This is a genomic window from Sediminibacterium goheungense (assembly GCF_004361915.1).
Lineage (GTDB): Bacteria > Bacteroidota > Bacteroidia > Chitinophagales > Chitinophagaceae > Sediminibacterium > Sediminibacterium goheungense.
Map to the genome: position 1 here is coordinate 865,515 of NZ_SNWP01000010.1, position 57,671 is coordinate 923,185.

Annotated in this window: 52 protein-coding genes (2 of these 52 cut by a window edge); 19 read left to right on the forward strand and 33 right to left on the reverse strand. The window is 41.8% G+C overall.

The window, feature by feature from the left end; translation table 11 throughout:
- The 12 genes from BC659_RS03760 to BC659_RS03815 all read right to left on the reverse strand — a co-directional run.
- On the reverse strand, nt 1-849 hold the 5' portion of the coding sequence (locus BC659_RS03760) for a site-specific integrase (RefSeq protein ID WP_133473333.1). It extends 378 nt beyond the left edge of the window; 849 of the gene's 1,227 nt are visible here — the first part of the coding sequence; its start codon is at nt 847-849; its stop codon lies off the left edge, out of view.
- Between the two features lie 45 nt (nt 850-894).
- Nucleotides 895-1,791: a tyrosine-type recombinase/integrase gene (locus BC659_RS03765; RefSeq protein WP_133473334.1), complete on the reverse strand. Its 897-nt coding sequence runs from the start codon at nt 1,789-1,791 to the stop codon at nt 895-897.
- A complete protein-coding gene (locus BC659_RS03770; RefSeq protein ID WP_133473335.1) occupies nt 1,775-2,731 on the reverse strand; it encodes a tyrosine-type recombinase/integrase in 957 nt (318 codons plus the stop codon). The genes BC659_RS03765 and BC659_RS03770 overlap by 17 nt, the downstream gene beginning before the upstream one ends.
- 48 nt (nt 2,732-2,779) lie before the next feature.
- On the reverse strand, nt 2,780-4,405 hold the full coding sequence (locus BC659_RS16930; protein ID WP_133473336.1) for a hypothetical protein: 1,626 nt from the start codon (nt 4,403-4,405) through the stop codon (nt 2,780-2,782).
- A 102-nt stretch (nt 4,406-4,507) separates the two neighbouring features.
- Nucleotides 4,508-4,912: a hypothetical protein gene (locus BC659_RS03780; RefSeq protein ID WP_162847340.1), complete on the reverse strand. Its 405-nt coding sequence runs from the start codon at nt 4,910-4,912 to the stop codon at nt 4,508-4,510.
- A gap of 5 nt (nt 4,913-4,917) precedes the next feature.
- Complete coding sequence (locus BC659_RS03785) at nt 4,918-5,955, reverse strand: N-acetylmuramoyl-L-alanine amidase (RefSeq protein ID WP_281277227.1); 1,038 nt, start codon at nt 5,953-5,955, stop codon at nt 4,918-4,920.
- Nucleotides 5,956-6,038: 83 nt separating this feature from the next.
- Nucleotides 6,039-6,440, reverse strand: a complete 402-nt coding sequence (locus tag BC659_RS03790; protein WP_133473339.1) for a hypothetical protein — start codon at nt 6,438-6,440, stop codon at nt 6,039-6,041.
- A 166-nt stretch (nt 6,441-6,606) separates the two neighbouring features.
- Nucleotides 6,607-7,524, reverse strand: a complete 918-nt coding sequence (locus BC659_RS03795; RefSeq protein ID WP_133473340.1) for an NAD(P)-dependent alcohol dehydrogenase — start codon at nt 7,522-7,524, stop codon at nt 6,607-6,609.
- Between the two features lie 206 nt (nt 7,525-7,730).
- Nucleotides 7,731-8,312: a Crp/Fnr family transcriptional regulator gene (locus BC659_RS03800; protein ID WP_133473341.1), complete on the reverse strand. Its 582-nt coding sequence runs from the start codon at nt 8,310-8,312 to the stop codon at nt 7,731-7,733.
- A gap of 273 nt (nt 8,313-8,585) precedes the next feature.
- The gene (locus BC659_RS03805; protein ID WP_133473342.1) at nt 8,586-9,881 is read right to left on the reverse strand and encodes a RagB/SusD family nutrient uptake outer membrane protein; all 1,296 of its coding nucleotides are present in this window, start codon (nt 9,879-9,881) and stop codon (nt 8,586-8,588) included.
- 18 nt (nt 9,882-9,899) lie between these two features.
- Nucleotides 9,900-13,016 (reverse strand): SusC/RagA family TonB-linked outer membrane protein, encoded by a 3,117-nt coding sequence (locus tag BC659_RS03810; RefSeq protein WP_133473343.1) that lies wholly within the window; start codon nt 13,014-13,016, stop codon nt 9,900-9,902.
- 20 nt (nt 13,017-13,036) lie between these two features.
- Entirely contained in the window at nt 13,037-13,780 is a 744-nt protein-coding gene (locus BC659_RS03815) for a DeoR/GlpR family DNA-binding transcription regulator (protein WP_133473344.1), read from the reverse strand.
- A 109-nt stretch (nt 13,781-13,889) separates the two neighbouring features.
- Between BC659_RS03815 and BC659_RS03820 the strand changes: the two genes are divergently transcribed.
- The gene (locus tag BC659_RS03820; protein ID WP_133473345.1) at nt 13,890-15,092 is read left to right on the forward strand and encodes an anhydro-N-acetylmuramic acid kinase; all 1,203 of its coding nucleotides are present in this window, start codon (nt 13,890-13,892) and stop codon (nt 15,090-15,092) included.
- A 111-nt stretch (nt 15,093-15,203) separates the two neighbouring features.
- A complete protein-coding gene (locus tag BC659_RS03825) occupies nt 15,204-15,641 on the forward strand; it encodes a RidA family protein (protein WP_133473346.1) in 438 nt (145 codons plus the stop codon).
- Between the two features lie 8 nt (nt 15,642-15,649).
- Here BC659_RS03825 and BC659_RS03830 read toward each other — a convergent pair whose 3' ends face one another.
- On the reverse strand, nt 15,650-16,864 hold the full coding sequence (locus tag BC659_RS03830; protein WP_133473347.1) for an alanine dehydrogenase: 1,215 nt from the start codon (nt 16,862-16,864) through the stop codon (nt 15,650-15,652).
- A 61-nt stretch (nt 16,865-16,925) separates the two neighbouring features.
- Nucleotides 16,926-17,348 carry a tRNA (adenosine(37)-N6)-threonylcarbamoyltransferase complex ATPase subunit type 1 TsaE gene (tsaE, locus tag BC659_RS03835; protein WP_133473348.1) on the reverse strand — a complete coding sequence of 141 codons (423 nt, stop codon included), beginning with the start codon at nt 17,346-17,348 and terminating at the stop codon, nt 16,926-16,928.
- Between the two features lie 289 nt (nt 17,349-17,637).
- Here tsaE and BC659_RS03840 point away from each other — a divergent pair, with 289 nt between their 5' ends.
- Nucleotides 17,638-19,761: a heavy metal translocating P-type ATPase gene (locus BC659_RS03840; RefSeq protein ID WP_133473349.1), complete on the forward strand. Its 2,124-nt coding sequence runs from the start codon at nt 17,638-17,640 to the stop codon at nt 19,759-19,761.
- 53 nt (nt 19,762-19,814) lie between these two features.
- Here BC659_RS03840 and BC659_RS03845 read toward each other — a convergent pair whose 3' ends face one another.
- The 4 genes from BC659_RS03845 to BC659_RS03860 all read right to left on the reverse strand — a co-directional run bounded on the left by BC659_RS03845 (nt 19,815) and on the right by BC659_RS03860 (nt 25,445).
- Nucleotides 19,815-20,729 carry a hypothetical protein gene (locus BC659_RS03845; RefSeq protein ID WP_133473350.1) on the reverse strand — a complete coding sequence of 305 codons (915 nt, stop codon included), beginning with the start codon at nt 20,727-20,729 and terminating at the stop codon, nt 19,815-19,817.
- Nucleotides 20,713-21,150: a DM13 domain-containing protein gene (locus BC659_RS03850; RefSeq protein ID WP_133473351.1), complete on the reverse strand. Its 438-nt coding sequence runs from the start codon at nt 21,148-21,150 to the stop codon at nt 20,713-20,715. Before BC659_RS03850 ends, BC659_RS03845 begins: the two co-directional genes overlap by 17 nt.
- A gap of 314 nt (nt 21,151-21,464) precedes the next feature.
- Nucleotides 21,465-21,749 (reverse strand): GIY-YIG nuclease family protein, encoded by a 285-nt coding sequence (locus BC659_RS03855; protein WP_133473352.1) that lies wholly within the window; start codon nt 21,747-21,749, stop codon nt 21,465-21,467.
- A gap of 321 nt (nt 21,750-22,070) precedes the next feature.
- Nucleotides 22,071-25,445 (reverse strand): vitamin B12-dependent ribonucleotide reductase, encoded by a 3,375-nt coding sequence (locus tag BC659_RS03860; RefSeq protein ID WP_133473353.1) that lies wholly within the window; start codon nt 25,443-25,445, stop codon nt 22,071-22,073.
- Nucleotides 25,446-25,836: 391 nt separating this feature from the next.
- Between BC659_RS03860 and BC659_RS03865 the strand changes: the two genes are divergently transcribed.
- Both BC659_RS03865 and BC659_RS03870 read left to right on the forward strand, forming a co-directional pair.
- Nucleotides 25,837-26,601 (forward strand): phosphoglycerol geranylgeranyltransferase, encoded by a 765-nt coding sequence (locus BC659_RS03865; protein WP_133473354.1) that lies wholly within the window; start codon nt 25,837-25,839, stop codon nt 26,599-26,601.
- Between the two features lie 40 nt (nt 26,602-26,641).
- Complete coding sequence (locus BC659_RS03870; RefSeq protein WP_162847341.1) at nt 26,642-27,217, forward strand: pentapeptide repeat-containing protein; 576 nt, start codon at nt 26,642-26,644, stop codon at nt 27,215-27,217.
- A gap of 19 nt (nt 27,218-27,236) precedes the next feature.
- On the opposite strand, the gene BC659_RS03875 is transcribed toward BC659_RS03870, so the two are convergent.
- From BC659_RS03875 to BC659_RS03890, 4 genes are all read right to left on the reverse strand, one after another.
- Nucleotides 27,237-28,115: a DUF1684 domain-containing protein gene (locus tag BC659_RS03875; protein WP_162847342.1), complete on the reverse strand. Its 879-nt coding sequence runs from the start codon at nt 28,113-28,115 to the stop codon at nt 27,237-27,239.
- A 120-nt stretch (nt 28,116-28,235) separates the two neighbouring features.
- A complete protein-coding gene (locus BC659_RS03880) occupies nt 28,236-29,531 on the reverse strand; it encodes a M28 family metallopeptidase (protein ID WP_133473357.1) in 1,296 nt (431 codons plus the stop codon).
- 88 nt (nt 29,532-29,619) lie between these two features.
- Nucleotides 29,620-30,351 (reverse strand): LytR/AlgR family response regulator transcription factor, encoded by a 732-nt coding sequence (locus BC659_RS03885; protein ID WP_133473358.1) that lies wholly within the window; start codon nt 30,349-30,351, stop codon nt 29,620-29,622.
- 21 nt (nt 30,352-30,372) lie between these two features.
- Nucleotides 30,373-31,437 carry a sensor histidine kinase gene (locus BC659_RS03890; protein WP_133473359.1) on the reverse strand — a complete coding sequence of 355 codons (1,065 nt, stop codon included), beginning with the start codon at nt 31,435-31,437 and terminating at the stop codon, nt 30,373-30,375.
- Nucleotides 31,438-31,628: 191 nt separating this feature from the next.
- Between BC659_RS03890 and dxs the strand changes: the two genes are divergently transcribed.
- Complete coding sequence (gene dxs, locus BC659_RS03895; protein ID WP_133473360.1) at nt 31,629-33,560, forward strand: 1-deoxy-D-xylulose-5-phosphate synthase; 1,932 nt, start codon at nt 31,629-31,631, stop codon at nt 33,558-33,560.
- 470 nt (nt 33,561-34,030) lie between these two features.
- Here the strand turns inward: dxs and BC659_RS16805 are convergent, their stop codons facing one another.
- A complete protein-coding gene (locus tag BC659_RS16805) occupies nt 34,031-34,435 on the reverse strand; it encodes a hypothetical protein (protein ID WP_162847343.1) in 405 nt (134 codons plus the stop codon).
- A 64-nt stretch (nt 34,436-34,499) separates the two neighbouring features.
- Between BC659_RS16805 and BC659_RS03900 the strand changes: the two genes are divergently transcribed.
- Nucleotides 34,500-35,063 (forward strand): murein L,D-transpeptidase catalytic domain-containing protein, encoded by a 564-nt coding sequence (locus tag BC659_RS03900; RefSeq protein ID WP_162847344.1) that lies wholly within the window; start codon nt 34,500-34,502, stop codon nt 35,061-35,063.
- Here the strand turns inward: BC659_RS03900 and BC659_RS03905 are convergent.
- The 3 genes from BC659_RS03905 to BC659_RS03915 all read right to left on the reverse strand — a co-directional run bounded on the left by BC659_RS03905 (nt 35,032) and on the right by BC659_RS03915 (nt 37,246).
- Nucleotides 35,032-35,862 (reverse strand): segregation and condensation protein A, encoded by an 831-nt coding sequence (locus BC659_RS03905; protein WP_133473362.1) that lies wholly within the window; start codon nt 35,860-35,862, stop codon nt 35,032-35,034. The two genes, BC659_RS03900 and BC659_RS03905, sit on opposite strands and share 32 nt — an antisense overlap.
- A gap of 153 nt (nt 35,863-36,015) precedes the next feature.
- A complete protein-coding gene (mscL, locus tag BC659_RS03910) occupies nt 36,016-36,447 on the reverse strand; it encodes a large-conductance mechanosensitive channel protein MscL (protein ID WP_133473363.1) in 432 nt (143 codons plus the stop codon).
- Between the two features lie 58 nt (nt 36,448-36,505).
- Complete coding sequence (locus tag BC659_RS03915) at nt 36,506-37,246, reverse strand: PPK2 family polyphosphate kinase (RefSeq protein WP_246027075.1); 741 nt, start codon at nt 37,244-37,246, stop codon at nt 36,506-36,508.
- A gap of 125 nt (nt 37,247-37,371) precedes the next feature.
- On the opposite strand from BC659_RS03915, the gene BC659_RS03920 reads away from it, so the two are divergent.
- Entirely contained in the window at nt 37,372-38,238 is an 867-nt protein-coding gene (locus tag BC659_RS03920) for a DMT family transporter (RefSeq protein WP_133473365.1), read from the forward strand.
- Nucleotides 38,239-38,375: 137 nt separating this feature from the next.
- Here BC659_RS03920 and frr read toward each other — a convergent pair whose 3' ends face one another.
- Entirely contained in the window at nt 38,376-38,939 is a 564-nt protein-coding gene (gene frr / locus BC659_RS03925; RefSeq protein ID WP_133473366.1) for a ribosome recycling factor, read from the reverse strand.
- Nucleotides 38,940-39,085: 146 nt separating this feature from the next.
- On the opposite strand from frr, the gene BC659_RS03930 reads away from it, so the two are divergent.
- Nucleotides 39,086-39,928: a transketolase gene (locus tag BC659_RS03930; RefSeq protein ID WP_133473367.1), complete on the forward strand. Its 843-nt coding sequence runs from the start codon at nt 39,086-39,088 to the stop codon at nt 39,926-39,928.
- A 109-nt stretch (nt 39,929-40,037) separates the two neighbouring features.
- On the opposite strand, the gene BC659_RS03935 is transcribed toward BC659_RS03930, so the two are convergent.
- Both BC659_RS03935 and rbfA read right to left on the reverse strand, forming a co-directional pair.
- Nucleotides 40,038-41,243: an ABC transporter permease gene (locus BC659_RS03935; protein ID WP_133473368.1), complete on the reverse strand. Its 1,206-nt coding sequence runs from the start codon at nt 41,241-41,243 to the stop codon at nt 40,038-40,040.
- A 107-nt stretch (nt 41,244-41,350) separates the two neighbouring features.
- The gene (gene rbfA / locus BC659_RS03940; protein ID WP_133473369.1) at nt 41,351-41,728 is read right to left on the reverse strand and encodes a 30S ribosome-binding factor RbfA; all 378 of its coding nucleotides are present in this window, start codon (nt 41,726-41,728) and stop codon (nt 41,351-41,353) included.
- 65 nt (nt 41,729-41,793) lie between these two features.
- Between rbfA and BC659_RS03945 the strand changes: the two genes are divergently transcribed.
- Entirely contained in the window at nt 41,794-43,614 is a 1,821-nt protein-coding gene (locus BC659_RS03945) for an ABC transporter ATP-binding protein (protein WP_133473370.1), read from the forward strand.
- A 142-nt stretch (nt 43,615-43,756) separates the two neighbouring features.
- On the opposite strand, the gene BC659_RS03950 is transcribed toward BC659_RS03945, so the two are convergent.
- The 4 genes from BC659_RS03950 to hemH form a co-directional block, all read right to left on the reverse strand.
- Nucleotides 43,757-44,704: a TraR/DksA family transcriptional regulator gene (locus BC659_RS03950; RefSeq protein WP_133473371.1), complete on the reverse strand. Its 948-nt coding sequence runs from the start codon at nt 44,702-44,704 to the stop codon at nt 43,757-43,759.
- Nucleotides 44,705-44,710: 6 nt separating this feature from the next.
- Entirely contained in the window at nt 44,711-48,064 is a 3,354-nt protein-coding gene (gene ileS / locus BC659_RS03955; RefSeq protein ID WP_133473372.1) for an isoleucine--tRNA ligase, read from the reverse strand.
- 231 nt (nt 48,065-48,295) lie between these two features.
- Complete coding sequence (locus BC659_RS03960) at nt 48,296-48,847, reverse strand: CopD family protein (protein WP_133473373.1); 552 nt, start codon at nt 48,845-48,847, stop codon at nt 48,296-48,298.
- 94 nt (nt 48,848-48,941) lie between these two features.
- Nucleotides 48,942-49,973, reverse strand: coding sequence for a ferrochelatase (gene hemH, locus BC659_RS03965; protein ID WP_133473374.1), 1,032 nt, complete (start codon nt 49,971-49,973; stop codon nt 48,942-48,944).
- Nucleotides 49,974-50,218: 245 nt separating this feature from the next.
- Between hemH and hemA the strand changes: the two genes are divergently transcribed.
- The 9 genes from hemA to hemL form a co-directional block, all read left to right on the forward strand.
- Nucleotides 50,219-51,427, forward strand: coding sequence for a glutamyl-tRNA reductase (gene hemA, locus BC659_RS03970; protein ID WP_133473375.1), 1,209 nt, complete (start codon nt 50,219-50,221; stop codon nt 51,425-51,427).
- A gap of 6 nt (nt 51,428-51,433) precedes the next feature.
- Nucleotides 51,434-52,408 carry a hydroxymethylbilane synthase gene (locus BC659_RS03975; protein WP_133473376.1) on the forward strand — a complete coding sequence of 325 codons (975 nt, stop codon included), beginning with the start codon at nt 51,434-51,436 and terminating at the stop codon, nt 52,406-52,408.
- Nucleotides 52,347-53,099 carry a uroporphyrinogen-III synthase gene (locus BC659_RS03980; RefSeq protein WP_133473377.1) on the forward strand — a complete coding sequence of 251 codons (753 nt, stop codon included), beginning with the start codon at nt 52,347-52,349 and terminating at the stop codon, nt 53,097-53,099. Before BC659_RS03975 ends, BC659_RS03980 begins: the two co-directional genes overlap by 62 nt.
- 72 nt (nt 53,100-53,171) lie before the next feature.
- Nucleotides 53,172-54,200, forward strand: a complete 1,029-nt coding sequence (hemE, locus tag BC659_RS03985) for a uroporphyrinogen decarboxylase (protein WP_133473378.1) — start codon at nt 53,172-53,174, stop codon at nt 54,198-54,200.
- Nucleotides 54,201-54,272: 72 nt separating this feature from the next.
- A complete protein-coding gene (hemF, locus tag BC659_RS03990) occupies nt 54,273-55,181 on the forward strand; it encodes an oxygen-dependent coproporphyrinogen oxidase (RefSeq protein WP_133473379.1) in 909 nt (302 codons plus the stop codon).
- Between the two features lie 88 nt (nt 55,182-55,269).
- Nucleotides 55,270-55,638: a four helix bundle protein gene (locus BC659_RS03995; protein ID WP_133473380.1), complete on the forward strand. Its 369-nt coding sequence runs from the start codon at nt 55,270-55,272 to the stop codon at nt 55,636-55,638.
- A gap of 35 nt (nt 55,639-55,673) precedes the next feature.
- Complete coding sequence (hemB, locus tag BC659_RS04000; protein ID WP_133473381.1) at nt 55,674-56,648, forward strand: porphobilinogen synthase; 975 nt, start codon at nt 55,674-55,676, stop codon at nt 56,646-56,648.
- 133 nt (nt 56,649-56,781) lie between these two features.
- A complete protein-coding gene (locus BC659_RS04005; protein ID WP_133473382.1) occupies nt 56,782-57,135 on the forward strand; it encodes a four helix bundle protein in 354 nt (117 codons plus the stop codon).
- A gap of 33 nt (nt 57,136-57,168) precedes the next feature.
- On the forward strand, nt 57,169-57,671 hold the beginning of the coding sequence (gene hemL / locus BC659_RS04010; RefSeq protein WP_211340694.1) for a glutamate-1-semialdehyde 2,1-aminomutase. Its footprint extends 787 nt past the window's final position; the window shows 503 of its 1,290 coding nt (coding positions 1-503); its start codon is at nt 57,169-57,171; its stop codon lies off the right edge, out of view.

Sequence of the window (57,671 nt, forward strand, 5' to 3'; positions counted from 1 at the left end):
TCTGTTTAAAACTACCCATCGTTTACCATCCGACTTTGTTTCTAAATGTTTGCAGCTTAACTTCTTCATGTCTGAATAAGAAAGTCCAGTATAGCAGCTAAATAAGAACATATCCTTTACAACCGTCACTCTTCTCGATTTTACATTCAGGCTTGAAATTCTCATTAATTCGTCTTGTGTTAAATACCCCCTATCTCTACTGATTAAGCGACATTTATAATTACAAAATGGGTTGCTATTGATCCATCCATTCGCAAGTGACATGTGGATGATCTTTTTAAGAAACTGGATATACTTAATAGATGAATTATGACTAAGACCAACTCCCTTTAGGTAGGTTTCAAACTCAATAATAAATTGGCGGTTCAATTCATGTAAGTAGCAATCTTCCCTTTTTTGGTTGTGACGAATAAATGCAGCCGTCTTTCTTTTAAGCCCTTCATATTTGGTAAGAGTAGAACCACTCACATTAATATTAACTTGTCGTTTCAAGATTTGATTATGGTATTCGATTGCTTCCAATATTGTTTTATGTGCCGCTTGCTGATGTAACATTCTATTTTTAACAAGATCAGCCGTTACTGTTAATTGCTGTTCTACAAGTGAATGATATACTTTAAATGCCTCCGTTCGTAGCAATCCTAACCGTTTATTCATCTCACTTACTTCTGTTGCATTCCCTTTTATCAATCCTGTTTTTACATTCCATTGTTTACCTGTTAAATGCAATCCAGTAGAAACCTCAGTTTTACTACCACTTACTGTTATCCTCATAAATAAAGGCGAAAGACCTTTACGGTTCATTTTTGATCTGTATAGCCAGAACAATAGCTTCATATTATTTTCCATAGTTTCTTATTTAGTAAATAAAAAAGGCAGAATGTTATTTCTGCCTTATTGAATCGGATGAAATTGGTCAATATCTCCTCTTAACCCATCAATGTCATGTTGCTTGTAGGCTTCTGTACTGCTCACATACTTATGCCCTGCCATGTACTGAGCCTTTCGTAAACCATGTACTTTTACCCAATTACTAATTACACTTGCACGTAATTGCTTCCAATCCATAACTTTTGTATGTTGATTACGCAGTTGCTTTAACAGGTACTGCATCGTATTAAATAACTGCTCCCCTGTTCCACTACTAATAAATAACTGGTCAGTGTGTTTACCTGTTTGTTCCAGTAATTCTTTTCTGCCGTTACTTAGATATTCCAGTAAATCAACCATCTGTTGTGCTTCCAGTTTTAATGCCCTGCTATTAGTCTTCCTGCTTCCCCTCACATGTACCTTCCCTTCTTTTAACTGCAAGTCTTTTAAGGTTAACTGGGTTATTTCTTCCATTCGTAAGGATTGGTAGACAACTAACCCAAGTATGACCCTGTTTCTTGCTCCTGTACTGCGTGTTGCTTCGTATTGCTGGTAGATTAGTTCCAGTTCTGCTGTAGTAAATAAATGATGTAGTTTCTTTCTTCTGATACCTTGTACTTTGATGTTACTTACTGGATTCTCATTCATCTCTCCCTCTTTTATCAGCCACATAAAATAGTGGTTCAGGAAAGTGAGTTTAATTGCAATGGTCTTCTGTGCATTGTTCTGTGTAGTACAGTATTTTACATAAGCCATCACATCATTGTAACTCACTTCTGTAACATCAGGTATCTGTTCAGCTTCTACCCATTGTTTAAATGCCTGTACCTGTTTAATGATGCTTTTTCTCGTGGCTTCCTTCAATCTTTTACCATATAGGTAATAATCAAAGCCGTTCATTTCATTATCCATCGTTCTCATAGTTTAAGTGTGTGTAGATTTGTGTTGACTCAAGTGAACTGTGACCGAGAAATTCTTTGATACGTTCCAGTGCCATGCCATTTGTCAGTAAATGAGTAGCTATGGAATGTCTGAGTGTGTGCAGTCCAACTTTTTTTTGTTGTAGTGTGGCGTTCTCTGTTAGTTCGATCAGGTATTTTAACCTGAGTAATAACATTTGCCCATCAATTCTTTTTCCTTTGGCACTAATCAGCAGGGCTTCTGCTTTACTTCCCTGTAATAAAACAGGTCTTGCATCGTAGAGGTAGTTTTGTAAATGCAGTATGCCGTGTTTGGTGATGGGTACAAATCGTTCCTTGTAATTCTTGCCCTTCCTTACGTGTAACAATGCCCTGTCAAAATCAATATCTGATTTATCTAACTGTACACCTTCATTTCTTCTGAGTCCACATCCGTAAAAAAGAGTAAGCATAGCTTTATCTCTGTAACCCAATGCCTCATAAAACTCCCTGCCCTTTTTGTGTTTGCCATCTGTTGGTAAATGGTCTGCTACTTGGTACAGTAGTTTTATTTCTGCAATGGTTAGTACATCAATACATTCATGGCTTTTATCTTCTGTGTTCAGTTCAATCAGTGGTAAGGTTATTCTACCCGTTTGTCTTAAGTAATCACTAAAGAGTTTAATGGCTTGCTGGTGTTTGTTTAAATACGCATTACTAAGCCCTCCACCTCTTGTTTGATTTTCTCTTTCTCTTAAATGGTCGTAGTAGTCTGTAATGTGCTGGCTGGTTATTTGTTGTAACTGGGTTCGCTTCTTTGTTTCCATCCAGTGTAGTAATTCTCTTACTGCATTAGGAAGATTGTAAACAGTTGTAGGAGCATAACCCAGTATGTCCAGCCATTCTTTAAAGCCCCTTTCTGCATAGGCATAGGAGGGGCTTTGCAATGGTAGTTGCTTCATTGCATGAATGGTTTAAATGTGATGTAATGGGATTTTTTTAGTCCAGTGCTATTTTTTACTGGGCTGCTGAGCCACCCTTCTTACTCTTTTGATTTTCATGGGTTTAACTGGCTCACTAACTAACTGAGCCGCCTGTGAGCCACTGAGCTGGCTGTACACTTGTTCAAGGGCTGTAATGAGATTGTTTTGTAACTGCTCGTAATCTTCAAAGCTGGTTACTTCGTAGTGGTAAGACTGGGTTTCTTTATTCTCCTTTCTTTGCAGGTAACCACTGTTGTACAAAGCTAAGTTATGCCTTTTCACTGTACTGATGGGTAAGCGTAAGGCTTTACTTATTTCTCTACTGGTGAAGATGCTGGTTTTGTTTTGTTGCAGCCATTGTTTTAACCGTTCATAGTAGTTCCTGCAAGCACCTGTAAGTTCATCACTTTTTCTTAGCAGCACTGCTTTCATTAAATGATTGGCTGCTTTTACATCTTCCAATGTAGTTTCAATAAACATTTCCCCAGTGTCTTCATCTACCCGTTCAGTTCGTTGGTACTGATGGTAATAAGTAACAGCTTCAATAAAAGCAAGGTAGTGAGCATTGGTTCTTCTTGGTTTAAATACACCCTGTGGCAGTAGTAACTGTTCAGCATAAGGGTTTCTTATCTGTACTGGTTGTAATACCCGTTGTGTATTCTGCAACAGTTGTTTTACATTATTCTCTGCTGCTCTGTCAATAGTTCCAGCACTTCTTTTACGCTGGTACTCCATTACTTTTTCATCCTGCTCTTTGCTCTCATCAATGTAAATCAGGAAACTTCTGTTGGCATTGTCTTCATACACCTGTTCACTGGTAGTACATCCAGCTACACTTACTGGACCTTCCACTTTTAAATGCACTGTTTTGGTTTCTCCTGTGGTAGTTTTTTGAGCAAGGGTTTTAGTAATGAACTTTTTACTTTGTAATTCTCGTAAGGGGTACAACACTGTACCTGCTCCGTCTAAATCTTCAATCAGTATTAGTTTATGTTGTAACTCATGCTGACCAAAATAGTAGAGTGCATTTTCACTTAACACTGTTATCTCCAGCTTATCTTCTGTGGGGATCAGTTCACCTACTTTTTCCTGTAAATACGTTTTACCAATACCACTACTCCCTAAACTAATGATGTGCAAAGGCTGTTCTCTTTTCCTGCTGGTAAATATCAGGTACATGAGTAACCTGTTTACTTCCTCACCTATCACTCCACTCTGCCCTATCAGTTCATTGGTCTTCATTAACAGGTTAGGGCTTTTTAGTAGGTTCAATGCTTCTTCTCGCTCCTGTTCTGTTAACTGCTTTAATGGTTTCTGTTCCTGTTTACTAAGCTGGGTTAGTCTGTACACTTCTAATTCACTGATAATTTCAGCAATGGCTTTTGTTAGTGTGATACTCCCCACTTCTAATTTCTCAGCTACCCGCCTTACAAACTTCTCTACCTGTGTATCATTGTACAAATCTAAATTGTGCCTAATAGCTAAATCAGCTAACTCGCTTGTGTAGAGTTTCTGCTTCCTATTCTTTACACTTACTTTCATGGTTACTCTCATTCTGTCCAGTCCTTCTACTCTTACACCTCCTAACAATTCAATGAGTAGCTCATCAGTGGTGTAAATAAAACAATTTGTATTTTCTGTATTCATTTTCATAACATGAGTTTTGAGCATAAAAAAACCACCCCGTTTTGTGGAGTGGTTAATTGTAAGTAACATTCAAAATTCTTTTAAAAAAACTTTTAGAGATATTCGATCTTAATTCTGTACTTGCTCTATATCGGGTTTAACTAAGAAAAAGTTTTTCTTTTTAAAGTACCCCAAATAATACGTATGTTCATTATCATAAATAACACTATATGATCCAGCATTAATCACAAAATTATATTCCTTTCCTTTTATTAAAACTTCTCCTTTGTATTCACAAGATAAAGTATTAAAAATGTAATTTTTTTCATGTGCGGTAATTGTATCCGAGGTTTCAAGAATTTCAAGAATAGAAGATTTGTCTAAAACCCATGTTTTACATTGAGCAGAATACTCACTAATGTTATCAGAAGGTATATTTTCCTTTTGAAATTTTACCACTTGAATAGATTCGTTTGAAGAATAGCATGAGTGAATAAAAAAGGATAAAACTAAAATGAACATTATCTTTATCATTGTATTTACTTTTTAATAAGTCCTGATTTAATAGCATCTAATACGACGGTACCCTCACCATGTGTTTTATAAGATATTTTATCATGGGTATATAAAGAGGTGCTTGAAAGCTTATAAGATACCATTAGATAATTTGTTAAACTTGTTACTGATCTAACTTGGCTTGGAGTAAGGGATTCCCACGCCTTATTAGTATAATCATACTTTCCAACTACTTCTATTCCTATTGAGTTCTGATTTTTGGGATAGCTATTTAATCTTGTTTTTCCTACATGCAAGGTATAATTTTCCAAATTTGCTGTTTGCAGTATTTCCCCATCCTTTCCTACTAAAAAATGGGTTCCATAATTTACTCCATCTCTACCAGTTTTGAAAGCGTTCAATGTACCTTTTGTATTTGACGACTCCGTTCTATGCAAGACAACACCTGCAACACTACTAAGGCTTCCTCTTTCAAGTTCTGAAACACGATTTTGAGTAATATCACTACTCTGCATTTCACCATTTATTATGCTTTTTTTGTATTGCGAAACATCTCCCCATGTTTTATCCGTATTTAGGTTTATTGTTCTTCCACCAGAACCAGTATATTGATGTTCTTTTCCTAAATACGTTGCATCTGACCCATGATATTTTGTGGCAGTTGCTTGGTCTATTACTCTATCATCCCAAACAGGGTTTCGTGAACCATCGCTCTTTGTTCTCATAACCCAATCAAAAGGAGCCATACCAGTAGGATCTCCAAACTTAATGGGGTTATTAAATGAATAATTATACGTACACCATTGATAGAATTTTTCAGAAAGCGGATCCACATTCGAGAAACGACCTATCTGCTGGTCGTACAACCTAGCACTAAAATCATACCACTCTAACCCACTACCATCACTAAATTCCTTCTCCTGTTTCTCCTTACCATTGTACTCATACTTATTGTCAAGCTTCCCAACAGCCTTACTACTAATCCCCGCCATTGTTAACCCAAACGGATAATAATGCGTTTCTTCCAGTAATGGCCCTCTTACATGTGTTACCCCGAACAATTCTGTCGGGGCAGGCTCTGCAAATTATCAAAGAACATCCTTCCTATAGTCAGGACAGGCTATCAACGTTAGGTGTTTCGTTGCTAACTGTAAATATACAAATATCCGTTCTTTGTTACCGGCAGGTTACTCAATATGTGCTGTTTCAGTTCCTGGTCTGAACCTACCTGGTCAAAACCACTGCCGCCAGCAACATATTTAAATTGCTCATCAAACAATACCCAGTTTACATAAGCTTTGGGCTTGCTACTGCTGTCCGAACGGGCATTCAACATATCTGTCATCCCCGGACTCAATGCTCCCCCGCTAACCAGTTCTCCGGCTGTATATTTACCTGCTGCCGATTGTGCAACACCCCCTGCCAATGCCGCCACCAAATCCGCTAACGGACTCACAGGACTACCTGACGTTACACCGTTTAACCGATACCAGCTTTTGGCATGTATATTCACTTTATCACCACTCATTGGTTTTAATGGGTGCATGCTGCGCTCAAAAAAAGGTATTACACTGTTACTACTTCATCTATATCCCGCATCACTGTTAGTTTACGTAGTTATCTATGCTTACAAAATACTGAGGTACAGGTATTCCCGGAAACATCTATAGAACTTCAGGCTGTTTTAATATGAGCATCACAACTGATGCTTCTTATTCGCTGATTCTTAACACAACATTCCCTTTTTTCCTTCCCGTATCCACATAACGATGTGCTTCTACGATTTCATCTATCGGAAAGGTTTTATCGATAATGGCTTTGAATGCTCCTGTTTCAAACAAGGTTTTTAATAGTGTGAGCTGATGCACAGTTTCAGCAGCATATACAGAAAGTACATTTTTATACACACCGTTTTCTTTCAGCAGATGCTTATATTCCTTTTTATCAGATACACCCACCGCATCGAATATGATATCAAATTTTTCTGTTCTGGCAGTAACATCTTCCCGATCATATAGAATGATCTGATTTACACCCAATGATGCAGCCAGTTGTTCTCCTGCTGAACTACAAACAACTGTAATATCAGCATCATAGAATTTTGCGAGTTGTATAGCAGCGATACCAACTGAACCCGTTGCTCCAATAATTAATATTTTTGGACGGTTGATTTTTGTTATGCCTGCTTTTTCTAAAAAATAAATAGCGGTTTGTCCGCCGAAAACTATCGCTGCGGCTTCTTCATGTGTGGCATTTTCCGGCATGTGAATCACATTGCTGTTTTCGTGAACAGTAATATATTCTGCATAGGTGCCAAAAGAAAGTCCCCGCATACCGAATACATTATCACCCACTTTAAATTTCGACACCTTATTGCCTGCCGCTTCAACAACACCTGAAAATACCGTTCCCAAAATAGATCTTCTGGGTCTTGATATACCTAAAACCAATCGCATAATCAACTTCTGCATTCCTTTACCAGCAAGGCTTCTCACTTTTGTATCACCTGAATTAACAGCGCTTGCAACAATTCGTACTAAAATCTGGTTCCTTTTTATAATGGGTATCCGGACTTCCTGAATTTTCAGAACTTCAGGAGAACCATATTGTGTGCAGATGACGGCTTTCATTTTGGGTAGTTTAAAAAATTACAACCAAAATTTCTGAACCAAAAATTTTCATTTGTCTGATTCAGTTGTAAGCCTTTTGTCACAAGCATTCCCTGCCCTATGCATATAATTTTCATTTGCAAATCTTTTATCTTCTGGTAAAACGATATTGCAAAAATAGATGGGCTACTATCTTGTACTGATTCACTTAAGTTAAAAAAGGGTTCCTACTTTTTACTTTTATCCGTAATTCTTGCTCTTAACCTGCTTAAAGATTGGGGTTGTACCCCCAGATAACTTGCCAGCTGATGTTGTGGCACCCGTTGAATCAGGTCTGGTCTTGATTCCAGTAAATTGAGGTATCGTTGTTCGGGAGAAGATGTTTTAAATTTATCGAAGTCCAACTGCTGTTTTGCCAACAACTCTTCAGATAGTTTTCTGCATAGGATTTCAAATTTTGGAAATTTACTATTCATTTCTACTTCCATATCCGTATTTGAAATGGCAATGATAGAATCCTCAATACAACTTACATAATATCCGGATGGGGTTTTGCTGATTACACAATGTGGCGTCAATGCATCCATTTCTGTATAAAAAGCCGTTGTTTTTTCTTCGGCATCAACCATATAATAAGCCCTTATGCAACCCTTCAGTACAAAGTAGCTGTCTTTTGTTTTTTGCCCTTCTTTGAGCAGAACCGTTCCTTTGGGAACCGAACGAAACAAATCCAGTGAAACCAGTGCATTTTTCTCTTCGTCGTTGAGTGTCACATATTTTGATAAAAAATCGAATAGTATATTTTCCATTGCTTTACGGTTGCTGCTGTTTTCTGTTACACTTGCTAACAGTGTATAAAGTTACGCTATGCATACAACATAGACAGATTTTACTGTACGGCAATTCAACCACTTATCATTAAAATTCAACGGAACAGATGGGTTCATCGTTCAGTATTGCAATTCGCAGCGTTTCTCCGACCTTCTCCAGATTTCTGCGCAGTAATATAAAGCTGGTGCAAGCCAGCATAAAAAAGCCCCGAAAATTTTCTTCGGGGCCTTGTATTACGATCATCCAATAAATTAGAATGCAGGGTCGGCAGGTGTATTCGGATTACTATCTCTCTCGCGGAATGGATAAGGGAAGAGATTACGTTTACGCTCGCTGTTGGGGCGACCGAAACGACGCATGTCTTCGAGTTTCATTCCAGACAGGTATAATTCAATACAACGGTTGCGGTAAATCTGAGTAAGCAGTTCAGCAACAGTTGCCGGGGCCACAGGAGTCAGATCAGCACCAATACCTAATGGATCATTGGCAGCTTTTTTGGTTACCACTTTGTTGAGTTCCAGTATACCATTTACCAGATCGGGTGTTGCCTGTCTGGCATAGGCTTCTGCTTTAATCAAAGTCATTTCACCCGGATAGTACAAAGGAATGGCAGCTGTAGCCGTATTCCAGAAACCATTGAGTCTGAAACGAGGATTGATGGTAGGATTGATCACGGTATAAAACGGAATACGCTTATCTGCGAGATCGGGTGCAATAGCCACAGGCAGACCCAGTGTAGAATCTACCGGTTGGTACACATTATTGGTTGACGTTACAAAATTGAAAACAGGATTTGGATTCGCTGCTTCAAAATTCATCGTAGAACGTTTGGTAAGGTCCACTGCATTGGCAGCAGCCAGTGCAGCCGCATAGTTACCGGCAAACAATGAATAACGTGCTTTCAATGCGTACAGTGTATTAACAATGTCTACCCCTGTAGGCACATCAGCTATAAATGCAGTGCTGATGGCGTTGGTACTGATGGCCGCCAGTGCTTTATCAATGGCTGCAATGGCCCTTGTAAAACCAATGGTTCTATCAGAAAAAGTAGTAGTAGCAGTACCTACTGTATCAGGTACTTTTTCCCAGTAACTGGCTAAACAACCCATCGACAATGCTTTGTAGATGGTTGCATAAGCAATCAGTCCGCTGGCATAACCTTTATCGGTAAGTTTTGACGCAGCATTGATCACATTATTGGCATCGAATATAATTTTATTGGCACTGGTCCATACATTACCCAATAAAGCATTGGTACCATCAACGGCTGTACCACCCGTACTGAACTGAAATTCAGAAGTATTACCGGGGTTCATCAGAATGGTTTCATTGGTAATTAAACCGGTAGCATCCGACATGCCATAGGCAACATTCGATGCATAGGTTCTTTGAAGGCCCACCACCGTACCGGCCAGTCCTTTGGCAGAACTGAATACCTGATCTGATGTGGCGGCATTGGGATTGCTGAAGTCTTTTTTACAACCTGCCGTTGTTAAGAGCAAAGCTGCCAGACCTGCATATATTGATGTTTGAATACTCTTTTGCATATAAGTAATTTTTGAGGATTAAAATTTAGCCTGGATACCAAAACTGAATGTGCGCGGAATGGGTACTGCACCAAAATCAATACCACGAAGAATGGTACTTTGTCCGCCTGCATTCACTTCCGGATCATAGCCTTTATAATTATCCCAACTAATCAGGTTGCGGCCACTGAAGCTGATACTCAGATCGCTGAACCCTTTTACTTTTCCAAAATTATAACTGAGCGATAATTCACGCAGTTTGGTATAGCTACCATCATCTACGCGCCATTCTTCGATGGCATAGATACCGCTGATATAACCACGGGGTAAAATACCGCGATGTTCCTGCTCAGCTACTTTACCATTACCTACACCCTGACGTGTACGGAAATCAGCATTGAAAACATCCACACCTTTCACGGCATCGATCTGCACACGGAGACTCAGTTTTTTATAAGTGAACTCATTTACTAAACTGGTGGTATAATCAGGATTTGGGTCGCCGATTACTTTACGCAATACTGCACCACTTGGCAAACCAGCAGTTCTGCCTGTTGTGAAGGTGGTAGCTGTATTCTGCACACCTCTTTCTGTTTGCGGAATACCACCTGCGTTTTTCACCTCAGTGCCATCTGCATTACGTGCGAAGAAAGTACCATAGAACACACCTACAGGCAGCCCTTCAATAATGGCAACCGGCGCGCCGGCATTGGTGCTCAGCAGGGTAAGTGCCTGACCGATACGAACGGCTTTGTTACGGTTATGGTTGAAGATACCGGTGATGTTCCAGTTAAAGTTTCTCTTTGCCACCGGATTACCTGTTAACACGATTTCATAACCTTTATTTTCCAGTGATCCGAAATTATCCAGCAAACTGCTGAAACCGGATGTAGGTGCAATGAAACGGTTAATGAGCAGGTCTTTTACTTTCTTGTTGTAAATGTTTACCGTAAGTCCGATTCTGTTATTCAGGAAAGCCATATCAAAACCCAGTTCCACTTCCTGTTGTCTTTCAGGTCTTACATTCTCATTCGCCAGTGTACCGCTTGAGTTCAATGCTGTTCTGCCCTGATAAGAAGATGAACTATAGGTATTGAATCTTGAGTAAGCACCGATACCGGTAAGGTTACCACTTTCACCATAGGCCAGACGCACTTTCAACAGGTCCCACCATTTTGATACAGATGATTTACCCCAGAAATCGGTTCCTGAAATTACATAGCTACCACTGGCTTTGTAATAAGTCTGGTTACGCTGGTTTTTACCAAATACAGAAGAACCATCCACCCGCATGGCACCGGTAATAAAGAACTGGTTGCGGTATTTAAAGTTCTGCTGAACGTATGCACCTGAGATAGAAATTTCACTTCTTTCATCAACAGGATCCAGTCTGGTACTGGCACCATTCACGGTTTGTACAAAAGGAGCGAGTCCTCTTCCCTGCAACAATGAATAGTTGTTCTTTTCATATTGCTGAGAAAAACCTACCTGTGTTACCGAATTGATATTGCTGGTGATATTTCTGCTATAAGTAGCATTCAGGTCATGGTTAATGGCAAAGAAACTGTTGTTACCGGTACTTGCATAACCGTTCTGTGTAGGATCCAAGGTAGGACCACCACCAAAGAATGCGGTACTCACGTTATACGCAAATGGAGGGATATAAGTGGTACCGTTCTGTGAATAGTTATCGATACCCATGGTATAATCAACCGTTAAACCGGTGATGGGGCGGAGTTTCAGACCCATATTGGCAATTAAACGATTGGTGGTCTGACGTTGTTTGATGTCTTCAATAACAGAAACCGGATTGGCGCGTCCGCGTTCACCCACTGCCTGAATATTTCCGAGTGCATCTCTTGTCCAGATATTATGGAAGTTACCAATGATGGTGACTGAGTTCATGGGTGAGAAGAAGGAGTTACCATCTGGTTTCTCATTCGCGGTGCTGTTAACATAATTCAGACCGAGGTTAAAGCTTGCCCATTTATTCAGTACCTGATCAATATTACTACGGAAACTATAACGCTGGAAATCGGTATTTCTCACAATACCCTGGTTATAAAAATAAGACCCTGATACATAGTATTTGGTTTTATCGTTACCACCGCTGATCGAAATATTATTATCCGTGCCGTTTGCATTGCGGAAAATATAGTCCTGGTAATCGTAACGGGTTACAGGAGTAGTAGTGGTGATAGCGGGTGAAAGGATATCCTGTGTTAAGGCACCCGGACCATCTGTAGGGCCGCCGAATTTAGTAGGCGCCTGGTTTACATCCAGTTTCTTCCGCAGGCTGCTGGTAGTAAAGCTGGTTGAAAAGCTTACCGTAGGTACCCCGCTCTTTCCTTTTTTAGTAAAGATCTGTACCACACCGGCATTGGCACGGCTACCATAGATGGCAGCGGCAGCAGCACCATTCAGCACTTCTATTCTTTCGATATCATTCGGATTGATATCTACCAAACGGCTCTGACCGATCGAACCTACAAAGTTACCACCATCGTAGTTGCTGGATGTATTGGTAACACGATTGGTAGCATTGTTTACAATCACCCCATCGATGATGTACAAGGGTTCTGAAGAAGAGGAGATTGAACTGATACCACGGAGGCGTACAGAAATACCCCCTGCAGGGTCACCGGAGTTCTGCGAAATCTGCGCACCAGCTGTTTTACCTTGTAAAGCTGCCAGTACGTTTCCGGTAGCTCCTTTGTTAAGGTCTTCAGCACTTACAGAGCTGATATAACTTCCCAACTGACGGCGTGTGGTACCCTGTGAGTTACCGGTTACAATCACTTCATCGAGTTTGGAAACATCATCTGCCAGTTCTGCATTTACCGTATAACTGTTGTTACCGGCCGTTACTGTTAAAGATGACTGTTGTGTTTTGTAACCTGCACTCGAAAAAACAAGGGTATAGGTACCGGGTTTCAGTGCAGATGTAAAACTGTAGCTACCTGTTGCATCGGTAGCAGCACCTGTACTGTTTTCCCTTACAACAACAGAAGCTGCTTCCACAGCTGTACCACCTTTGGCAGTAACTTTACCGGAAATGCGAACCTGCGCAATACCGGCGGCCGTAAACAGTGTGGTAAGCAGTAGTAAACAAACTGCTTTTACACTACCCGGCTTCATAAGCGTTTTGATTTTCATATTTCAGCGTTTATAGATAATTACAAAATAGTAATGCCTTGTTTTTTATAAGGTTCAAATAATGGATTGGATGGATCCAATTCCGTAATCATGGTATCAATTTCATCCAACCCACAAATGGTAAGTTTCTGGTGTGTATTTACTTTCTCAGCTATCGACAGCACTACTGTTTTTTCTGCTGCCTGTATCATCGCTTTTTTTACCTGTATTACTTCCCAGTCATTATCAGTAATACCTGTTTCATCAATAGCATTAATACCCATGATACAAAGATCTGCTTTGATGCCACTGATCTTTGAAATGGCTTCACCACCCACTGCAATCTGTGAACTCTTGGATATTTTATCGCCCAGAAAAATCACTTCAATATTCGGATGCTGTGCATACTCATGTGCAGCAGGAATACTACCCGTAAAAAAAGTGGCGGTAAGATCGGGTGGTAGTATCCTGGCCATTTCAATAATGGTGGTTCCTCCGGTGGTAAGAATAAACATATTGTTCCTGATGAGTGGTACTGTTTTCTGTGCAATCAGTCTCTTACTATCAGCTTTATAAACATCCGATTTCAGGAAGGAACTATGAAATGATTTTGACAATGCACCGCCATGCACTTTGATAATTTTATCCATCTCCGCCAGTTCATTCAGATCGCGGCGGATCGTATCTTCGGATACATTGATTTCATTACTCAGGTCTGAGGAAAGTATACGGTTATGCAGGTCGATCTGACGTAGGATATAAGCTTGACGTTCGGTTTTCAACATAGCAGCAGGATAAGTATAATCCTTAAAATTAATGCAGGAAGTTGCGCATTTCCAAAAATTTCTTGCAAGAAACTGCCGAAAGATGCGTTTTTAAGTCTAATTTAAACCCATGAACCAGAATATAGCGGCATTGTACAAAATTGCCAATAAGCAGGAAAGAACCATTATCGGATTGATGAGCGGCACTTCGGTTGACGGCCTTGACGTGGCTTTATGCCGTTTTTCGGGTCAGGGTATGGATACAAACCTGCATTTACTCGCATTTGAGACCGTTGCCTATAACGCTGCATTTAAAGAACAGATAAAGTCTGTTTTTTCCAAACGGCAGGTCGACCTTGAAAAAGTATGTGTTTTGAATGCCTGGGTAGCACTGGAACATGCCCATATTATCAATACCTGTTTAGCAAAATGGCAGGTTGCTGCCGCTGATGTTGACCTGATTGCAAGTCATGGACAAACCATTTATCATGCACCCAAATTTCTGCATCCTGATGATCAGTTTGGCAATGCTACTTTACAGATTGGCGATGGCGACCATATGGCTGTAGCTACGGGCATCATTACCCTCAGCGATTTCAGGCAGAAACATGTGGCCGCCGGCGGCGAAGGAGCTCCATTGGCTGTTTATGGCGACTATCTGATTTTCAGTAATAAACAGGAAAACAGGATCATGCTCAATATCGGCGGTATTGCCAACTTTACCTATCTCCCATCGAGCCTCGATGCCAGTGCTGTTTTCAGTACCGATGTAGGAACCGGCAATACTTTGATGGATGCCTATATACAGGAACATTTTCCCGGAAAATATTTTGATGAAAATGCAGCCATAGCCAAAGAAGGGAATATTCAGGCTTCTTTATTACAGGCACTCAAGCAAAATGATTTCTTCACCAACGATTTCCCTAAAACCATTGGCCCCGAACTCTTTAACCTGGAGTATTTGGATCAGGCTTTACAGGCTTCTAACAATACTCATTTGTCGCATGCAGATATCATGGCTACGCTGAACCGTTTTTCAGCAGATATGATAGTGGATGCATTACAGAGAAGTATGGGAAACAGAAAAGATTTTGTAGCTTATGTAAGTGGTGGCGGTATGCACAATCCTTTATTGATGCAACATATCAGGGAACAATTACCCGATATTATTTTCAGAAACACAGCAGAACTGGAAGTAAATCCGGATGCCAAAGAAGCCGTTCTTTTTGCCATACTGGCCAATGAAGCCATCTGTGGTGGTGAAGTAAAACTGGGCGCCGGCCGCAATGGTATACCTGCAGTTAGTATGGGTAAAATAAGTTTCCCCAGATAAAACAACTTCCATGCTCCCTGCGAAAATGCATCCGCACTATATGCGTTTTTTGCAGAGAGAATGGAAGAAAGGGATATTTATTCCGAATGATTTATTTTACAAATAAAAAATATGAAAGCGATTATTCTTGTTGTCGCATGTCTGATTACGTTTCAACTACTCAGCGCACAGACGAATAACATAGAGAAAAAGAAATTTCATTTTGGTGCATCACAGGATACCGCAGCAGGATATGCGCAGGTAGTGAAAGCAGACAATGTATTATATGTATCCGGTACAGTAGCTACTTCTATAACAGCTGCCAGTATTGAACGTATTTACCAGACCATTGAAAAAAGTCTGAACCATTTTGGTGCCAGTTTACAGAATGTAGTTAAAGAAAACCTTTACACTACCGATATAGAAGCGATGAAAGCTCACAATGAGGTGCGCAAGAAAATGTACAAAGGTGATTATCCTGCTGCTACATGGGTACAGATAAGCCGCTTATATATGCCGGAAGCCAAGCTCGAAATAGAAGTGATTGCACACCTGCCGAAAGAAAAATAAGGTAGCATCTATCTTCTGCTCGCAATTAACAGATTTAGGTCGGTAAATTTCAAATCGAAGCGCTGGCTGATATAAAAATCAGTAAGTGCCCCCTTGAACATATAGATACCTTCCCGGAGATTGAAATTGTGCCATACCATTTCTTCCAGTCCACCTTCGTCACTGATCGAGAGCATCAATGGCATGAGTACATTGCTGATAGCCTGACTGGCAGTTCTTGCAAAACCACTGGGTATATTTGGCACGCAGTAATGAATAACATCGTGTTTTACAAATGTGGGTTGCTGATGACTGGTGAGTTCGCTGGTTTCAAAACAGCCCCCACGATCAATCGCCACATCAATAATAATACTACCCGGACGCATGGCAGCTACCATTTCTTCTGTTACTACCACCGGTGCACGACCATATTCATTACTCAATGCACCTACAGCTACTTCACAGGTTTTTAATTGTTTGGATAAAATACGTGGTTCCAGTACACTGGTCCAGATACGTTGCCCTAAGTTATTCTGTAACTGTTTTAAGCGATACACATTGTTATCAAATACTTTTACCGATGCACCCAGCGCCAATGCATTTCTGGTGGCAAACTCACCCACAATACCTGCCCCCACAATCACCACTTTGGTAGGTGGTATACCACTGATACCACCAAGCAATACGCCTTTACCTTTGTTAAAACTGCTGAGGTACTGTCCGGCAATCAGCATTACCGCACTACCTGCAATTTCACTCATACTTCTTACGATGGGATAGGTACCACTTTCGTCTTTGAAATTTTCAAAGCTCAAAGCAGTAATCTTTTTCTCCATCATCTTTTCGATGTATTCTTTCCGTAAAGCTGATAAATGAATGGGAGAAACGATGGTCTGGTTCTGTTGCAGTAAGGGCATGTCTTCTGCAACTGGTGGCGCACTCTTTACCAGAATGGGACATTTAAAAATGGTTTCCCGATCATAAACAATGGTGGCACCCAGTTCTGCATAGTCTCTGTCTGAATAATGACTTCCTTCACCTGCATTGTGTTCTACCACCACCTGGTGACCATTGGATACCAATACACCCACTGCATCGGGCGTTAACGCAATTCTGTTTTCCTGAAAAGCGATTTCTTTGGGAATACCTATATGCAGTTTGGCACCCTGGGGTTTTATATCCAGTGTTTCTTCAAGGGTTTCATAAGAAAAAGAAGTAGTAATAGAAGGTTTACTGGTTGCCATGGTATTTGTTGGTTAGAAATATGCTGTACAGAACAATAAAGTTAACGCATTCCCAGCAGAATCAGATGGCTTCTGCATCGGTGTACAACCGCCTTGTAGCCGGATCAAGCAATTGCAGGTAAACATGAAAAGTATCGTCGGGTAAAAGCCCTGGTGCTTTTTCGGGCCATTCAATAAAACAATATTGTTCACTGAGCAGGTGATCCTCAATGCCTGCCATGATGGCTTCCTCTTCATCTTTCAGCCGATACCAGTCCATATGCAGTAAAACACCTGCTTCTGCACTATCGTACTGGTTTACGATGGCAAATGTTGGACTACTGATCGCGTCTTTTACACCCAGGTATTCACATAAAGCATGAATAAAAGTCGTTTTCCCGGTTCCCATTTCAGCGTGAAAGGCCCATACCTTATGTTTTTTACCCACCTGCCATAAAGCTTTGGCTACGGATTGTATCTGTGGCAGTCCGAAAATTGCATCCATGGTGCAAAGGTAGGTTAGAATTTGATGATGGCAGATTTGGATCGCTGATGGAGGATCGCTGATGGCGGATTTGATGAAGGAATGTCAGATGGCAGATCGCAGATGTGGATGGCTGATGGAGGATAGCGAATGGGTAATGGCTAATGGCTAAAGGCTAGAAGCTAGTAGCTGGTAGCTATCAACTTCCTTCTGCAACATCGATGTAATAATATTCTTCTCAAATCGAAAGAGCAAGCCTTGGCTATTTGGTAAATTTGTAGGGTGATTGTATCATCTTAATACCCGGACTATGGAGAAAGTGAATTGGAAAGTAGAAGGAATGACCTGCACCAACTGTGCCCTTACCGTGAACAAATACCTCGAATCGAAGGGCATGCAAAATGTGAAAGTAAATTTCATCGGCGGGGATGTAAGTTTTGAGGTGCCGGAAAATATCGCCACAAAAGATATTGCGAAAGGCATCAATGGTCTGGGCTATCATGTGGCACAGGAACATGATGACGATGAACCTAAACGGAAAAAATTTTTATCGACCCATATCCAGCGCTTCTGGTTTTGTTTTGTTTTTACGGCCCCGCTGATGTTGCATATGATTCCGGGTGTACATATTCATGTACTCATGAATCCCTATGTACAGCTGGGTTTAACCATTCCGGTATTTCTGGTGGGTATGGATTTTTTTGGCAGAAGTGCCATTAAAAGTGTATGGAAAGGTATACCCAATATGAATGTGCTGATTGCATTGGGTGCAGTAGCAGCATTTGGTTATAGTTTATATGGCACCATCATTGGACGCGCGGAAGACTTTTTATTTTATGAAACAACGGCTACCATCATCACCCTTGTATTCCTCGGTAACTGGATGGAGGACCGTTCTGTAGAAACCACGCAGGCTGCCTTACAAAAACTGGCCACTACGCAGAAATCAATGGCCAATATGATTGCGTACGACGATCAGCATCAGGAACATATTTTCCCCGTTGAAAGTACCAGTTTGAAAGTAGGCGACCTGCTGCTGATTAAAAGCGGCGAACAGGTACCGATGGACTGTAAAATTCTCTGGGGTGAAGTGCAGGTAAATGAAGCCATTGTTTCAGGAGAAAGTACGCCTGTTTTCAAGCAGATGAAAGATCACCTGATCGGTGGCAGCATCATTGAAAGTGGAACCGTTAAAACCTATGTAACCGCCGTGGGTGAAGACACGGTTTTATCGGGCATTCTGAAAATGGTGAGAGAGGCCCAGACCGAGAAACCACCGGTACAGCAACTGGCCGATAAAATCAGTGCCATCTTTGTACCCACTGTAGTAAGCATTGCCCTTATTACCTTACTGGCCAATTACTTTTTAGCAGATCAAACTTTCAGCACCAGTCTTTTAAGAAGCATTGCCGTACTCGTCATTTCCTGTCCCTGTGCCATGGGACTCGCCACACCTGCTGCTATTGCGGTAGGACTAGGTAGAGCAGCACGGAATGGAATATTATTTAAAAATGCGAAAAGTCTTGAAATTTTTAAAAGCATACGACAGGTTGTATTCGACAAAACCGGTACACTTACCACCGGGCATTTCAATATTACCCGATTCGCTGTAACAGCAGCAGAATTGAATGAAGAGAATTTTCAACGCATCGTTTATTCATTGGAGAAATATTCAAACCATCCGATTGCCAATGCCATTGCACGCAACTGGAAAACCAAAGATGAAATAAGATGGGCATCTATTGAAGAAGTTAAGGGACTGGGTATGAAAGCTACCGACAAAGAAGGCAACCACTATATTGCCGGTTCTTTTAAAACCGCTACAGCGTTTACCAATGATGGTTCACATAATGTTTACATCATTCGCAACAACCAGTTACTGGGTTGGATAGATGTGGCAGACGAGATAAGACCCGAAGCAAAAGCGGTGATCAGTACTTTACATGCCCGCGGTATCCGTACCATTTTATTAAGCGGTGACCAGAAAGACAAATGCGAAAAAGTTGGAAAAGAGTTAGGTATTAATACCATTATTGCCGAACAGACACCTGCGCAGAAATTAGAAAAAATTGCTGCATTTAACAGTGATGGCCCAACAGCCATGGTAGGTGATGGCATTAATGATGCGCCTGCATTGGCCAAAGCAACGGTAGGTATTTCACTCAGCGATGCCACTCAGGTTGCCATGCAGAGTGCACAGGTGGTATTGATGAACCATGGACTTAAAAATTTACCCATGGCACTCGGCCTGGGTAAACATACCTATATCACCATCAAGGAAAACCTTTTTTGGGCCTTTGCCTATAATATTGTTGCCATTCCTGTTGCAGCACTCGGTTACCTCAACCCTACCTTTGGTGCGCTGGTAATGGGACTGAGTGATGTGGTACTGGCCATTAATTCAATCCGATTGAATTTTAAGAAAGTAGTTTAGGACAAGAAAATAAGAATTCGAAAAATCAACGAATCATGAAATCAAAATCCTGCCTACCATCCAAACTGGTATGCTACAGATGCCACAAATGAACGGGTAAGTCCGTCGGGTCTTGTATCACGCACCACAAAAGGAGTTGCGAGGCTTAGCTGTAAAGACTGTTGTTGACTGATACGATAAGTGGTTTGCAGATTTGCATTGAGTGTAAGCCCCGATGAACCTTTGATCGTTTCTCTTTTTCCGAATACATTTTCATAGCTATCCTCACCCAAATGATAAATGGCTAAAAGATTGGGATTGAAATTCCATTTGCCTGTTTTCGATTTCAATGGGTAACCTACTCTCCACAATACATCAGCTTTTCTTCTGAACAGATTTGTGGTTGGAAATTCACCTGCCAAAGGGGCCTGCTCTTTAATAAAGCTATTCCTGTTTTGCTGAACAACGGGCAACTGAAACGCAAAATTCATATCGAGTTTACCAGCCGAAAAAGCAGCACCCGCAATCAGATCATAGGTACCCAGACTGGTCTGGTATACCATGGGAAGTGATACATTTCTGATTTTCAGGTTGGATTGATTAAAGGGTATTTTCACACCTCCCAACAGGTAAATCTTTTTCCCTGATTTACTTTGTACACCATAGCGTACCGTTGAATACAGATCACCAAGGTTAGTAACAGAACCATAACTTCCATCAATATTGGCTGCTACCAGTTTATTGTCCCACTGTATTTTTTTAGATAGCTGCCGTGAATAACTGATAGATAGTGTTGCCAGATTGGTATTTTCCTCACCACGTAAATAAGCCAGTTCTGTTTGTATATTATTTTTACTGGCGGCTGCGGGTCGTAAAGGAATGGTACAAAAACCTGCATCACTGCAACCCTGTGCAGCTAATTGATGATTGGCCACAGACACAAAGATCATACACAGAAAAATAATGGTTTTTTTATTGAATACTTGCATAGCTAAACAGGTGATTGTATTGTTGACAATGAATGAGCACAAATGGATAGGCAGACAGATTGGTGCCTGCAGGAATATTGTAATACTGGGTACCGGAATTTGACTGCAGGTTACCCAGGTTCAGGTGATTACCGGGTGTAGCTGCCTGTGACAGGTATACTTTCAGATCGGGGCCTGCACTCACAGAAAAGCTATCGAGTTGTACCTGCAAGCCGGAAGCTTGTTGTATAATTTTAACTACGCCCATTACCTGTATACCAGATGTGGAATACAATACCCCACGCTTTAATGCAGGCTGAACAGGTATAGGAGCAGTTACAGGAGAATTATTCGTTTGTAAGGCTGCTTTGAGTGCGTCGCTTTCTTTGGTACATGCTGACAGGCCAAGAACCACAGCAAAAAAACATCCTATGACTTTCATATCAGGCAATTTGCCGGATAGACGGGGGGATGAGACTATCCTTACAACAATTTACAAATTCATTAAAACTGTACTTAATAGCATACATTTCCATCATTGCTATTTGCGATCCGTAAAAGGAATTGTATGAACCTTTAACAGGATGAGTTTTGCAGGCGTAAAAGCAAGAATATCCTTCGTCGCGATTTCTGACTTCGTCGGAACGCTCCTCTGGATGACGTATTAGTGTTCTCCCTCCCCATCACTTTTACAATCGTTATGCTCGTCATCCTGAGGAGCAGTAATAACCGCAGGTTATTGCATGCGACGAAGGATCAGATGCATAGAATCTCCCAATTTGGATTCTTTACTTTTATCAATTTTTCTTTTTTACTTCGACTCCATCCTTTGATTTCTTTTTCTCTTTTAATAGCATCTACGACTAATGCATAGGTTTCATAATAAATCAGCAAGTGAATATTGTATTTAGCAGTATAGCTTTTAGAATATACTTTCTGCTGGTGTTGCCGTATTCGTTTTGTGAGATCAGATGTAACACCAACATATAACATGGTTTTAGATGAATTCGTAAGTATGTATACATAACCTAGCTTGATCATAAAAAAGATTACCTGACTAAGCTATCATATCATGATGCGAACAAGACGTAGTCTTCATCTCTAACGTAGTGAGTTGAAAATATTTTTTACACTATTATACTCATTCCTTCGTCGGAACGCTCCTCAGAATGACGGAGTCCGATGCATGAAAAAAAAATGCGTTATTGGGCTTCGCCCAACAACGCATGATTCTCCGCACAAACATCCGTCATCCTGAGGAGCGTAACAACCTACGGTTGTTATATGCGACGAAGGAAAAAACCGCCTCTGAAATCAGAAGGCGGTTTTCATTGTATTTACTAACAATTTTCATTTATCAGATTAGCTACATCCCATACTGTTACCACAGTTCAAACACTTGTAACAAGTACCGGAACGGATGGTGATATGACCGCAGGTATTACAGGCCGGAGCATCGCTCTGCATGTTTTTAGCAGCAGCGTTTACCGCATCCAGTCCGCCGGCTTCTGCTTTTACAGTGGCAGCGGCTCTTTGTAATTTCTGTGGTTGTGCAGCAGGTGTTGCATTCGCAGACGGCGCTGTTACACGAACACTACTTAACTCAGGCTTGCCGAGTAAGGTAGCGTCACCATCATCTTCTCCTGTATTACCAATGGTGGGGCGATCGAGAACATGTACCAGATCGGTTCTGCCAAGGTATTCATAAGCCAGTGCACGGAATACAAAGTCTACCAGTGAAGTAGTTGTTTTGATATTCGGATGGTCTACCATACCGGATGGCTCGAATTTGGTGAACACGAATTTCTCTACAAACTCTTCCAATGGCACACCATATTGTAAGCCAACAGAAACAGCAATAGCGAAACAGTTCATGAAGCTGCGGAGTGTTGAACCTTCTTTGGCAAGATCAATAAAGATTTCACCCAATGTTCCGTCAGCATATTCACCGGTACGGAGGAAGAGAACCTGACCACCGATTTTCGCTTTCTGTGTAAAGCCGCGACGCTTGGCCGGCAATGATTTTTTCTCTACGATGGTAGACAGCTGACGTTTCAGTTTGGTATCGGTAGAAGCATTCATACGCTTCTGTACTTCTTCCAGTAACTCATCAACTGTTAACTGACTCAGGTCAACAATATTAGATGCGGTTTCCGCAACAGGAGCTTCTTCAGTTATTGCTTCTGCCTTGTCGCCTGCATCTTCTTCTTTCTTCTTCTTATCAGATTTATTGCTCAGTGGCTGGCTCAGTTTAGAACCATCACGATAGAGTGCATTGGCTTTCAGACCTAACTGCCAGCTCAGTAAATAACAATCTGCAATTTCTTCTACCGTTGCTTCATGTGGCAGGTTGATGGTTTTTGAAATGGCACCACTCAGGAATGGCTGACAGGCGGCCATCATGCGGATATGTCCGTAAGCGTGGATATAACGTTCTCCTTTCTTACCACATTTATTGGCGCAATCGAATACCGGCAGGTGTTCTTCTTTCAGGTAAGGTGCACCTTCAATGGTCATGGTGCCGCATACATAGTCATTGGCTGCATCAATCTGCTCTTCGGTAAAGCCCAATGCTTCGAGCAGGCTAAAGCTCCAGTCTGCGTATTGCTCTTCTTTGAAGCCCAGACGCTGCATACACTCATCGCCTAAAGTAAAACGGTTGAAGATGAAGCCGATTTCAAAGGCAGATTTGGCAGCACCATTCAGTTTGGCAATTTCTTCGGATGTAAATCCTTTTGCAGCCAGCGATTCATTGTTGATGAAAGGAGCACCTTCAAATGAGGCGGCACCTACTGCATATTTTTCAATGGCCGTTGCTTCTGCTTCATTGTATCCCAGATTTTTGAGGGCCTGTGGTACAGACTGGTTGATGATTTTGAAATAACCACCACCAGACAGTTTTTTAAATTTCACCAATGCAAAATCAGGTTCAACGCCGGTGGTATCGCAATCCATTACCAGACCAATGGTACCGGTTGGGGCAATTACCGTTGTTTGTGCATTGCGGTAACCATGTTGTTCACCTAACTGTACAGCATCATCCCATGCTTTGGTAGCTGCTTTCAGGAGGTAATCAGGACAGTATTTTGCGTTGATACCCTGTGGTTTGATTTCAAGACCTACATAGGCTTCTTCTGCATCATAAGCAGCGGCACGGTGGTTGCGCATTACACGCAGCATGTCTTCTTTATTTTCTTCGTACTTATCAAAAGCACCGAGGAAAGAAGCCATTTCAGCAGATGTTTTGTAAGCCACACCGGTCATGATAGCAGAAATAGCTCCGGCAATACCGCGGGCTTCCTCACTATCGTAAGCAATACCGCTTACCATGAGCATAGAACCCAGGTTAGCAAAGCCCAGACCCAGTGTACGGTAATCGTATGAAAGCTGAGCCACTTCTTTTGAAGGGAACTGCGCCATCAGTACAGAAATTTCCAGTACGGTGGTCCAGAGACGTGTGGTGTATTCAAATCCTTCTACATCGAATACGTTGGTATCATCATCATGAAACTTGCGCAGGTTGATAGAAGCGAGGTTACATGCTGTATTATCGAGGAACATGTATTCCGAGCAGGGGTTTGACGCATTGATGCGACCACCTTTCGGACAGGTATGCCATTCGTTGATGGTTGTATCGTATTGGGTACCGGGGTCAGCACAGCGCCATGCAGCATAAGAAATTTTCTCCCACACTTCACGTGCCGGAATTTTTTTCATAGTGCGACCATCGGTACGTGCTTTCAGTTCCCAGTCACCATCTTCTTCCAGTACTTTGAAGAAGCTGTTGGGAATACGTACAGAGTTATTGGAGTTTTGTCCGGATACAGTAGCATAGGCTTCTCCCTCATAACTGTTATCATAACCGGCAGCTACCAGTGCAGCCACTTTCTTTTCTTCTTCTACTTTCCAGTTGATGAATTCCATGATCTCGGGGTGATCGAGGTCCAGACATACCATTTTAGCTGCCCTGCGTGTTGTACCACCGCTTTTGATGGCACCGGCCGCACGGTCACCAATTTTGAGGAAGCTCATCAAACCGCTGCTGGTACCGCCACCACTCAGCTTTTCTCCGCCGCCACGGATCTGAGAGAAATTGGTACCTACACCAGAACCATATTTGAAAATACGGGCCTCACGGGTCCACAGATCCATGATACCGCCTTCGTTCACCAGGTCATCGCTCACGCTCAGGATAAAGCAGGCATGTGGCTGAGGGCGCTCATAGGCGTTGGTTGATTTTTTCAGTTTACCATCTTTGGCATCTACATAGTAGTGACCCTGAGGTTTACCGGTAATACCATATACCTCGTGTAAACCGGTATTGAACCATTGTGGTGAATTGGGTACGCAGGCCTGATTCAGGATGCTGTAAACCAGTTCATCATAAAATATCTGGGCATCTTTTTCAGAAGCGAAATAACCATAACGCTCACCCCATACGCGCCAGCAATGGGCCATACGGTGTGCAACCTGCTTTACGCTCGTTTCTCTGCCAACAGAACCATCTGGCTGGGGAACACCGGCCTTACGGAAATATTTTTGTGCAAGGATATCGGTGGCTATCTGGCTCCACTGTTTGGGAACCTCCACATTGTTCATCTCAAATACTTTCTCACCATTGGGGTTCTTGATCACAGAATCTCTGTAGTCATATTCAAACTGGTCGTAGGGGCTCAGGCCTTCTTTTGTGAAGCGGCGCCCGAATTGCAATCCTTTTTTGGAGCGGGTAGTAGCCATAAAGCGGTTAAGGTTTTAGCGGTTATTTAATGGGTCCTGCGGATTAACAAAAAGTTAAGCGGTTGACGAAAATATCTTTCCGATCTGACAATCCAAGACCGTAAATATGCACAGCTTGTGAATAAAGAATGTGGATTATTTCACAGGCCAAATCAGGGCTGCATTTGCCGCAATATCCCCGATTGTGGGAAAGATTTTTTGGGGTGAGGCCTTGTTAAACCGTGGGTTTTTCGTAAATATTGAGGCCTTAAACAGACAAAAAAACCTGCTTGTTCAGGCTGCGGAACGGGTTCAACACATTATCTTTCAAATAAATGCGAAACAATCAGTCGTTTAGCACCTTAAACAAAAACTTTTCTGCATTTTTGCAGTAGCATCTACTTAGTACGGAATGAAGCAGGTTTTATATCAACAACTGGCAGAAAGAAAGCGATCCGGCAGGAAATCCTTTACGGTACTGATCGACCCCGATAAGGTCGACAGTAACAGTATTGAGCAACTCGTGGCTTTATCGCTGGACGCCAAAGTAGATTATTTCTTTGTAGGTGGCAGTCTGGTCATCTCCAGCCACCTGGATGAATGCATCCAGCAAATCAAAGCGGCCTGTGATATTCCTGTTATCCTCTTTCCGGGTTCCCCTTCTCAGGTGAGCAAATATGCCGATGCGCTACTCTATCTTTCCCTTATTTCAGGTCGTAACCCTGAATTACTGATTGGCCAGCATGTAATCAGTGCCCCCTTTGTAAAAAAGAGCGGCCTTGAAATTATGCCTACCGGTTATATGGTAATTGATGGCGGCGCCCCTACCACGGTTTCCTATATTTCGAATGCAACACCCATCCCGGCCGATAAAAATGAAATTGCCATGTGTACAGCCATGGCAGGTGAAATGCTGGGTATGAAACTAATTTACATGGATGCCGGCAGTGGTGCCAAACGCCCGATCAATGAAACCATGATTGAAAAAGTAGCGCGCCATATTGAGGCCCCACTCATCATTGGCGGTGGCATTACAGACCCTGAAAAAGCATACCGCAACTGTAAAGCCGGAGCCGATGTGATTGTAGTGGGTAATGCCATTGAAAAAGATCCTTCACTCATCAAAGAAATGAGTGCGGCCATTCATAGCAGTGCCACGGTTCAGCAGAATGGTTAATACGGATACTCGTTCCCATTTATTCATTTACCCTTTACCTATGGATGGCGCTTATTTTGAGAATCAGGTTTTTGCATTTGAATCGACAGAACCAGTGCAATTAAACCCCGGCACCTATGAAGGCTGCCATTTTAATCATTGTAATCTGAGCGGCACCAACTTATCTGATTTTCGCTTTATCGAATGTGTATTCAATCACTGTAATCTCGACCGCATTGAGCTGATCAACACTTCTTTCAGCGAAGTAAAGTTTACTGACTGTAAAATGATGGGCATCAGTTTTGAACATTGCCACCACGTAATGTTTACGCCTTATTTTGAAAACTGCTCACTTAACTTTGCCAATTTCTTTACACGTAAGGCTCCCGGTATCATTTTTAAAGACTGTAATCTTACAGAAGCAGATTTCACAGAGGCCATTTTATCAGAAGCTGTTTTCACAGGCTGTGATTTTACCAATGCCCGTTTCGACAGAACCACACTCAGCAAAGCTGATTTCCGTGGCGCTTTTCATTTTTCCATTGATCCTGAAAAAAATAACCTCCAAAAAGCAAAATTTTCTTTGGCCACCGTACAGGGTTTGCTGAATAAATATGGAGTGATTATTGAGGGATAAACATAGCCTGCTCATAGACTCAATGGTTCCCTGCTTTCTTTTCTCCAGCCGTAATAGCAAGCGGTAAAATATTCTGCTTCGGCGGAAGCGGGCAAGTTGCATAAGGCGTAAATGCACAGGGTGGATTGAATGACTGATTGAAATCCAGGATCGTCAAACCATCTTCACCAGGCATCACTGCATATAAAAAACGGCCGGCAGGATAACTGGTTTTACCACTGGTGGCGTCTCCAAAAACGATAAATAGTTTATCTCCTTCCAAAAGCGCATCAAGTGTATACTGAATATTCTGTATACTGAAATACAGTTTACCGGGCGACAACTGCATGGTGGTTTGCCCTAGTACATTTTCAACCGGAATACTTTTCTGTAATAAGGGACGTATCAGTTTTGCCATGACCCGAAAATTTGTATCGATCGGAAAACAGGGTATCTCCTTCAATGCTGCGATTGCCGGATGCTTCAGGTTTCTGAACCGAATGCCTATTTTATCTTCCCGCTTAATCAGGTTCCAGCGATAAGCGGCAAATGAAATAAGGGGTTGTATAGTTGAATCAGGGTGAAAAACAATGGCCTGTTGCTGCTCTGCCCCATTTACTTTTATCGCTACTTTTTTTGTAATAACCTGTGTTACAACATCCCCCTTTCTTTCATAATAACCAACGGCTGAAGGAAAAGACGGTATGGGGAAACGAATAGCGTCTGCCCCTCCTGAACCAAATTCCTGCTTTCCCGCATTCAGCCAGAATAAACCCGCCAGGTTTAGCCAACCATTTTCTGATTTCAGTTCTTTGAGCCTGTCGGCTTTCCATGCCTGTATCGTTTCATGATAGCTATGCTGCGCATATAAACCTGAAACAAGGAATAAGGATAAAAATATCGAAACAGCAATGCGCATAAAAGTTATATAAGCAACCATGAATTTACCAAACCCAAAGCAGATCATCTGATTATTTATTTCGGTTGCACAAAAAAGCCCCGGACCAAAACGATCCGGGGCTTACTTTATTTTTTTAATTTATCTGAGATCAGAAGTATTCACCCTTGTAGGTGTTTCCTTTCCACTCACAATACCTTTTGAACTTAAGGCAATGGCACGAATGATGCGTGTCATATTGTCTATATCAATGGTACTGAATTCATCTGATGCTTTGTGATAGTATGGATCCACATCAATTTTAGTGGTCGAAATGGTATGCGCAGGCACGCCTAAACGAGCCAGGGTGGCATTATCTGAACGATAAAATAATTGCTGCTCGGGATATGGATCTGGATGAAACATAAAGTCTGTACCTGCCAGATTAGCCTGCAAAATTTTGCCCATATCTGTTTTTTCGTAACCCGTAATAAAGGCTGAATTTTTACCCCATTTACTTTCAGACCCAATCATCTCAATATTAAACATGGCCATTACCTGCGCTGGATCGAACTGACGTGAAAAATATGTAGCACCAAAACCACCTACTTCTTCTGCAGTAAATGCAGCAAAGATCAGGGTACGTTCATTGTTGTTTACTTTTTTGAAATACTGTGCCAGTACCATCATAGCAGTAGTACCTGCTGCATCATCATTCGCACCGTTAAAAATAGAATCGGTTTGTACGTTTCCATTTCTGTCTTTACCCATAATACCCAGGTGATCATAATGTCCTGAGAAAATTACATACTCATTCTTTTTACTCTTACCTGGTAATACGCCTACCACATTGGCCAATGGCATTTCAGTGATTTCGTGTTTAGCGCTTACGCTATAGGTTGCCGGATCGGTAGCAGCCAGTATAAACACCACACTCTTATCGGTTTTGAAAATATTAGACTTCATCCGAGTGAGTGTACTGAATGTTTTGGCGAAGCTGGTATCTACGATGACTACATAATTTTTATTGGCAGCAAGGTATTTTCTGGCTTCTGTGCCCAGATTGGCACCAGCTGCAATTTTTACTTTTTCGTAGCCTGATTTTTCCGTGATATTGATGTCGGGCTGACAGGTTACCACCACTACATCACGGCTATCGAGGCTTACACCCCCTAAACTTGCGGTAAGACTGATGAACTTGGGCCTTACCATCGCAAACTGCTGCAGGTAGGATCCACTGTTGTTCCAGGTTTGCAGACCTGTTTTCTTAAACTCCTCGGCAATAAATGCGGCTGCTTTATCAATGCCTTTGGTAAACGTACGTCGTCCTTCCATTTCATCAGAGGAAAGTGTTTTCTCAATACGTTCTACTTCACTCTTACTGATTAACTTTTCAACGTCCTGCGCAGTTACTACTCCAGTTGTGAGGACGGCTAATAATAGGAAATATTTCTTCATGGTGGGGGAAATTGTCTATGGTGAATGAGCAGTGAGTAGTGAGTAGTGAGTAAAAAAAACACTCACTACTGACTACTCACTACTAACTTTATAAGCTCATCATTTCTTTAAACTTCACGGTCTGTCTGCGGCTTACTTCAATTTTTTCGCCTCCTTTCAGGTCAACCAGCAGACCGCCGTTAAAATAGGGTTCAATTTTTTCGATCCAGCGGAGGTTGATGATATGCTTACGGTTGGCACGGAAAAACATTCTGTCGTCCAGTCTTTCTTCCAGTGCATTCAGTGATTTTAAGATCAGGGGTTTATTGGTACCAAAGAAAACTTTGGCATAGTTACCTACACTTTCAAACAATCGGATTTCGCCGAGTTTCACAAACCAGCAACGTTCGCCGTCTTTTACAAATACCTGATCGTGTTCGGTAAGTGGTCCTCTGTTAATACCATTCAGGCCGGCAGATTCTTTAAACATTTCTGCCTGCAGTTTCTGGATTGCATCAGCCAGACGCTTGGGTTCAATGGGTTTCAGGAGATAATCCAGGGCATTTACTTCAAATGCTTTGATGGCATATTCATCGTATGCAGTGGTGAAAATTACTTTGGGGGCTTTTTCTACTTCAGCCAGTAAATCGAATCCGGTTTTTCCGGGCATTTGAATATCCAGGAAAATCAGATCGGGATTGAGGGTTTCAATTTTTTCGATACCGTCATCCACATTGGCTGCTTCCTCTATTACTTCTATATCCGAATGATCCTGCAATAACTTTTTTAATTCATTTCGTGCAAGTCTTTCATCATCAATAATGATTGCTTTGATAGCCATAGTGCTGATAATTATATAGAATTATGAATAAACGTGTTGAACGGGCATTTTCACAATGGCTTCCACCATATTGTTTCCAAGGTCCCTGATTTCAAAGTTAGCTTTTCCCCCGAATAATAGTTTAAGTCTGTTTCGGGTGCTATTAATGCCAAATCCGTCATTACCGGCATTAGGATCGAGCTTGCCGGTATTCTGGATAACAAGTTCGTGGTGGTCGTCGCGGTAGTCTGAGATCACTTTTATAAAACCACCATCTTTCTGCTTACCGATACCATGTTTGATGGCATTTTCTACCAGGGTCTGCAACATCATGGGCGGTATAGGCTGGTCAAGGGTATCTTCATCAATTTCATAAGCCACATTCAGCCTGTCTTCGAAACGAATATGCTCCAATGCCAGGTAATCCTTTACAATATTCAGTTCCTTTTCAAAAGGTACGGTTTCGAGTTTTTCGGCCTGCATACTGCTGCGGAGTATATTACTCAGTTCGGTAATAGCGGTACGGGCACGGTTCGGGTTCTCATCTACCAGCGCACGGATACTGTTCAGTGCATTAAAAATAAAATGCGGATTGATATGCGATTTGATGGTTTTGAGTTCCAGTTCTTTTACCAGGCTCTCCAGTTTCACTTTCTGGATTTCGCTCTTGGTACCCAGTTCCACATAGTGCCAAATGTAATAAATCGACACCCAAACCAAAATGAGGGGTGAATCAAAAACCAGGTTAGAAAGAAAACGTTTAGATACAGAAGCCTTATTGGCCTTATCATAATACCCCAGCCATTCCACCACCGCGCTGTTACAGAGGCTGTACAGGACTATAATGGTAAGAATAATGGTTGTAAGCAACCACCATTTGCTGATCTGGATAGGTGGGCGAAGCTCCATATTGATCACGAATTCACGCAGGAGATGCGTAAATACCATGCCCAATAAGATTGTGATAATCAATCTATAATAAAATATTTTGCTGATATCGCCGGGCCGGTCCTTGAAAATAAAGGCAAAGAAGACCATGGTCAAACCATAGAACAACCACCCTCCAAACTGACACCACCAGTATAATGTAGATTTGCTCGTCCTCATGTATCAACAAATATAGAGGTAAAGCTTTCCCGGAAAGCCCCGTTTTTTGATTAATGGCAAAAACCGCCCTTGTTTGGTGCAAATTAATGTTGCCCGCCGACGAACCTTCTGTTTTGCGGACTGTTTTGTAAAGTATTACTGGATATTGCTAAACACGAAACACGTATTTTTACATTTCAAACCCAGCCTTCATGGAGATCAAACCGGGCAAATTATTAGGCCAGATCAATCATCCCGACGACCTTAAAAAACTCTCAAGAGAGCAATTACATGCCGTTTGTGATGAATTGAGACAATTTATTATTGATGTGGTAAGCGTTCATGGAGGCCATTTTGCAGCCAGTCTGGGTGTGGTAGAATTGAGCGTAGCCCTTCATTATGTGTATAATACACCTTACGATCAATTAGTATGGGATGTAGGGCACCAGGCTTATGGCCATAAAATACTCACCGGAAGAAGAGACCAGTTTGTCACCAACCGAAAATACAAAGGTCTGAGCGGCTTCCCCAAAAGATCGGAAAGCGAGTTTGATACCTTTGGTGTGGGACACTCTTCCACTTCCATTTCTGCGGCATTGGGCATGGCCATGGCAGCCAAATATAAGGGTGAAGACCGTAAATCGGTGGCCATTATAGGCGATGGTTCCATGACAGCAGGTATGGCATTTGAGGCCATGAACCATGCAGGGGTGGCCGATAGCGATATGTTGATCATCCTGAATGACAACTGTATGAGCATTGACCCCAATGTGGGTGCTCTCAAGGAATACCTGACTGATATCAGTACTTCCCCCACCTATAATAAAGTAAGAGATGAAGTATGGAACCTGTTGGGCAAATTACCCGTAGGTAAAAACCTGAGCCGCGACCTGGCGTCCAAACTCGAAGCCAGTGTAAAAGGGGTGGTGAGCAAAAGCAGTAACTTATTTGAAGCACTGAAGATTCGTTACTTCGGACCGATTGATGGACATAATATCACCAAACTGGTAGATACACTAAAGGACCTGAGAGAAATACCGGGCCCTAAACTGCTCCATATTATTACTACCAAAGGAAAGGGTTATGCACTGGCTGAAAAGGATCAGACCAAATGGCATGCACCCGGACTTTTTGATAAGGTTACCGGAGAAATTTATAAGAAGAAGATCGATGCTCCACAGCCTCCTAAATACCAGGATGTATTTGGTCATACTATGATTGAGCTGGCAGAACTGAATGATAAAGTGATGGGTGTTACACCTGCCATGCCCAGTGGTTCTTCTTTAAAATTCATGATGGAAAAAATGCCGCATCGCGCCTTCGATGTAGGTATTTGTGAACAGCATGCAGTTACCCTGAGTGCCGGTTTGGCCACACAGGGTATGCGGGTGTTCTGTAATATTTATTCTTCCTTTATGCAGCGCGCCTACGATCAGGTAGTGCACGATGTAGCCATTCAGAAACTGCCGGTGGTACTTTGTTTAGACAGGGCCGGACTGGTAGGCGAAGATGGTCCCACACACCATGGCTGCTATGATATTCCTTATTTCCGTTGTATTCCCAATCTCATTGTGAGTGCACCGATGAATGAGCAGGAACTACGTAACCTCATGTACACAGCACAACTGGAGAAAACCAATTATCCGTTTGTGATACGTTACCCAAGAGGCGAAGGTGTAATGCCCGAATGGAGAACCGCATTTGAAGAAGTAGAGATTGGCAAGGGTAGAAAAATAAAAGATGGCAGAGATGTTGCTATTCTGAGTTTTGGGCACCCGGGTAATTTTGCAACCACTGCCATTCGTGAACTGAGAACAGAAGGTATTGACCCAGCACATTATGATCTTCGTTTTGTGAAGCCAATAGATGAAGATTTACTCCATGAAGCTTTCGGCAAATACCATAAAATTGTTACGGTAGAAGACGGCACCATTGTAGGTGGTTTCGGTTCTGCAGTACTGGAGTTCATGAATAAATATGGCTATAAAGCTGATGTAACCATTCTGGGTATTCCAGACAGACTGGTAGAACATGGTACTCCGAAAGAATTACACAGAGAGTGTAACTATGATGCACAGGGTATTGCAGATGCTGTACGTTCTCTCATGAAAGAAACGGTAAGTACGACTGTACTGTTAGGATAATTTTCCTCTTCTAATCTGTGTATCTGTGGCTTAATTTTTTACCACAGATGCACAGATTTTTTTATACAGGCATAGTAAAGTGCAGGTAAAAAAAGTAAATAAGGAAAGTCAGGTAAATTAAAATACCAACATATACAAAGGGTCTGTATTTCAGATTGTCTCCTTTACTTGTCTGGTAGTGAACGATGACGAACATAAAAGAAAACATCACTGTTATTGCTACAAGATTGAACAGATTTTTATCTTTTCGATCTGTAATTTGGCTACTGATCCAACTCCTGATCATCGTAAATAACAGAAACCCAACTATAATCAATCTACTTCTAAGCAATGACCAACTTTTGTTTGTTTGGGGATGTTCCATATAATCTACTGAAAGATGTTTAGCAGAAATTAACCACAAAGGTTAATGTATAAAGATACTTTTTCTAAACATCACCCGCAACTGTGAAAAGACACAGTTTTTTCCACTATGTTTTTCGAGTCGTTTTCGTATTCCGCAACAAAATTGTAAACCATTTTATACATACCGGAACCATTAAACCCAGAAAAACAAGTAGAGACAATAAAGAAAGAATATCACTAAACATACTAAAGCTAAAAAGAACAATAGAACCTATACAGGCAATGGCAGCCGTACAATAACCCAGCCGCAAACAAGCTTTCACTTTTATATTTTTTATAAAAAGAGAGAGCAAAAAAGAAAAAACCGCAATCATAAAACTAGTACCAATAAAACTTACGGTTTGAAAAATCGTTATGAGTACAAATAACCCTAATGGGCCTGCCAGTTTGGGATTTGTGATGATAAAAAAGGAGAAACTCAGCAGGGAAAAGATTTCCATTTCGAGACTGAAGAAGAAATTCGTTTTCATATTTGATCATCCTGATGTACGTATGGAAAATACAAAGAATTTTATCTTATATAAAAATAACTTTATGAGATATTGGTTATCCATACTCTTTCTGTTACCACAGTTTATCGGATCTGCTCAGTCATTATTTGGTTCTTTACAAGAACAGATTGAGCTATTTACCAAGAGGCAAAGCATGAGTACCCAGGTTTGCTTTTTATTGGACCTGAGCATACACAATGGCAAAAAAAGATTTTTTGTTTATGATATTCAAAAAGACAGCATACTGCAATCGGGATTGGTTACACATGGCGATTGCGGGGAGCGTTATTTATCAACCGTTCGCTATTCCAACCAACCAGGTTCGCAATGTAGTTCTGCGGGTCGGTACAGGGTAGGCGCAAGCTATAAGGGTATTTTTGGAAAATCGTATCGGTTGCATGGGCTAGACAGCAGTAACAACCATGCATTGAAACGGGCATTGGTGATTCATTCTCATACCTGCATTCCTGAAACAGAAATTTATCCTGACCAGATCTGTAATAGTCAGGGTTGTACCACGGTATCGCCCTCTTTTCTGAAAACACTCAGCAGTTTTATAGACAGGAGTAAGAAGCCTATTCTTCTGTGGGTACTGGATCGTCGGTAAAAGTATTGGTGAAGTCTTCGTCGGTCAATCCTTCTTCTTTCAGTTCTTCTTCACGCTTATCGTTCCACTCCACAATAAAGTTATTCTTACCTTCTGCTACCATCAGCTTCATGAATTTCTGCTGGGTAAGTTCCAGAATGGAGAGAAAAAGGAAGATGGCATGAATACGATCCTGACATACTTCAAATACTTTTTCAAAAGCCACCGTTTTTTCTTTTGCCACAAAGTCGAGCATATAATCACGGCTGCCTTCCATGGTGTAGTTGTAACGAACTACGGTATGTACGGGTTTGTTCTGGCGGTCGTGTACACGCTGCATCACTTTTTCAAAAGCTTTCATCAGCTTGAACATCGTGATGTTTTGTATCTCGGTACCTTCAGAAGCATCTTCCCCAATTTCGGCCAGTTCTTTCTGCAGGTTACCACGTTTTACCATGAGCATACGCATGGCTTCCATTTCGGCCATCTGAACAGCAGCTTCTTTGAAGCGTTTGTACTCAAGTATTTTATCGATCAGTTCCTGGCGGGGATCAATCTCATTACCCTGTGCATCTATTTCTTTACGTGGCAACAATAATCTTGCCTTAATACGCATGAGGGTAGATACAAAGAGGATGAACTCACTGCTGAGTTCAATATTCAATTTCTCTCCCTGATGAATAAAATCAAGAAAGTCCTGAATAATTTTGGTGATGGGAATATTATAGATATCCAGTTCATCCCGCTCAATGAAAAACAAAAGCAGGTCGAACGGACCTTCAAACTGATCTAATTTAATCTGGTAACTGGCTGTATTCACGGGTTCATGCTTTAGCTGCAAAGAAAACCCCTTCGGAGCTTATTTGTATCCGAAGGGGCTAATATTTATCCACTTTGCTAATGGCATATGGTTTATAGCCTATAGCTCGAAGAAATGCTATATGCTATGAGCTATTTTGCCATCAGCCATAAACTACACTTTCTTCAACGAATCCCTGATTTCTGCCAGTAATTTCTCACTTTCCGATGGTCCGGCGGGGGCCGATGGCTCAGCCGGGCCCTTCATCTTATTAATGGCCTTAATAACCAGAAATACCACAAATGCTACAATCAGAAAGTCAAGCACATTGGTAAGAAAAGTGCCATATTTAATCGAAACTTCGGCTGCCGCCTTGGTTACCACTGCACCGCTGGCATCTTTTACCTCTGCCACGGCTTCTTTGAGTACCAGTACCTTATCATTAAAATCTACACCGCCGGTAAGCATGCCTACCACTGGCATTACAACGCCATCCACAAAAGAGGTAACGATTTTTCCAAAAGAAGCGCCCATTACAAAGGCAACAGCTATATCAACCAGGTTGCCACGCATGGCAAATTCTTTGAATTCTTTGAACATTCCCATATTAGCATTAGTTTGGTGAACTATGAAAATAATCAATTAGTCGGTAAAAAGAAAACAGCTATTTCTTCAATCCCGGATATTGCATTTTCAGGTTTTTCAGCAAGCTGTGTAAAGCTTCGGCCATGATGTATTCTTTGTACCAGTTTTGGTCTGCCGGGGTAATGATCCAGGGTATTTTATTACAATGGTTAAAACAGTCTTCATACATTCTCATGTATTCCTTCCAGAGTTTGGCCTCTTCAAAATCTTTTTCATTGTATTTCCATTGTTTTTGCGGATCGTGTATTCTTTCTGTCAGCCTTTGCTTTTGTTCTTCGGGTGAAATATGCAGGTAGAACTTGAGTATATGGGTATGATTATGCCGGGTCAATAACCATTCAAAATCGTTGATGGCCCTCATTCTTTCTTTGGCCACTGCATCGGTACACCATTTGTGTACACGTGTTACCAGTATATCTTCATAATGTGAGCGGTTGAAGATTTGTATCATGCCTTTGGCCGGGGCATGCTGATGAATGCGCCATAGAAAATCGTGCGACAACTCCAGTGCTGTGGGTGCTTTGAAAGAGGTCACTGTTACACCTTGTGGGTTCATATTACCAAACACATTTCTTACGGCTCCATCTTTCCCGCTTGCATCCATTCCCTGAATTACAATTAGTACAGAATGCTTGCTTTCTGCAAATAAAAGATTCTGCAATTCATCGAGTTCGGCAACCAGTTTGGCGGTTTTTGCCTTTATCTTTTCCTTGTTCAGGTTTTTGGGTGCACGAGTACTGATTTTATTAAGTTGAATCATAAAAATTCTGTTTGGTATTTAAAATTAGTTCTATTCGCCACAGATTCCCAGATTAAAGTAATGAAACTTGAAAGTGATCAGCTTATAAATCAATCCAAAACCCCCACCTTTACAAAAACGAAACCTTGCGAGACAAACTCATCAACTGGGGCATTTTTATTCTTTTATCCATCATCTGGGGCAGCTCTTTTATTCTGATGAAAGAGGGTATGCATATACTTACCCCTTATCAGGTGGCTTCTATCCGCATTTTAAGTGCCGGACTTGTACTAACGCCCTTTGCACTCAAGGCGCTGAAGCAGGTACCACAGAACAAATGGTTACTGGTTATGCTTTCGGGTTTACTGGGTAATTTTTTTCCGGCCTATCTGTTTTGCATTGCTGAAACGGAAATCGACAGTTCGCTTGCTGGCATTCTCAATGCACTTACCCCTCTTTTTACCATTCTGGTAGGTATTTCTTTTTTTCAGTTAAAAGCCAACAGCACTAAAATATGGGGTGTTATTATTGGTTTTATCGGTTTATGTCTGCTGATGCTCTCCGGCAAAGAAGTAAGTTTTAATAATTTCTCTTATGCCGGTCTTGTATTACTGGCTACTCTATGCTATGGCATCAATGTAAACATGGTGGGAAGATATATGAAAGATGTAGGCTCACTCAATATAGCGTCACTGGCTTTTGTATTTCTCATTATCCCTTCCAGCATCATACTCTATATCACCGGGTACCAGCAACTCGAATTAACCGACTCATCTGTTGTAAAAGCCACAGGTGCTTCTTTTATACTGGGTGTAATGGGTACCGCTTTTGCTTCTATTATTTTTTATATGCTGGTGAAAAGAGCTGGTACTTTATTTGCTTCTATGGTTACCTATGGCATTCCCTTTGTAGCTGTTTTCTGGGGCCTGCTCGACGGAGAAAAAATAACAGCGCTCCAGATGGGATGTTTAGGAGTGATATTGTGTGGGGTGTATCTGGTGAATAGGAAATGATTTCTGATGTAGGATCGCGGATGTCGGATTTTGAATATGCTGGTAAAAAAAGTTGCAGATTTCTCCGCAACTTTTTTTACCAGCAACGATCAAAAATGAATAACCCGATGTCAAATCAGACATCCGCCATCATCCATCTAGACCGCCATCATTTCTTTTTCTTTTGCTGCAAGGTGTTTATCTACGAGTGAAATGAATTTATCAGTTACATCCTGAATGGTTTTTTCTGCGTCTTTGGCAGCATCTTCACTCAGGCCGTCTTTTTGTAATTTTTTCACCTGCTCAATGGCATCGCGACGAATATTACGGATGGCTACTTTGGAATGCTCGCCCTCTCCCGCTGCTTTTTTTACCAACTCCCTTCTTCTCTCTTCTGTCAGTGGTGGTAAAAACAAACGCAACTGAACACCATCGTTCTGTGGGGTAATACCGATATTGGCTGCCATAATCGCTCTTTCAATGGCTGCCAGCATATTTTTTTCCCATGGCTGAATACTGATTGTACGCACATCGAGTACACTGATATTCGCTACCTGATTAATAGGTGTGGGTGAGCCATAATAATCTACTGCAATGCCATCCAGCATAGTAGGATTGGCTTTACCGGCCCGGATTTTGGTAAGCTCTGTTTCCAGGTGGTTAATGGCTTTGCCCATTGTATCTTCCGTATCGGCGAGTATTAAATCCAGCTCTTCTGACATATTACAATTTTAAGTGGGCAAAATTAATGAATTGGGCGGATATAGTGAATGGTGAATGGCGAGTGGTCAATGATGAACATTTTTACTATTCACCATTGACCATTGACCATTCACCTTTATCTTCGCAGCACTTTAAAAACCGTAATATGGCAAGCATTCAGGAACTCCAATCAGCGGCCTCTCAGATCAGGCGCGACATCGTTAGAATGGTTCATGGCGTTCAGAGCGGTCACCCGGGAGGTTCTCTGGGCTGTACCGATTTTTTAACCGCCCTGTTTTTCCATACCATGAAACATGACCGTCAGTTTAAAATGGATGGTGTTGGTGAAGACCTGTTTTTTCTGTCGAACGGACATATCTCTCCTGTTTATTATTCGGTACTGTCTCGTTCCGGTTATTTCGATACCAAAGAACTGGCCAGCTTCCGTAAACTGAATACCCGTTTACAGGGCCACCCTACCACACACGAACATTTACCGGGTGTGCGTATTGCCAGCGGTTCACTGGGGCAGGGTATGAGTGTTGCCATTGGTGCTGCCCTCACAAAAAAATTCAATAATGACCCTCATCTTGTCTTCTCTTTACATGGTGATGGTGAATTACAGGAAGGACAAATCTGGGAAGCAGTGATGTTTGCTGCACACAATAAAGTAGACAACCTGATTGCTACCATCGACTGGAATGGCCAGCAAATCGACGGACCAACCGCTAAGGTACTGGCCCTTGATAGCCTGCATGATAAATTCAGGGCCTTTAACTGGACCGTACTGGATATGAATGGTAATGATATGGATGATGTGGTAGCGGTACTCGATAAAGCCAAATCTATGACAGGCCAAGGCAAACCCATCTGTATCATGATGAAAACAGCCATGGGTAAGGGTGTTGACTTTATGGAAGGCAGCCATGAATGGCATGGTATTGCACCCAGCGATGAACAACTGGCCAAAGCACTGGCACAGTTGCCTGAGACATTGGGAGACTACTAAGAGAAGTCAAAAATCAAAAGTAAAAATTCAAAAATATCGTTTAAAAAGAGAGCCGCTTAGTATTGCTAAGCGGCTCTCTTTTTTGACTTTTGACTTTTAACTTTTGAATTTACTTCAATGCCAACTCCTGCTTACTCGCTTTCCTCGAAGGAATCCAGGCCGCAATAAAGCCAATGGCTGTTACAGTGGCCAATACCAGTAAATAATCTGCGGGCATCAGTTTTACGGGATAGGCTTTTACGATAAAAGTATCGCCTGCCAGTTTAATGGGTTCGAACCTGATCTGTATCCAGCAGAAAATGGTTGCGAGTATCATTCCGAGTACAGCTCCTACACCTGCCAGCAATAACCCTTCAGAAAGAAAAATAGATTGGATTCTTTTCTTTGAAGCACCCATGGCCTGTAGTACGGCAATATCTTTTTGTTTTTCCAGTACCAGCATCGTAAGCGCCCCAATCATATTAAATGCAGCTACTACCAGTATTAGTGAAAGAATGGCATAGATGATCCATTTTTCCATTTTCATAACTGCATACAAACTTTTATTTTGTTCATACCGTGTTTGTACGAGATAGTTGTTACCGAGTAGCTGCTGCAGGGCTTCTTTTACCCGATTCTCATCCTGTTTTACTTTTATTTCTACTGCACTGTATTCATCTGCTTCCATATTCAGCATATAGCGAAAAAATGCCAGATTGGTAAAAGCATATTTATTATCAAATTCCTGTTGCACCTGAAAAGTGCCGGATGCGGTAATATTATTTACGCTCAATCCATCCAGTGAATTAAACTTTGCTTTTCGATTAGGAGTGTACAGGGTGAGTGGGTAAAGAGAATGCTCTACATCAGCGCCTATCGCATTTTCAATTCCATAGCCTAAAACAATTTGCGGTGTTTCTGCGTCACCCAATAAAAATTTTCCACGCTTGATGTGTTCACTTATTTTATTGGTGGCGGTATATTGCTCATCTACGCCCTTTACCAATACAATGGTTTGATAGGGGCCATTTACCAGCAGTGCTTTCTCTTCGGCTACCAGGCTCACCACAGATATGCCGTTTACAGATCTTATTTTTTGCAGCTGAACGGCATCCAGTTTCAGCACTTTTCCTTTGGCGGGAGCAATTCTGATATCGGTATAGAAATCTGTGTACAATCCCTTTACCAGTTCTTCAAACCCATTGAATACACTGAGAATGATGATGAGTGCGGCACAACCCACCGTAATAGCCGTAACGCTGATCCACGCAATGATATTAATCGCATTGGTAGATTTCTTAGACCGGAAATAGCGCCAGGCGAATAGAAAGTTCAAGGTGATGGGGTTTGTGAGTAGTGAGTAGTGAGTAGTGAATAGTAAGCAGTGAGTAGATGTGATTGTTGCCTTTCACTCACTACTCACTACTGACTACTCACCCATAACTATTCGCCTTCTCCGTTATTTTTCTTCTCCTCATTAATCTTCTTAAAAATCTCCTCCATTTTAAACACATAATCCAGTGTATCGTCGAGGTAGAAATGGAGTACGGGTATGCGGCGGAGCTGGTGTTTCATTTTATCGGCCAGTTCTTTTTTGATTTCCCAGGCGCGGCCTTCGATGGTTTTCATGACGGCTTTCTGGTCTTTCACCTGAAAAATACTCAGGTAAATACGTGCCTCCAACAGATCGGGCGTTACCTTAACCGATGAAATGGATACCATGCCACCATCTATCATAGCCAGGTTGAGTCTCCTGAAAATATCATTCATTTCTTCCTGTATGGCACCTGCCACTTGTCGCTGACGTTTTCCTTCTTCCATGTTGAAAGCTTTGATTGGCGGTAAAATTACTTACTTTGCTGTGTTTTACCGATTTTATCCTGATTATGAAGCGTTTTTCAAGAATACTCTTTTACCTGCGGAACCAGAAACGAAACATTGTATTATACCTGTTTTTCAATCTTTTTTCCATTCTTTTCTCGCTTGTATCACTGGCTATGCTGGCCCCCTTCCTGCAATTACTGTTCAGCAAAGAAAGGCTGGTAAATGTGGCTCCTGCCTTTAGCCTCACAGCCAATGGTCTGTTAAATTATTTCAAATACTTCATCAGCCAACTCATCATAAAACATGGTGAAGTATATGCACTGGCTACCATTTGCGGGATCATTATCGTTTCCATCTTCTTTAAAAACCTCTTCACTTATCTGTCATTCCGCGTACTGGCGCCTATGCGCAACTATGTAATGACAAAACTGCGTGCAGATTTATACAGCAAAATCCTGGAATTGCCCATCGGCTTTTTTACCGAGCAACGCAAGGGAGATATTATCAGCCGTATGAGTAATGATGCCAATGAAGTAGAATGGAGTGTGATGAGTACCCTGGAAGGACTAATTAAGGACCCTCTCAATATTCTTGTTATACTCATAATGCTGGTATTAATCAGCCCTGTACTTTCTTTGTTTTTGCTTGTATTGCTTCCGCTAACCGGTTTTATTATAGGCCGGCTCAGTCGCTCTTTAAAAAAGCAATCTACTGCTTCACAGGAAAGATTGGGTACCCTGATGTCGATTCTCGATGAAACACTTGGTGGACTTCGTGTGATTAAAGCATTTAATGCCGAGAAAATTCTGCAAAGCAAGTTTATCGATAATAACAATACGCTGAACCAGATCCGCAACAAAATGAATTTCAGGAAAGATCTTGCCTCTCCCATGTCTGAATTTATGGGCGTATTGGTATTGTCATGCATACTGTGGTTTGGCGGCAAACTGGTACTGGATGGAAGCATGGGTTTGGGAGCTGAAAGTTTTATTACTTATATCGTTTTTTTCACCCAGATCATTAACCCGGCAAAATCATTGTCTGGCTCCTTTTACAGTGCACAAAGAGGTAGTGCTGCTATTCAGCGTATCGAAGAAGTATTAAAAGCACCGGTAACGGTTACAGACCAGCCTAATGCAAAAACGCTGCAACATTTTGAGCAGTCCATAGAATTTAAAAATGTTTCCTTCTCTTATGAAGATGTAACCATTCTGAAAAATATTAATCTCAAAATTGAGAAAGGAAAAACCATTGCACTCGTTGGCTCATCCGGCGCAGGTAAAAGTACCCTTGCTGATCTGATTCCCCGTTTTCATGATGTGAGTGAGGGCGAGTTACTGATAGATGGTGTGAACATTAAAGAATATTCCCTGCATTCTGTAAGAAGCCAGATGGGTATTGTTACACAGGAGCCTATTCTTTTCAATGACAGTATTGCGAATAATATCGCTTTAGGTATTGATCACGTAGACCCCTCTCAAATTGAACAGGCGGCTAAAGTGGCGAATGCCTATTCATTTATTCAGCAGAAGGAAGAAGGCTTTGATAGCAATATTGGTGATCGTGGAACAAAACTTAGTGGAGGTGAACGCCAGCGTGTAACCATTGCCCGTGCTGTTCTTAAGAATCCACCCATTCTCATTCTGGATGAAGCCACTTCTTCTCTCGATACAGAAAGTGAACGACTTGTTCAGGATGCTATCAATAATATGATGCAGCAAAGAACATCGATTGTAATTGCCCATCGCCTTTCCACCATCCGCAATGCAGATGAAATCATTGTGCTACAGAAAGGAGAGATTGCCGAAAGAGGCACACATGATGAATTACTCATGAAAGGGGGTATTTATAAGAAACTGGTAGAAATGCAGGAAGTCAGATAGTGGGTAATGATCAATGGTCAATGGTGAATGACATATTTTAGACATAAAAAAAGAGGTCGGATAATCCGGCCTCTTTTTATTTATTTTTCATGCTATGGCAATGGGCTATCACTCAGGATTGACCATTCACCATTCATCAAACTTACTCGGCGCTGGGCTTTACCAAACCCAGTTTGGCTTCTAAGCTTAAAGTAGCGTGTGGTACAGCACGTAAGCGGGCTTTATCGATCAGTTTACCGGTTACACGGCAGATACCGTAGGTTTTGTTTTCAATACGCATGAGTGCTTTTTCCAGGTGATCAATATAAGTGATCTGCCTGCTGGCCATCTGGCTCAATTGCTCTCTTTCCATGCTCATACTGCCATCTTCCATGGTCATGTAACGCGCATCGTCGTTATCGCCACCCATTTCATCTTTACGGGTAATCAGGCCTTGCAAATAAGTCAGCTCTTTTTTGGCTGCTTCCAGTTTTTTGTTGATCAGTTCACGGAACTCATTCAAATCCGCATCGCTGTATTTCACTAAAGTTTCGTTGTTTCTCACGGTATCTACTCTTTTTTCTAATGGTGTATATCCTGGCTGGTAGGGCACACTGCTTTTGGTACTGGTTTTAGGAACCTTTACTTCTTTCAGTGGCTCAGGAGCTTTTCTAACAGGTTTTACGGGTGGTGCCGGCGGACCTTTTGGCTCCGGTTTTTTCATCGGAGGCAGCGGTATCGATACCGGTTTAGCCGGAGTTGCTGGTTTGGCTGCCGGAACCGGTGCTTTTGCCGCAGGTTTAGCAGGGACAGCTGCTTTTTTAGGAGCAGGGGCCGGTGCTGGTTTTGGCGCGGGCTTGGCTGCTTTTACGGGAGCCTTTACAGGGGCTTTCGGAGCTGGCTTGGCTGCTTTCTTGGCAGGAGCTGGGGCCGCTTTCTTCGCCGGTGCTGCTTTTTTAGGAGCAGGCTTGGGGGCTGGTTTAGCCGCCTTTTTGGGCGCAGGTTTAGCAGCAGCCTTTTTAGGTGCTGGCTTTGAAGCTGTTTTCTTGGCTGGTGCCGCCTTTGGAGCTGGTTTTTTTGCTGCCTTAGGGGCTGGTTTCTTAGTAGCCATACGCTTTTATCCTTTTTTGTTTACTACCACTTTCAACAGGCTGTCATTTACTTCAATTTCAGTGCCTTCGGTTATTTCAGGCACCCATTGTATGACATCTGCCAAAATTTCGCGGCAAATATAATCGTTATACTTAACAATCGACTCCCTGAGACCCGGGGTCTCAAGAACGGTCACGAATATACGGTCTGTGAGTTCAAAACCGCTTTCTTTCCGAATATTTTGTATCCGGTTCACGAATTCACGGGCATCTCCTTCCTGTTTCAGCTCATCGGTAAGGGTAATATCCAGTGCTACCGTAAGACTTCCCTTGCTGGCCACACTCCAACCCGGAATGTCTTCAGCGGCTATTTCTACCTCTGAAAGCAGTATTTCAATGGATTCACCATCCAGATCCAGACTTATACGGCCTTCTTTTTCTATGGCAGCAATCTCGTGCTGACCAAAAGCTGTAATCAAAGCACCTGCGGCTTTCATTTTTGCGCCCAGTTTATTACCCAGTGCCTTAAAATTCGGCTTAATTTTCTTCTTGATAATGCCTTCTGTATCGGTGATGTATTCCATCTCCTTCACATTCACTTCCGCCTGAATCAGGTCCTCAATAAGTTCCAGTTGTTGTTTCATGGCTGGATTCAACACAGGAATCAACACTTTCTGCAAAGGCTGACGCACTTTAATATTCACTTTCTTACGCAGCGATAATACCAGCGAACAAACATCCTGTGCCAGTTGCATTCTTTCTTCTAATGCCCCATCAATAGCAGCTTCATTTACCACCGGAAAATCGGCATGGTGCACAGAGTCTACCCTAAACCTTCCGGTTACAGCATTCAGATGGCGGAAAACGGCATCACTGAAGAATGGTGAAATTGGCGCCATCAGCCTTACAATGGTTTCCAGACACTCATATAAAGTCTGGTAAGCACTGATCTTATCGGCCTCATATTCTCCCTTCCAGAAGCGGCGGCGGCACAAACGTACGTACCAGTTACTCAGGTGCTCATCTACAAATTCTTCGATGGCACGGCCCGCCAGTGTAGGCTCATAATCGTCCATGGCTGCAGTTACTTTTTTCACCAATGTATTGAGTGAAGAAAGAATCCAGCGGTCAATTTCCGGACGCTCTGAAAGTGGCAGGGAATTTTCTTTGAATGCAAATCCATCAACATTTGCATAGAGTACAAAAAACTGATAGGTATTGTAGAGTGTACCAAAGAATTTTCGCTGTACTTCCTGGATACCTGCAATATCGAATTTCAGGTTATCCCAGGGAGATGCGTTGGTAATCAGGTACCAGCGCGTAGCATCTGCACCATATTTTTCAATGGTTTCAAAAGGGTTCACCACGTTGCCGAGGCGCTTACTCATTTTGTTGCCATTCTTATCGAGTACCAATCCATTACTTACTACTGTTTTATACGCTACACTGTCAAACAGCATAACACCAATCGCATGCAGTGTATAAAACCATCCTCGGGTCTGGTCAACACCCTCTGCAATAAAATCAGCAGGGAATGATTGTCCTTTATCTACAAGTTCTTTATTTTCAAACGGATAGTGCCATTGTGCATAGGGCATGGCACCACTATCAAACCAAACATCAATCAGATCTGGTACACGATGCATGGGTTTACCCGATACACTTACCAGCACTATTTCATCAACATAAGGTTTGTGGAGATCGAGTATTCCTTCGTGTAAATAATTTTTATTGACATCACCACCCAACACTTCATTCGCTTTTCGGATACCTTCATTCAGTTCTTCGATGGAACCGATACAAACTTCTTCCGTTCCATCTTCTGTGCGCCATACAGGCAAAGGTGTTCCCCAGTAACGGCTTCTGCTCAGGTTCCAGTCAACCATATTCTCCAGCCAGTTACCAAAACGTCCCTCACCGGTACTCTTTGGTTTCCAGTTAATGGTTTTATTCAGTTCCACCATCCTGTCTTTTACAGCCGTGGTTCTGATAAACCAGGCATCTAACGGATAGTACAGAATAGGTTTATCTGTTCTCCAGCAATGCGGATAACTGTGCTCATATTTTTCAACTTTGAAAGCACGGTTTTCTTTTTTCAGTTTTACGCAGATATCAACATTTACATCTACATAATCCTTATCATCTTTATAATTTTTTACATAACGACCGCTGAACTCACCCAATCCATCTACAAATTTTCCTTCACGGTCTACCATGGTAAGTATGCCGATATTGTATTTCTGTCCAACCTTATAGTCATCTGCACCAAAGGCGGGTGCCGTGTGTACGATACCAGTACCATCTTCCGTCGTAACAAAATCGCCGCACAAAACACGGAATGGCTTTGCACCGGGTGTAATTTCTTCCACTACTTTTAGCGAGTTGGCTTCATAAGAAAGTAGCTGCTCATAAGTAGCGTCTTCAATTGCAGCCCCTTTGAATTCAGTAATAATTTTCCAGGGCAGTAATTTTACTTCGGCATTATATCCTGCAAAATCTCCATTCTCCCCTTCCGGCTTGAAATACTTACCCAGCAGCGCTTTCGCCAGTACCACATTTACAGGAAGATGTGTATAGGGGTTGAAAGTATTTACGAGTACATAATCAATATTTGGTCCAACCGTTAATCCCAGATTCGAAGGCAGTGTCCAAGGAGTAGTGGTCCATGCCATGAAAAATATTTCATCAGAACCTGCAGCATCAAAAAGAAACTGCGCCTTGCTGTCTTTGATTGCCTTAAACATTGCTACCGCACTCGTATCCTTCACATCTTTATAGGTTCCTGGCTGGTTTAATTCATGCGAACTCAAACCCGTTCCAGCTGCAGGAGAATAGGGCTGAATAGAAACGCTTTCATAGAGATAACCTTTCTTATACAACTCACTCAAAATCCACCAGAGCGATTCGATATATTTATTATCGAATGTGATATATGGGTCATTAAGGTCTACCCAATAACCCATTTTGGTAGTAATATCATCCCAGATGTCTTTGTAGCGCATAACCGCTTCACGACATTTCTGGTTATAGTCTTCTACAGAAATTTTCTTGCCTATATCTTCTTTGGTTATGCCCAGTTCTTTCTCCACACCTAACTCAACGGGCAAACCATGTGTATCCCATCCACCTTTTCTTTTCACCTGAAAACCCTGCATGGTTTTATAGCGGCAAACCATGTCTTTCAGCGTTCTTGAAATTACATGGTGAATACCCGGCATACCATTGGCACTGGGCGGACCTTCATAAAACACAAAAGGTGTTTTGCCTTCACGCAGGGCAACACTCTGTTCAAATGCCTGTCCATCCTTCCATTTGGCCAGTATCTCTTTTTCAATGGCCGGGAGGTTCAATCCTGAAAATTCCGTGTATTTAGCGCTCATAGTCTGCTGGTCGTCTTGCTATGCCTGAAATGCTTGATCAGGCAGGTTTTAAAGGCTGCAAAGGTAAAGAATATAGGGGAGAATGCTGAATGAAGGACCTGGAAAGCAAAAAAAGCTGAAAAGCACTATTCTGAAAGGTAGTTAATAATTGATTATCAACTAATTATACCAATCTCTCTTATCTTATAAAGATACAAAAAAACAGGAGATTTACAAAAAAACCCAAGGGGGCTATTTCTGCTTATTGCGCAGGGTTTTATACACCCTGATAGCCGACATCAATACAATAATAAACAGGAACAAACCACCCAAACCCCACAAAAAACTCATGCTTTCTTTTACAGATACGAGCATTACAATGGCTACCAGAAAAACTGTGGCTACTTCGTTCCATATCCGGAGTTGATTGGAGCTGTATTTATACAGCCCAGACATTTCCTGTTTAAAAATGCGGTGCAGCGAAATATGGTAGACATAGAGGAGCAAAACAAAAACAAGTTTTACGAGTAACCAGGTTCCTGCAGGCTCAAACAGGGTTTTATACCAGCCACCATGAAACAAAACAGACAATCCCAAAATGAGGGTAATCACAGCTGAGGGCCAGGTAATACCATACCATAACCTTTTCATCATCACAGCAAACTGATCACGCAATATCTTCTTTTCCGTTTCACCCTTCTCTCCCGCTTCCGTTGCGTAGATAAAAAGTCTGGGCATATAAAACATACCCGCAAACCAGGTTACGATGAAGATGATGTGGAGAGCCTTTAGATAATTATACAATTTGAAAATTTGGAAATTTGGAAATTTGGAAATGATACGGATTTAAGAACCGTTATGCATTTTCCTTTGATTAAAATTACACCTCATTTCCAAATTAACTCATTTCCAAATTTCCAAATTTCTTCACAATCGTATTCACCCACGCAGGATGTGTATTCAAACAAGGTATGAGTGTGAAGGATTCACCACCGGCATGGAGGAAGGTTTCTTTTCCTTCCTCACCAATTTCTTCAATGGTTTCCAGACAATCGCTGATAAAAGCCGGGCAGGCTACCAGTAATTTCTTTATACCTTCTCCGGGCATGGCTTCCAGACGTTTGTCTGTGAAGGGTTCCAGCCAACCTTTGCCTAATCTTGACTGAAAAGAGATACTGTATTTTTCTTTGGGTATACCCAGTTTTTCGGCTACAAGTTTTGTAGTAACCACTAATTGGTGACGGTAACAGGTGGCATGTGCCGGAGATGCTGTTTCACAACAATTGTTCACTTTCAAACAATGACAACCGGTTGTATCGCTTTTGCGGATATGGCGCTGCGGAACACCATGGTAACTGAAAAGGATATGGTCATAGGCTTCTTCAGTATAGGGCTGAATAGATTGTGCCAGCGCATCTATATAGTCGGCATCATCATAAAAAGGCTGTATCGTATGCAGTTTAAATGGATAATGACCTTTCTCATACTGCTCTTTGGCATATTCTACTGCCGTTTCATAACTGCTCATGGCATAATGCGGATAGAGGGGAAGTAATACCACTTCTTCCAGTTCCGGATGCTCTTTTAGTAAATGATCATATGCCTGTTTGGGAGATGGATTACCGTACCGCATGGCAATGGCTACCGGCTCAACAATCTGATGCTGCAATGCTTCCTGTAATTGTTTGGTAAGTACAATTAACGGAGATCCTTCTTTGGTCCAGATGCTCCTATAGGCTTCTGCCGATTTGGGTGCACGGAAAGGAACAATGATACCTTTAACCAGTAAAACACGAACGAGATAAGGAATGTCGATTACGCGTCCATCCATTAAAAATTCATTCAGGTATCTTCTTACATCTTTTACTGCTGTAGAGTCTGGTGATCCCAGATTCATTAATAAAAGTGCACGCTTCGCTTTTGTTGCCATAAATCGGTTTGAATTTGCAAAAGTAGACTAACAATCTGCATTGTAAAAGGTTCTGCAGAGATAGTTTCGGTAAAATGAACGTGTTCAGACAAGGATCAGATTTGTTTCAGGTAAAAAAACAGTTGTTCGTAAAAAAACCTGACAGAGAAATGACAATGCAATGACGTTTGTCATGTTTTTAAAGAAACCATACGGGATACCTTTGCGTACTTAATTGAAGCGAGACTAAAGAATCGTGGCAGAATATGGAGAAAGGACAATTTTTTGTAGCAGGAATTAATTATAAGAAGACGGATGCCGGCATTCGTGGCAATTTTGCTATCAGTTCCGATCAATATCATACCATTCTTACGAATGCGGCCCGGATTGGTTTAAAAGAATTGTTTGTTTTAAGTACCTGTAACCGGACCGAAATTTATGGTTTGGCACCGGATGCCGATACGCTGATCAGATTATTGTGTGAAGTAACTGTTGGTGATGCCTCAACTTTTCTGCAATTATGCTATATCAAAAAAGATGAGGAAGCCCTTCAACATATTTTTTCTGTAGGAGCTGGTTTGGATTCGCAGATACTGGGTGACTATGAAATTGTGGGTCAGATGAAAATTGCCGTTCGTTTTTCTAAAGAAAGAGGCATGATCGGTGCATTCATGGAGCGATTATTCAACACGGTACTACAATCTTCCAAACAGGTAAAAAATGAAACTGCCTTGAGTGGAGGAACCATCTCTGTTTCCTTTGCTGCCATTCAGTTCATCCGTGAACAATTAACCGATACAGCCCATAAAAAGATCGTACTACTCGGAACCGGAAAAATAGGACGCAATACCTGCAAGAACCTGATTGATTACCTCGATACAAGAAACATTACACTGATCAACAGAACAGAGGAGAAAGCCAGTGAACTGGCCGTTTCACTGGGTCTTCTACACGCCGGATGGAACCAACTTGAAACAGAAGTTGAGCAGGCTGATATTGTGATTGTGGCCACCAATGCCGAGAGCCCTGTTCTTACAGCAAAGAATGTAAAAGCCGATAAAGCAAAAATTCTCATTGATCTCTCTATCCCCAACAATATTGATCCGCAATTGGCACAGGTATCAGGTATAATACTGGCCAATGTGGATGATCTTTCACGCATCAACGACCAGACACTTCGCATGCGTAAGGCAGAAGTGCCCAAAGCCATGGCCATTATTCAGCAGCATATGCAAGAGTTTGCCGCATGGACAAGTCAGCGCCGTCATGTACCTGTGTTGAAGGCAGTGAAACAGAAATTACACGATATGCATTCCTGTGGATTATTTTTAACTTCACGCAGGACATCAAAAGATATTAATACGGAAGCCATTCAGAAAGTGGTAAACAATGTAGCCGTAAAAATGCGCAACAGGCATCAGCCCGGTTGTTACTACATTGAAGCGATCAACGATTTCATGACCAGCAGTCAGTAAGCAAACATGAACAGGGTAATCAGAATTGGTACACGCGACAGCCAGTTAGCCGTGTGGCAGGCCACATGGGTACAGCAACTCCTCATCGAAAAAGGGGTGGCGAGCGAACTCGTGTATATTAAAAGTGAGGGAGATATTGATCTGGTAACCCCATTATATGAAATTGGTGTGCAAGGCATATTCACCAAAACGCTTGATGCCGCTTTACTTAGTAAGAAAATCGATATTGCTGTTCACTCAATGAAAGATGTGCCCACACAACTGGCAAAAGGCATCAGAGAAGCAGCGGTGTTGAAAAGAGCTTCACATAAGGATTTGCTGGTGTTTAAAGATGCTGCTACACCCGAAGCTATTGGATTCGTGAATGGTGAATGGTCAATGGTGAATAGGGATTTATTGCCCATTGAACATTCACCATTCACGATCGCCACCAGCAGCGTTCGCAGAAAAGCACAATGGCTCAACAGATTTCCCCATCATCAATTCGATAACCTGCGGGGCAATGTAAATACGCGCTTACGCAAACTCGAAGAAAGTAATTGGATGGGCGCCATTTTTGCAGCAGCAGGTCTGGAAAGAATCCAACTACGTCCTGAAAAATCTGTGGAGCTCGACTGGATGCTTCCAGCGCCAGCACAAGGAGCGGTGATGGTGGTTTGCAGAGAAGATGAGAAAAATATATTCGAAGCGTGTCACCAGCTAAATCATGCAGCTACAGCGGTTTGTGCCACTGCAGAGCGACAGTTTCTTCGTGTATTAATGGGAGGCTGTGCAACCCCTATCAGCGCACTTGCTGAAATAAGCGGTACTGAAATGATTTTCAGTGGCAATGTTCTTTCGCTCGACGGGCAACAGAAAGTGGAAGTAATAAAAAGTTTCTCTCTAACAAATACAGAACAGGCAGGCACCGAAGCGGCCAATGAGATTATGGAAAATGGCGGAGCAGCCATCATTAAAGCCATCAGAAACCATGCCGGCTGATATCTCCATATTATGTACAAGACCGGTAAAACCAACACTGGTAGATGAAGCTGTTGAAAACGGTATTCAGTTGGAAGTGATTCCTGTTATAGATACAGAACCTATTCAGGATATCGATATTCAACAGGAAGTGGAACAGACAGCTTTACAATATGCTACGGTTGTATTTACCAGCATGAATGCTGTTGAATCGGTTATTACCATGCTCGATCATCAGGTACCTGAATGGAATATCTATTGTATGGGCAATACAACGGCGCAGATTATCCGCGAGTATTTCGGAGAAACGTCTATTGCAGGCACAGGTCTCGATGCCAGCGATCTTGCAGAAGCCATCATCGAATCCGGTGAAACTGAGGAAGTTGTTTTCTTTTGCGGCGATCAACGCAGAGATGAATTACCCGGTAAACTCAATCATGCCGGTATAACGGTAAATGAAGTGGTCGTTTACCGGACCATACCCCTCCATAAAAAAATTGAAAAAGAATACCAGGCCATCCTGTTTTTTAGTCCGAGTGCCGTAGACAGCTATTTCAAATTAAACAAAGCAGCTGAACAGACTGTTTTTTTTGCTATCGGACAAACAACGGCCATGGCCATAAAAAAATATTCAAACAATAAAACCATCATAGCCAACACACCGGGAAAAGATGAACTGGTGAGAAAGGCGATTTATCATTTTAGTGAGTAGTGAGTAGTCAGTAGTGAGTAAAACCTCCACTGACTACTGACTACTTACTACTCACTACTCACTATCCACAATATGCTACAAAACGATCTTCTTCTCCGAGCCCTTCGTGGTGAACAAACTGAAAGAACACCTGTATGGATGATGCGTCAGGCCGGACGTTACCTGCCTGAGTATATGGTACTGCGCGAAAAATATGGGTTCTTTGAACGCTGCCAGACACCCGAACTTGCCTGTGAAATTACTTTGCAGCCAGTGGATATAGTAGGCGTTGATGCGGCTATTTTGTTTTCAGATATCCTTGTGGTACCACAGGCTATGGGACTTGAGGTACAACTGATAGAAAGTAAAGGACCTGTGTTACCCGACCCCATTAAAACCATCAAAGACCTTGACCGTGTACGCGTACCGGATGTACATGAAACACTGGGTTATGTTTTTGATGCCATCAAACTCATTAAAAAAGAATTGAATGACCGTGTTCCGTTGATTGGTTTTGCCGGTGCTCCATGGACATTACTTTGTTATATGGTACAGGGTAAAGGATCCAAAACTTTCGACGAGGCAAAAGCTTTTTGTTATACCCAGCCCGAAACAGCACACCGGTTATTACAAATGATTACCGATACCACCATCGCTTACCTGAAAGCTCAGGTAAAAGCCGGTGCAGATACAGTCCAGATATTTGATAGTTGGGGAGGGTTGTTAAGTCCGCATGATTTTGAAAACCTGTCTCTTAAATATATACGGCAGATTGTACATGCAGTAAAAGATGAAGTACCTACCATCATTTTTGCAAAAGGTGCATGGCATAGTCTTGATAGCATGGCTGCTACAGGTGCACATGGACTGGGTATCGACTGGTGCATCAAACCTGAACTGGCCCGACAGTTTGCAGGTAATAACATAACACTGCAGGGTAATTTCGACCCTGCTAAATTACTGGCACCGATTCCTGTTATTCAGCAGGAAGTAAAAAATATGCTTACCGCATTCGGACCCGGCAGACATATTGCCAATCTGGGCCACGGTATTTTGCCAAATGTTCCCGTAGACCATGCGAGGGCCTTTGTGGATGCGGTGAAGGAATTTAAACATAGATAGTGAGCAGTGAGTAGTCAGTAGTGAATAAAATCTACTGACTACTCACTACTCACTACTCACTAAAATAAAGCTATGATCAAAGACCAATGGATTGCCTTTATTCAGCAGCTGCAGGATGATATTTGTACTGCGCTTGAAAAAGCAGATGGCAAAGCAAAGTTTCAGGAAGACAGGTGGGAAAGAGCCGAAGGTGGCGGTGGGCGTACACGTGTTATCAGCAATGGCGATGTGTTAGAAAAAGGAGGAGTGAATACATCCGTTGTATTCGGAGAAGTAACCGATCTCATGCGTTCGCAATTAAAGATCAATGGTCATAGTTGGTTTGCCTGTGGATTGAGTCTTGTCATTCACCCATACAATCCATTTGTACCAACCGTACATTGTAATTACCGGATGTTTGAATTATACGATGAAACCGGTAATGTTATCGACAGGTGGTTTGGTGGTGGTACTGATATCACTCCCTACTATTTATTTGAAGAAGACGTGAAAGATTTTCACCAGACTTATAAAGATGCCTGCGACCAGTTCGATCCTTCTTTTTATCCAAGGTTCAAACAGGAGTGCGACGAGTATTTTGTAAACTGGCATCGCAATAAAGAAAGAAGAGGTCTGGGGGGTATTTTCTACGATTATCAACGTCCCGACGAAACCAAAGACGTTTATTTCTGGATGGACTTTGCTAAAGTTTGTGGATATGCTTTTATAGAAAGTTATATTCCGATTGTCGAGAAAAGGAAACAGACCCTTTTTAGTCCTGAGAACAAATATTGGCAGGAAATAAGAAGAGGCAGATACACAGAGTTTAATCTGGTACACGACAGAGGAACTATCTTTGGTTTAAAAACAAACGGACGCATAGAAAGTATCCTGATGAGTCTTCCGCCAACTGTCAGATTCGACTATAACTATCAACCAGCAGAAGGAACGGAAGAATGGAAATTGTTACAGGCTTGTTTACAACCAAAGGAATGGATTTAAGTTTGATTCTTTGATCTTTGATTTTTTGATTTCACTATCAGCCAGAGCGCTCCGAATGGTTCCTTTTATCATGCTATATCTTTATTTCATGAATAAAATTGAATTACAACGGAGAACTAAAAAGTTCAATATTGATATTATCAGCTTTTGCAACTCACTACCCGAAACTCCAGCAGGTTTTGAAATTGCAAAACAGTTGATCAGATCTGCTGGCTCAGTAGGCGCAAACTACAGAGCTACCAGCCGCTCAAAATCAGAAGCAGATTTTGGTTATAAGTTAAAAATTGTACTTGAAGAAATTGACGAATCACACTATTGGTTAGAAATCATAAAAGAAAGTGAATTAAGCATCGATAAAAATATTAATAGGTTAATACAGGAAGCTAATGAGTTAACCGCCATTTTTGCTTCTGAAAATAAAACATTCGATTTAAGAACCAGAGCGAAAGAAAAATAAATCCAAAAATCAAAGATCAAAAAATCAAAGATTTTATGCAATTGCAAAGAAGAAACCGGATCCTGCGTCAGTCGCCTGCCATTCGTGCGATGGTAGCTGAGACTATTATAAAGCCAGCTGATTTTATTGTTCCGCTGTTTATTGATGAAGGCGAGAACATTAAAACAGAAATTGCTTCGATGCCGGGTTATTACAGAATGTCGATCGACCTTACGGTAAAAGAAGTAAAGTTACTCTGGGACATGGGTATTCGTTGCGTATTGCTGTTTATTAAATGTAAAGATGAACTGAAGGATAATACTGGCAAAGAAGCCTGGAACAAAAATGGCCTGATGCAGAGAAGCATCAAAGCCATTAAAAACGCTGTTCCGGAAATAGCGGTAATGACCGATGTAGCATTAGATCCTTTCTCCTCTTACGGGCATGACGGCATCGTAAAAGACGAAGAGATTCTAAATGATGAAACGGTGGAAGCATTGGTTAAAATGAGTATCAGCCATGCAGAAGCTGGTTGCGATTTTGTGGCACCCAGCGATATGATGGATGGTCGTATTGGTGCTATCAGAACGGGATTGGAAGAAGCTGGTTATACAAAAACAGGTATCATGAGCTATAGTGCCAAATATGCTTCCTGTTTTTATGGACCATTCAGAGATGCATTGGACAGTGCTCCGGGTTTTGGAGATAAGAAAACTTATCAGATGGATTTTGCCAACAGAACGGAAGCCATTAAAGAAACCCTGATGGATGTAGAAGAAGGTGCAGATATTGTAATGGTAAAACCAGCCATGGCTTATCTGGATATTATACGTGAAGTAAAAAATGTAGTAGACGTTCCGGTAAGTGCTTATCAGGTAAGTGGTGAATATGCCATGATTAAAGCAGCTGCTAAAATGGGATGGTTACATGAAGAAAAAGCAATTTTGGAAAGCCTGACTTCTATTAAGCGAGCAGGTGCAGATTTGATTGCAACATATTTCGCGAAAGACGCGATTCGAATGTTATCGTGAATTGTCAATTGTGAATTGTGAAAGAAAACAGGTATAAATACTAAATAATTTCATGTATTTATTACTGAAAAACTACTTACCAAAAAACACACAAATGATCTGCTAATTTGGGGGTTAACCAAAGAGGAGTATTATGTTTCTTATTTTGAATCACCAAAAGCTTGACGTATATGTTTCTGTAAGAAAACTTGTAATCGAATGCTATAATATAACAAGTATATTTCCTCCAGAAAAAAAATTCGGCATTGTCTCTCAGATAAGGAGAGCTGCTTTATCTGTTTACTTAAATATTGCTGAGGGAGCATCAAGGAAACCAAATTTAGAAAGAAAAAGATTTTTCGAGATTGCCAGAGGATCACTGATTGAAATTGACGCAGCACTGGATATTGCTTCTGATTTGAATTATTATGCATGTAAAGACTCCGATTGTTTGAAACAGTATATGATTGATAGTTTTAAAATGCTAACAGGTTTGATTTTAAATTAAAATATTTACCATTCACAATTGACAATTCACACTATGTACAATAAAAGTATTTCTCTCTTCCAACGCGCGCAAGAATCGATTCCCGGTGGTGTAAACTCTCCGGTACGTGCCTTTAAAAGTGTAGGCGGCACACCTGTTTTTATTGAGAAAGCCAAAGGTGCTTATCTCTATGATGCAGACGGTAATCGCTATATAGATTATATCGCTTCATGGGGGCCTATGATCCTGGGTCATGCCTATGAACCTGTAGTAAAAGCCATACAGGAAAAAGCAGTGCTGTCTACCTCCTATGGAGCACCTACAGAGCTTGAGATTGAAATGGCCGAGCTTATTAAAAGTATGGCGCCGAATGTAGACCTTATACGTATGGTGAGCAGTGGAACGGAAGCCTGTATGAGTGCATTGCGTTTGGCCAGAGGGTATACCGGCAGAAATAAATTCATCAAATTCGAAGGTTGTTATCATGGTCATGCCGATGCTTTTCTGGTAAAGGCGGGAAGTGGTCTGGCTACCTTTGATATTCAAACAGTACCCGG

Excerpts from the sequence above, each read along its gene's own strand:
- BC659_RS03765 (WP_133473334.1), bottom strand. The coding sequence starts at position 1,791 with ATGAGAACGATGGATAATGAAATGAACGGCTTTGATTATTACCTATAT.
- BC659_RS03770 (WP_133473335.1), bottom strand. The coding sequence starts at position 2,731 with ATGAAGCAACTACCATTGCAAAGCCCCTCCTATGCCTATGCAGAAAGG.
- BC659_RS16930 (WP_133473336.1), bottom strand. The coding sequence starts at position 4,405 with ATGAAAATGAATACAGAAAATACAAATTGTTTTATTTACACCACTGAT.
- BC659_RS03780 (WP_162847340.1), bottom strand. The coding sequence starts at position 4,912 with ATGATAAAGATAATGTTCATTTTAGTTTTATCCTTTTTTATTCACTCA.
- BC659_RS03790 (WP_133473339.1), bottom strand. The coding sequence starts at position 6,440 with ATGCACCCATTAAAACCAATGAGTGGTGATAAAGTGAATATACATGCC.
- BC659_RS03795 (WP_133473340.1), bottom strand. The coding sequence starts at position 7,524 with ATGAAAGCCGTCATCTGCACACAATATGGTTCTCCTGAAGTTCTGAAA.
- BC659_RS03800 (WP_133473341.1), bottom strand. The coding sequence starts at position 8,312 with ATGGAAAATATACTATTCGATTTTTTATCAAAATATGTGACACTCAAC.
- BC659_RS03805 (WP_133473342.1), bottom strand. The coding sequence starts at position 9,881 with ATGCAAAAGAGTATTCAAACATCAATATATGCAGGTCTGGCAGCTTTG.
- BC659_RS03810 (WP_133473343.1), bottom strand. The coding sequence starts at position 13,016 with ATGAAAATCAAAACGCTTATGAAGCCGGGTAGTGTAAAAGCAGTTTGT.
- BC659_RS03815 (WP_133473344.1), bottom strand. The coding sequence starts at position 13,780 with ATGTTGAAAACCGAACGTCAAGCTTATATCCTACGTCAGATCGACCTG.
- BC659_RS03820 (WP_133473345.1), top strand. The coding sequence starts at position 13,890 with ATGAACCAGAATATAGCGGCATTGTACAAAATTGCCAATAAGCAGGAA.
- BC659_RS03825 (WP_133473346.1), top strand. The coding sequence starts at position 15,204 with ATGAAAGCGATTATTCTTGTTGTCGCATGTCTGATTACGTTTCAACTA.
- BC659_RS03830 (WP_133473347.1), bottom strand. The coding sequence starts at position 16,864 with ATGGCAACCAGTAAACCTTCTATTACTACTTCTTTTTCTTATGAAACC.
- tsaE (WP_133473348.1), bottom strand. The coding sequence starts at position 17,348 with ATGGATGCAATTTTCGGACTGCCACAGATACAATCCGTAGCCAAAGCT.
- BC659_RS03840 (WP_133473349.1), top strand. The coding sequence starts at position 17,638 with ATGGAGAAAGTGAATTGGAAAGTAGAAGGAATGACCTGCACCAACTGT.
- BC659_RS03845 (WP_133473350.1), bottom strand. The coding sequence starts at position 20,729 with ATGCAAGTATTCAATAAAAAAACCATTATTTTTCTGTGTATGATCTTT.
- BC659_RS03850 (WP_133473351.1), bottom strand. The coding sequence starts at position 21,150 with ATGAAAGTCATAGGATGTTTTTTTGCTGTGGTTCTTGGCCTGTCAGCA.
- BC659_RS03855 (WP_133473352.1), bottom strand. The coding sequence starts at position 21,749 with ATGATCAAGCTAGGTTATGTATACATACTTACGAATTCATCTAAAACC.
- BC659_RS03860 (WP_133473353.1), bottom strand. The coding sequence starts at position 25,445 with ATGGCTACTACCCGCTCCAAAAAAGGATTGCAATTCGGGCGCCGCTTC.
- BC659_RS03865 (WP_133473354.1), top strand. The coding sequence starts at position 25,837 with ATGAAGCAGGTTTTATATCAACAACTGGCAGAAAGAAAGCGATCCGGC.
- BC659_RS03870 (WP_162847341.1), top strand. The coding sequence starts at position 26,642 with ATGGATGGCGCTTATTTTGAGAATCAGGTTTTTGCATTTGAATCGACA.
- BC659_RS03875 (WP_162847342.1), bottom strand. The coding sequence starts at position 28,115 with ATGCGCATTGCTGTTTCGATATTTTTATCCTTATTCCTTGTTTCAGGT.
- BC659_RS03880 (WP_133473357.1), bottom strand. The coding sequence starts at position 29,531 with ATGAAGAAATATTTCCTATTATTAGCCGTCCTCACAACTGGAGTAGTA.
- BC659_RS03885 (WP_133473358.1), bottom strand. The coding sequence starts at position 30,351 with ATGGCTATCAAAGCAATCATTATTGATGATGAAAGACTTGCACGAAAT.
- BC659_RS03890 (WP_133473359.1), bottom strand. The coding sequence starts at position 31,437 with ATGAGGACGAGCAAATCTACATTATACTGGTGGTGTCAGTTTGGAGGG.
- dxs (WP_133473360.1), top strand. The coding sequence starts at position 31,629 with ATGGAGATCAAACCGGGCAAATTATTAGGCCAGATCAATCATCCCGAC.
- BC659_RS16805 (WP_162847343.1), bottom strand. The coding sequence starts at position 34,435 with ATGAAAACGAATTTCTTCTTCAGTCTCGAAATGGAAATCTTTTCCCTG.
- BC659_RS03900 (WP_162847344.1), top strand. The coding sequence starts at position 34,500 with ATGAGATATTGGTTATCCATACTCTTTCTGTTACCACAGTTTATCGGA.
- mscL (WP_133473363.1), bottom strand. The coding sequence starts at position 36,447 with ATGGGAATGTTCAAAGAATTCAAAGAATTTGCCATGCGTGGCAACCTG.
- BC659_RS03915 (WP_246027075.1), bottom strand. The coding sequence starts at position 37,246 with ATGATTCAACTTAATAAAATCAGTACTCGTGCACCCAAAAACCTGAAC.
- frr (WP_133473366.1), bottom strand. The coding sequence starts at position 38,939 with ATGTCAGAAGAGCTGGATTTAATACTCGCCGATACGGAAGATACAATG.
- BC659_RS03930 (WP_133473367.1), top strand. The coding sequence starts at position 39,086 with ATGGCAAGCATTCAGGAACTCCAATCAGCGGCCTCTCAGATCAGGCGC.
- rbfA (WP_133473369.1), bottom strand. The coding sequence starts at position 41,728 with ATGGAAGAAGGAAAACGTCAGCGACAAGTGGCAGGTGCCATACAGGAA.
- BC659_RS03945 (WP_133473370.1), top strand. The coding sequence starts at position 41,794 with ATGAAGCGTTTTTCAAGAATACTCTTTTACCTGCGGAACCAGAAACGA.
- BC659_RS03950 (WP_133473371.1), bottom strand. The coding sequence starts at position 44,704 with ATGGCTACTAAGAAACCAGCCCCTAAGGCAGCAAAAAAACCAGCTCCA.
- ileS (WP_133473372.1), bottom strand. The coding sequence starts at position 48,064 with ATGAGCGCTAAATACACGGAATTTTCAGGATTGAACCTCCCGGCCATT.
- hemH (WP_133473374.1), bottom strand. The coding sequence starts at position 49,973 with ATGGCAACAAAAGCGAAGCGTGCACTTTTATTAATGAATCTGGGATCA.
- hemA (WP_133473375.1), top strand. The coding sequence starts at position 50,219 with ATGGAGAAAGGACAATTTTTTGTAGCAGGAATTAATTATAAGAAGACG.
- BC659_RS03975 (WP_133473376.1), top strand. The coding sequence starts at position 51,434 with ATGAACAGGGTAATCAGAATTGGTACACGCGACAGCCAGTTAGCCGTG.
- BC659_RS03980 (WP_133473377.1), top strand. The coding sequence starts at position 52,347 with ATGAGATTATGGAAAATGGCGGAGCAGCCATCATTAAAGCCATCAGAA.
- hemE (WP_133473378.1), top strand. The coding sequence starts at position 53,172 with ATGCTACAAAACGATCTTCTTCTCCGAGCCCTTCGTGGTGAACAAACT.
- hemF (WP_133473379.1), top strand. The coding sequence starts at position 54,273 with ATGATCAAAGACCAATGGATTGCCTTTATTCAGCAGCTGCAGGATGAT.
- BC659_RS03995 (WP_133473380.1), top strand. The coding sequence starts at position 55,270 with ATGAATAAAATTGAATTACAACGGAGAACTAAAAAGTTCAATATTGAT.
- hemB (WP_133473381.1), top strand. The coding sequence starts at position 55,674 with ATGCAATTGCAAAGAAGAAACCGGATCCTGCGTCAGTCGCCTGCCATT.
- BC659_RS04005 (WP_133473382.1), top strand. The coding sequence starts at position 56,782 with ATGTTTCTTATTTTGAATCACCAAAAGCTTGACGTATATGTTTCTGTA.